Source organism: Wolbachia endosymbiont (group A) of Ischnus inquisitorius, from assembly GCF_964026985.1.
In the GTDB taxonomy this organism is placed as follows: domain Bacteria; phylum Pseudomonadota; class Alphaproteobacteria; order Rickettsiales; family Anaplasmataceae; genus Wolbachia; species Wolbachia pipientis.
The window spans coordinates 1,151,635-1,209,305 of sequence record NZ_OZ034715.1 but is presented as its reverse complement, the minus strand read 5'-3'; the positions used below and the strand labels follow the sequence as shown (position 1 = coordinate 1,209,305).

Sequence of the window (57,671 nt, the reverse complement as noted above, 5' to 3'; positions counted from 1 at the left end):
TAAGATAAATGATTGCAGAATTGATAAAAATAATATGGAAGATATCGAAATTGCTATAGACAGTACAGGAATTAGTATATACAACAACACTCCTGGTCACAGCAAGGAAAATAGCACTGACAGAAAATATCGTGGCTATGAGCAAACGAGAAAATTGCACGTAATGTTGAATATAAACAACAAAAAAGCCATAGCTGTAAAATACAGTAACGGTGTCTACTCTGATCACTATGGAGCTTGTGATTTGCTAAAAGAAGTTGATTTTCAGCATGCCATAAAAGCACTATATGCAGATAGAGCATGTGATAGGCACAAGTTTTATAAGTTGTGTAACGAATATGATATAAAGACAAAAATTCCACCAATAAACAATGCGGCAGAACATCCAGAAATAGATTATATGTCTGACAGGAATGCTGCTATTAGGTTAATAAAATTATACGGTGAAGATGGCATGAAAGAATGGAAAAAAGAAGTAAATTATGGGAAAAGATCTTATATTGAAGGGTTTTTCTCAAGATTAAAGCAAATATTCGGATTTAGTTTTAGGAATAAATCTGAGATAAATCGAGAAAAAGAACTATAGCCTTTCTTATAATAGTCCGAATGCGATAAGATATGTGTTTATGGCTATAGCAGGCCAGTAGCATATTACGGTCTGTTCGGATTATTGTAAAAAGAGCTATAAATGCTATTTGCTTAATAAATTCACTGATATTGGTATGGCTAAATTTGAGATAGTTACATGAATTTACCATAAATCACCATCTCATAAAGTGTGATGCAACAAAGCCATCCCAGTGTCAGCTACTTGGATGACAAGAAAGGGAGCACTGGAATGACAGGAGAAGGGGGGCTACTACCGTCATAAAGGAACCAGTGTCAGTTACTCGGATGATACCTTTTTCTACTTAATTTGGGTTATGCAAGAAGTCTATTCGCGGTATAGATTCCGCTAACACGTAGCGGGATGACGGTTGTCGGTAAATCTAAGTCAGTTTAGCTATATGCTTTTAATTCCCCCAAAAGGAGAATTAAATATGTGAAGTTCTAGTTGATATGACTTAATGAATGGTTAGTTTAAATTACTAATTTATTTAAGAGATTTTGATAATATTTAACCCACTCGCTTTTCTATTTTCCATATCACGATGTGCTTGAATTATTTCATCAAATTTATATTTTTTATTGATCCGTACAGTTAAAAGTTTTTTTCTTATCATCTCGAAGATTTCCATTGTGGTAAGCACTAATGTGAATCTATCATGCTTATAATGGTATATTGAGGTTCCAGTTGCAAATAACGAACGTGAACTAAGTAAAGAAAAACTAATAGGAGCGTTACCTGATATCTGCCCATAGGAAACGTATATGCCGAACCTGCCTAAAGATTCAAAAGAAAGCTTGCTTGTAGCGTAACCTATAGGGTCATACACTGCACCTACTCCTCTGTTTTGCGTAATCTCCATAACTTTAGAAACGAAGTCTTTATCATTGTAGTTTATTGCGTATGTGCAGCCACTTTGTAAAGCTATCTTCATTTTTTCATCAGAGCTTACAGAACCTATCACTACACCTTTTTTATCCTTTGCCCATTGGCATATTATTTGTCCTAAACCACCATTAGCCCCATGAACTAGCACGAAAGCACCAGGCCTAACTTTATAAGATTGATTAACTAAATAGTGAGCTGTCATACCTTTAAACAGCACTGCAGCAGCAACTTCATCAGATATGTCATCTGGAATTTTTATCAGATATTTCTGGTGTATAATGCGCTTTTCACAATATGCCCCTGGAGGAGCTGTGCAATATCCAACTCTGTCTCCAACCTTCAATCCATCACTGATTTTTTTACCAAGCTTTTCAATAACTCCCACTGCTTCTACCCCAAGCACTGATGGTAAATTTTTAATTTTGCGCGTACCTTTTCTGTGCTCTAAATCATAACGATTTAAGCCGATAGTTGTGTGACGTACTAAAACTTCCTCGCCTTTTGGCTCACCTATACTCTTATCTACAAATTCTAATACTTCTGGTCCCCCAGTTTTTTTAATTTGTATAGCTCTAACCATGATGAATATTAAGATAAAAACTTTGATTATGTTATCTAACAATTAATATTTTGCAAAGTTATTGTTTTCACAATCAATAGACTTCTTGCGTTACCTCCTGTCATTCCAGTGTCAGCTACTTGGATGACACCCTATTGATTACTGAAATGACACGGTTTGCAAACATTCTGTTACTTAAGCTTAAAGAACGTGTATGATAGTGTTATTTCGCCCAAATCTTTTGTATTACTATCAAGCATTATCTCAGGATCTATATAGAAAGATACAGGCATAGCTGCTTTTTGTTTTGGTAGCAACATTTGCTCTTCAAAACAAAAGCATGCAACTTTATTGAAATACTTACCTGCTTTGAAAGGCGTAACATTATACACCGCCATACCAAATGAAGGCTGATCAGATAGATTTTTTGCGTAATAAAACGCTAAACTTTGTTCTCCTATGTTTACGTCAACGTAGTTAGTTTCTGATTTAAACTCCCAAGGTAGATCGGAAATTATATCAGCATTGAAATGGACCCTGATCTTTTGGTTAGTTATATTTGTTGTTGTGTTAGTTACTTTTCTTATTGTGCCACCATACCCAGTAGCTTTACAGAAAATGCTATATAGAGGTACCGATGCATATGCAAGACATATCATCGACACAACTAAAGATACTAAAAAGAAAACTATAGAATTCTTACTGCCTTTCCTTAAAAAGGAAAACATCTAATCCCTATTGTTGAACAAGTTAAGTAACCTGAGTAGATTGAGAAATATATTAATAAAGTCAAAATAAAGATTAGTTGCACCGAGTATTGCCAATTTAGTAGTAGCAACTTCTGATCCGTCATTATGTTTATAATAAACGTCCTTGATTCTTTGAGCATCATACGCAGTCATTAAGGTAAAGACTATTACTGATATGAACGATATTGCAAAGTGGAGAGGACTACTTCCAAGAAATAAATTTACTATAGACGCAATGATTAACCCCCAAACTCCCATAATCAAGAAAGAGCCCATACTTGTAAGATCTCTTTTTGTAGTATTGCCATATAAAGCCATAGAGCCAAACATGATTGATGTAATGAAAAACGCCCTTGCTATATTTTCTGCAGTATAAACTATAAAAACATAAGATAAGGAAAGCCCCATTAACACTGAGAACGAGAAAAATATAGTAACGGCAGACTGAGCACTTAGGTGTTGAATTCTATAAGACATGTAGAACACCAATGCAACCGGAGATAACATTACCACAAGCGATAGAACGGGATTAGAATAAATTACTTGAAAAAGACCAGAAAATACTGTTAAAAATGCAACAAGCCCTGTGACGCCCAAAGCTAAAGCCATGTAATTATATACTTTAGTTAGGTAACTTCTAAGCCCAGCACTATAATAAACGCCTTGAGAGCGAATATCCTGTTCATTTCTCATATAAGACATAATATAACTCCTTTTATCCATTACTTAACACATTATAATATAAAACCATATTTTTATCAAGTGTTTTTATTATAAACAGCTATGCGCTGGCATTTGTTTTAATATAAATAGAATATAGGCCTATTGCTGCTGCGTTTGAAACATTTAAACTGTTAATTGCATTTGACATTGGGATTTTTAAAAGATAATCACAATTTTCTTTAACTAACCTCCGCATTCCTTTCTCTTCAGAACCAAAAATAATTACTCTTTTTTTCTCAAAACTCTTTATTTCATCTATATTTTCTTTAGCATTGCAATCAAACCCGTAACACCAGTAGCCGACCTTTTTTAAATACTGCATAGTTTTTACTATATTTGTAACGTATATTAGCGGAACAATATCTAAAGCCCCACTTGCTGCTTTTGCAATAGATGCATTTTCACTCGGTGAATGGTTATGTGGTAAAACCAATGCGTCGACATTAAAACAAGCTGAAGTTCTTAAAATTGATCCAATATTGTGCGTGTCAGTGACTTGATCTAAAATGACTATAGTAGAACTGTCGTTTGAGCTTTCAGCTACTTCTTCGATGCTTAAGTTATAAAGAATAGGGGCAACATTTAAAGCAATTCCTTGATGGTTAGCACCTTTGGGTAAAACGTCATTAAGTATTTTGTTTTCTACTAATCGAGCTTTAATGCCCTTACTATTTGCATATTGCTTAATTTCTTTTTCGTGTTCTCTATAGAAATTTTCTGTTACTAACAGTTCTATACACCGCCTATTTTTATTCTTCAGTGCTGACATGCAGGTGTGCTTTCCATACAGCCAAAAATTCTCATTAGTTTTTGACGATTTCATCGTATTATTGAAAATCGGGTTTTTATAGAATAAGCAACATTTTACTATGTTTAGATATTGTTGTAAAATTATACAATTCGATTAATGCGTTTATGTCGGACGATGAGTTGGATTGGCAAAAAAATGTTAAGCCAATAGAATGTAGAAAAGTTACTTTGAAAGTTGATCATAAAGTAAATATAAAGTCTATGGTTGATAAAGGTACCTCCGACTTACAAGGGAATTTTCTTAATACCAATAATGGTAACTCATCATTTTGTCTTGACTACAACACAAAATCAAAGATTGATAGGGGTAAATATTTTATAAGCGATAAGCTCGATTTGCATGGCTATAATATAGAGGATGCTTACTGTAAATTGATAGATTTTATTATCAAAAATTATCGAGCAGGAAATAGATGTTTATTGGTAATTACGGGATACGGCAGTGCAACAAATAAAGCAGACACTATAAAGAATAACTTAAATAAGTGGTTAAATGATACTAAAATCCAGTATATGGTTCTATACTACCAACAAGCTACGAAAAAACATGGTGGTAAAGGGGCTTTTTATGTTTTATTAAGAAGGAATAAAAACCTTGAGTCCTGATACTTAAAATTCCTTTTAAGCCTTAATTTTTCTTGTATAACCATACAGTGTTCGGCAGCGCGTGACGCACAACTGTGCGAACATTGTGATTTGGGTCTACCAGGAAGGATGTCTCCCAGTACCTCTTTTCCCGTCATCCCGCTACGTGTTAGCGGGATCTCATTTCACTTTATGAGGGTGTCATCCGAGTAGCCCCTTTCTCGTCATCCCGCTACGTGTTAGCGGGATCTCATTTCACTTTATGAGGGTGTCATCCGAATAGCTTGACTACTTGGATCCAGATTGGATACTGAGTTGGTGAGTATAAAAGTATAGCTTCTACGTCATACCGCCGCGGTATCTCAGCCGCTAACAAGTAGCGGGGTGACGAGTTACTATACCGCTGCGAACCGTTATACCGCGATTTATTCCATAGCTGTACGAACATTCATTTTTGAAGGTAAACTGCACAGCAAATGGTGTCATTCCAGTGCTTGACACTGGAATCCAGCCGGCTTTGTTGCATCGCTAGCTATGATGGATTAAAGATAAAAAAGGTGGAGAATATCAGTAGCTTATTATTCTGGTATTTATAACAAGAACGGTCAGTGAATACCTAAATTTGAGTAAAAGAAATTTCACTACCACTCACTAATCCGGCTAAAATTCAAGAATTTCAATGCTTTAGCTATTTTCAATAGAATTAAATTTATTAATATAAATAACAAGTTAGATGTATGGTCCCAGAGTGTGATGGTGTGGATTTAGTATAAATAATTCTGGAGACTGTGTCCACTGATAACATATAAATTCATAAGGAGTAAGACCCTTAAGAGTTTTGAGTCTCTTTGCATAATTATAAGCCATAACAAAGTTATAAAGGTGTTCTTTAAGTTGCTGGTGCGATTGATAGTAATACTTCTTAACTGTAGCATCCTTTAAAGTTTTATTCATACGCTCGACTTGCCCATTCGTCCAAGGATGGCTAACTTTTGTCAAACGATGTTCAATAACATTCTCTTCGCAAACTCTATCAAATATATGTTGGAAAGCATACTTATGACGCTTCTGGTTTGTAAATTGTATACCGTTATCTGTCAAAATAGTATGGATTTTATACGGTAAAATTCTAATCAAATTACGTAAGAACTCAGCAGCTATGGGTTTTGTAGCACTGTTACACAACTCAACATAGGTAAATTTGGATGTCCTATCAATAGCAACAAACAAATGTAATTTGCCCTCCTCAGTTCTAACTTCAGCAATATCAATATGAAAGTAACCGATAGGATATTGTTTGAATTTCTTTTTTGACTTAACTTCTCCATCAACAGTTGGTAATCTGCTAATGTTGTGTCTTTGTAAACAACGATGCAAGCTAGAGCGAGTCAAATGCGGAATTGTAGACTGCAGAGCGTAAAGGCAATCATCTAGTGGCAGTAGTGTATACTTGCGAAATGTAACTATTATAGCTTCCTCTTCTAGCGTTAAAACAGTTGATCTTGGATGCTTTGGACCCATATCAGCATCTTTCGTAAATGAACGTTTTCTCCACTTAATAATAGTTTTTGGATTAAGGTTATAATGCTTGGAGAGTTTTGCTATGCTCTCTTTTCTATTTTGTATTGCTCTACGAATCGTCTGTGTTGTTTTGGCGCACCCATGTAATATCTGTCCCATAATGACTCCTTAAATGATGATGATAGTATACCATCACTCTCTGGGACCATACATCTTATAGCCTTTCTTATAATAGTCCGAATGCGATAAGATATGTGTTTATGGCTATAGCAGGCCAGTAGCATATTACGGTCTGTTCGGATTATTGTAAAAAGAGCTATACTTGCCCTTTTGGACTTTCGGTTTGTTTCTCTTTTGTAAATATTCTCTGATAGTCCGTGTAGCCTCTATTAGTATCACCGATATCGCCACTGCCTTGATCAAAAGTTATTTTTTTACTTCCATTTCCCATATCTTCAATTTCAACTTGAGGAGAAACAGATGCTAGGAAATCGTTATAACTGTAGTTGTAGTCAGCAGAAAAGAATATTTTCCCTTTGAAATTGTGAAAGTTATTAGACAACATTCCAATTTCTTCATCACCATCAAACAATTTTACTTTAGTGAAATATGTTTGATCTTTTATTCTAACTATTTCACCGCTGGAGTTTCTTTGTATGTGATAATCATTTGGGTCGTACTTTATAGCAAAAAGTTTGCCAGAGCCATATTTCTCTAAGTTTATAAGGCCCACATTTACATGTTTATGGGAATAATCTCTCTTTTCATATTCATGTGCAAATATTGGATCTATGTATCTATATTCATCTGATATATTTGGCATACCTATTGGATGTTCATTTCCATCTTTCGTCACCGGAACAAGCTTATATGTTCCGTCTTTTTCCACTAATTTTAGATGAGTAATACTTTGTGGTAGTTGAAACCTTACATTTGCTCCATGGTCATGAATAAATAGATCACCTTTTTCGGTAATATAAAAGCCCATATTTTTGAATGTATGTAAATTTTCGCCTCCTTGTTTTACAACCGCTTCGTGTACATCGTCGTCTGTCCTATCTGTTCCCTTATTATCCAGTAGTTTTCCTTTTTCTACGATTACTCCATTTGCCTTTTGCTCATCAGAATATTGGGCATGCTCTGAATCCTGATGATTCAAAATTTTGGTACCTCTAAGGAGCAGAGAATCTAAATCTTTTTGGATGTGTCCAGTGCTAGGATGCAACAATTCATTTTCATGTAAATGCGCCTCATCAAAGTATTCATCACGTTCAACTGTTCTGCCATCTATTAGGGAAGCTTTATAATGACCGTTTTCTTTTGTATAGCTCTTTTTACAATAATCCGAACAGACCGTAATATGCTACTGGCCTGCTATAGCCATAAACACATATCTTATCGCATTCGGACTATTATAAGAAAGGCTATAACTGCCATGTAAGCACCACCTTCGTATGAAACATTTAAGTTGTGTAATATATCCTCAAAAACGAAAGTTTCTTTAGTTTGGCCTTCAACTTGCTTAAAAAATCCTGATTCGCTCAATAATTCTCCAAGCTTTGTATTTCCGTCATATATAGACAGTGCACCCATATCTCCTTGACCATGAGCTTGCATAGAAAAAATCTTACCTTCTTGTAGATCAATATGAGTACCTCTGATTAAGTTTGGATCGATATTGACCAGCCCATCTAATATTTTTGCTGCTTGGGAATTATTTTCAATCTTATCAACAGCTTTGTTTTTTAGTTGATCAAACTTTAAAAATGCTGGTCTGTATTTTGTATTTTCCTCATTACGTAACTCTTCAATAGTAATCTCTCCTTTATGATATTTTTGATACATTTCACCACGTTCTTTATTCAAATTATCAAATTCATCTACCTGATTCTTAATTTCTGTATCATATTTTGATAATATCCTTAAAGCCTGATTTTTATACTCTTGACTGTTTCGATATTCATTACCTTGTTGGTCAGAGTAAGTTAGTTTATCCTGTCCATCGGAAGTTTTTACTATAGCATTTCTCATAATAGTCCGAATAGGTCATAGGAAGGCAGAATCAACAGCACGACGAAAGGATTCGAATAGAGGAATGTTTTTCCTGGCTCTGTTTTTTATAGCAAACCAATGATGCTCAATTTTGTTAAAATCTGGAGAATAAGGCGGCAGATACAAAATTTCTGCACCGACTCCTTTAGCGAGCTTGATAAGCTTATCAGACTTATGAAAAGTAGCATTATCAAGAATGACAGTTTGTCCAGGTTCTAAGATCGGTGCCAAAAATTGCTCAAACCATCCATTAAAAATATCCATATTACAGTGGCCTTCAAATGTTAATGGAGCAACTATCTTTCTTCTACTTAAGGCTGCAACCATGCTGATTCGTTGAGTTTTTTTTCCAGATTTTAGGGCATAAAATCGCTGTCCTTTCTGGCAATACCCATATGGATAGTCCTCCGTGTTATCAATCCCAGACTCATCTATATACACTAAGTTTTCTGGTTCTTTTGTTGCTATAATTTTTAAGAATTCAGCACGTTTTTCTTCGTTCCTTTCCTTGTATCCATATGTCTTTTTTTGCGCGTAAATCCAATTTTTCTGAGAGCTCGGTGGATCGTTTGGATACTAACGTTGCCCCAAAGTTTAGCCATTTCCGACAGAGTTTTTCTACCGTGTTTTTTAGCAAATTCGATAAACTTATTCCAGTCGATAATTTTCTGATTGTAACCTCCATTACCGAGTTTTTTTGACTGAAAGTCGCCTGTTTCTTTTTTTCTTTGCTGCCACTCCCACAAAGTAGTTCGTCCAATTTTAAATCTTGCTGCCACTGCTTCTCTGCTTTCCCCTTCGTCTAGTGCTTCCATTGCTTTTTTTCTTAAATCATAACTATATGCTGCCGGCATCCAACCTCCTTATCGCCATCTATCCTTAATCTTATCATATCCGGACTTCTGTGGAAAGAGCTATACTACCTTATTAGCTGAAGAAGAATGGAAAGTTTTATACGTTAAAATACACAGAAAACCATGTCCAAGTGTAGTTCCCAACATAAAAGAAGCTGTTTCATGAACTTGGAGGCCATTTAGCAAGAAAAAATGACCCAAAACCAGGACCAATTACTCTTTGGAAAGGATATAAACGTCTCTTTGATTTAGCAGAAGGATGGCGACTTGCTCACGAACCTCATATTTGTGGGTAATAGTAAGATTTGATATGCTGCCAACACTTATGTTCAAATTAAAAATGTCATTTATGATACTAGCCACTTCACGCTTTGAGTTTTTGTAAAATCCGCTGAGTGCTGCAATTATAGACTTAACCCTTGGACCAAATGTATCTGGCGTAACACCTTCTGGTAACTTGCTACTTTTTCTTTTTCTGCATCTCCAACAACGACCATGTTCCAATTACTACATAAGGCCTAATTTCCGGAAGATCAACTTTTTGGTGAACATAAGGTTTTTCGCATATTACAAGCTCTCCTCCGCATTCGCAAATATTAGGCAACTCTATTTTTACTACTTTATCCGCTTCCATTGTGGCATGAAAATTTCCTTTATGCCCAACCTGATCGCCAACATTCCTTTCGCTTTTTGGCTTGTCCTTTTTTATTTTGTATAGCTCTTTTGAGCTGGGCAGGGATGAGTTTTTTGAATTTAAACCGAGCCTTTCCTTTAATTCAGCGTTCTCTATCTTTAAAGCTTTATTTTCTGCTTTTAAGTTTTCTATCTCTGCTTTCAGTTTTTCTATTTTTTGCTGTAAATTTTTGCAAAGTTCTCAAAGGTTTACCACATTACCTCACTTTTGCTCTATGATTATCTTTATTATCTTGCTTTGTCTACCTTATTCTACCACTCCGCTGAACGGATACAATTTACTAAACAGAAAAAAAGGCAAAAGAAACCCTAGGGTAGCTAGTTATTCACTATCCATTTTTTAAGTTGGCGTTTTTTAATGTTTTAAATAGCGCATTTCAGCTTATATTAGGTAAAAACCTAGAAATTTTATAAAGACATAAGGTGCACATAGTGCAAAAAATTAAGCATGATTTACGCCAAATACATTAAGTTTTTTGTCATTAATCCACTGCAGAGATTGCGAAGATAAATAAATAGCTTCAGTGTTATAATAAGGGGGCTGGCGAAGCTTGTCAAGGAAGTTTTTATGATTTATCTAACGAACTTTACACTTGCTAAAGTTGTACCATCTTGGTAACTTTAACTGAAAGAAGTTATTTTTTATCCAATATGAAAAAAGCCTTTATATTCACATCCTTAATAGCAATTATATTGATAGTTATTACTTATTTATACAGAAACGACGGAACTAATGACTCACAAGTGGTAAATGTTTATTCATCGCGCAAAGAAGAATTAGTACGTACTTTGTTTGATGAATTCACGAAAAATACAGGTATTAAAGTACGTTACATCATTGATGATTATTCTCAGCTACTTTCACGAATGGAAAACGGTGGTGAAGCTGACTTATTTTTGACTGCTGATGCAATCAACTTAATTCTAGCAAAAAAAAGAGGACTTTTATCTCAAGTAGATTCAGAGGTTTTAAAAAGTGTTATACCTGCAAGATTTAGAGACAGTGAAGATTATTGGTTTGGTCTTACAAAAAGAGCTAGGATATTGGTTTACAATAAAGAGTCAGTAGACCCTAAGGACTTAAGTACTTATGAAGATTTAGCAAATGAAAAATGGAAAGGAAAAATATTAGTGCGTTCTTCTACAAGTCCATATAACAGATCGTTAATTGCTTTTATGATTGCAAATAATGGTTTTGAAAAGACGAAAGAATGGGTAAGCGGAATTGTGAGCAATATGGCAAGAAAACCAAGTGGTGGTGATACTGATCAAATTTACGCCGTAGCAGCGGGTGAGGGAGATGTTGCAATAGTAAACAGCTACTACTTTGCGAGAATTCTTTCATCAGAAAATAAAAAGAATGTTGCAGACAAGCTAGGGGCTTTTTTTCCTAATCGCAACGATCACGGTGTAATGGTAAACATCAGTGGTGCAGCAGTAACAAAAAACGCAAAAAACAGGGAAAATGCTATAGTCTTATTGGAATTTTTAGTAAGCAAGCAGGCTCAAGAGTTATACGCTAAAAAAAACCAAGAATATCCTATTATTGAAGGCGTTGAAACTTCCGATATACTAAAATCTTGGGGAAATTATTCACAAAGTGATTTGCCTCTAAGTGAACTTGAGAAGCATCTTTTTGAGGCTGTTATGATAGCGGATGAGTGTAAGTGGAAGTAATCCCCAGCGCCACTAAACATTGGGATGAAAGATTTATGCTAATATACCTTACTCTTGACTCGCTGAACTTTTTCTTCCTTCTAACTTAATTTTGACTTTACTATCTTTTTCCGTTCTTTCACCAAAACAATTGCTGCACAAGAAGTCTATTGAAAAAAGGTAATAAGAAAGTAGAATAGGTTCAAGTAGTTGAAAAGGAAACTATGAACAAGAGAAGGAATTTGTTAAACATCTCAGACCTTACAGTCGATGATGTAGAAAATATAACTAAGTTGGCCAACCAGTACCTTAAAAAAGAAGTTGCAAATAGTCATATCTTGGAAAATAAGACAGTAATAAATTTATTCTTTGAAGATTCAACGCGTACACTTGCGTCTTTTGAAATAGCAGCAAAAAGCCTTGGAGCAAATGTTGTAACTTTGCCAATAAGATCTTCTTCTATTAACAAGGGAGAAGATCTAAAAGACATGATCAAAACATTAAATGCAATGAATCCTGATTACATAATAATCAGGCATAAAAGTAGTGGTATCATTAATACACTGGCAAAGTATGTTAACTGCTCGCTAATCAATGCAGGCGATGGAAGTAGTGAACATCCAACTCAAGCTCTTGCAGACTATCTTGTAATCAGCAATCACAAAAAGCAAATAAAGGACCTCAAAGTTGTGATATGTGGAGATATTCTGCACAGTAGAGTTGCAAGATCAAATATAAGATTGCTAAAAATGTTTGGAGCAGAGATAAACTTGGTCGCACCACCAACTTTGATTTGTAAGCATTTTCCTGAAGTAGATTCAGTCCATTATTCATTAATTGAAGGTATAAAGGATGCTGACGTAATTATGCTTTTGAGATTGCAGAAAGAGCGCATGAATAATAGTTCTTCAGAGAAAGAATATTTTTATTTGTATGGACTTGATTCACAAAAGCTATCATACGCAAAACCAGATGCGATTGTTATGCACCCAGGGCCAATAAACAGAGGGATTGAGATTAGCAGCGATGTAGCAGATTGTGTTATTTTACAGCAAGTAGAATTTGGATTGGCAATACGTAAGGCAGTGTTGCACTATTATAGGCCTTGCTAATATTAAAAGATGCTACACAACTAATGCAAAAAGGGGGGGCATGAAATGACAAGGCTTGTAAATGGTTTGAGAATGGCCATTAAGATGTTAAGGCCGAGGATATGGTGTGGAAGTTTTTACGAAAGCCTGAAGTCAATCAACAACCTTGCAGAACGGCAAATTAGACGGCTATCGTAAAAACAGCTTTTTCACCTGGTCGGAACATGGAGAAAGATTTGTGGAAAGAATGTTGTCGATATTTTTGACATCACGTCTCAATGGCCAAAATCCCTTCCAAAAGTTACGACTGCTTAGTTCTTTATTCATTCTCACAATCCGTGAACGGTTACAACCTAGATTCCAGTGGGCTTTGTTGCATCGCTAGCTATGATGGATTAAAGATAAAAAAGATAGTGAATATCAGTAGCTTATTATTCTGGTATTTATAACAAGAACGGTCAATGAATACCTAAATTTGAGTAAAAGAAATTTCACTACCATTTACCAATCCGGCTAAAATTCAAGAATTTCAATGCTTTAGCTATTTTCAATAGAATTAAATTTATTAATATAAATAACAAATTACTATTCTTAAATTTGATCAGATTGATTGCAAAAAAACAAGATTTTCAATAGGTTGCTTATAATCCTAACTATAGTTAGCCTTTCATAAGTAGCGATGCAACAAAGCCATTCCAGTGTCAGCTACTTTCATAACACCATATTACCTTAACAAAAGCAAATGTTCGTACAGATGTGCATCAGCTACTTTCATCTGCCACCTGCAAATTGCAATGTTCGTACAGTTATGTGTCACGCTACTTGGATGACACCGTTGAAAGAAATGAACCGCCTTTTCAAAATTGTTTTGAATAGAGGAATAACATTCACAAGTAAAATTTCATATTACCATTTTTTAATTTATGTATTATAATAAGCTTAATCTATAAGAAAAACAAAGTTGGAAAAGTTGGAAGAACTAAGCAAAAACTGGGTGATAAGAACGGGAAGATTTTTATCTTCATTGTTTTTTTTACTGTTGATTGCGCTATCAATACGTAGTTTTTTATTCGAGCCATTTCATATACCTTCTGGTTCAATGAAAAGCACCCTACTTGAAGGGGATTACATTTTTACTAGTAAATATTCATACGGTTACAGTAAACACTCCTTTCCATTTTCTCCAAACATTTTTAGCGGCAGGATTTTTTATACCCCTCCAAAGCGTGGCGACATAGTAGTTTTCAAACCCACAAGAAATGACAGCATCAGGTTTGTTAAGCGAGTAATAGGAACACCAGGTGACAAAGTGCAAATGATAGAGGGAGAATTATACCTAAATGATCAGAAAGTAGAGCGAAGGCAAATTGAAAGTTTTTTTGATTATGAGTCAAATCGTAACATACCAAGATATATAGAAACGCTTTTAAGTGGCAAGGAACATGAGATTTTGGTAGATGACATTTCTAATAAGCTATCATATAACACTCCGGTTTATTATGTACCTAACGATCAATTTTTCGTTATGGGAGACAATAGAAATAATTCTTTAGATAGTAGGTTTCCTGAAGTTGGTTTTGTACCAATGGAAAATATCATTGGGCGTGTAAGCATAGTTGGTTTATCATTTAAATTAGGAAAGGTCGATTGGTTACCATTTAATTTCAGGTTACCTGTTGCTTTGAGATTAAATAGGGTATTGCACAAGGTTGTGTAAGCTTTTTCTACCTATTTGTTAATTCACACAACTCTAAAGAAGAATTTTCTAACTCGGCGATAGTGTTGTTAATTTCATTCAAGTCATTGCCTTGTAAAGCGTTTTTTGCATTTTGTAATAGGTTTTTCAACTTTTGATCAGTGGAAAGGTTATTATTGTTTTCAACCAAGTGTATGAGTTTATTTCCATTAATTTTAGCACCTGCAAGGGAACGAGCCTTCATATCTTCGTCAAAACTGTTTATTGACTGGTTAACCATATTTTGAACATCAGCTTCACTCAAGCCAAAACTTGAATTTACTTTAACTGTCTGCTCAATTCCAGTAGTTTTTTCTCTTGCAGTAACAGTCAAGATTCCGTCAACGTTAACTGTAAATTCTATTTCAACTCTTGCAGAACCTGCAGGCAGTGGCGGTATACCTTTTAGTTCAAACTGCGCTAGAGATTTGTTATCCTCTATCATTTCACGTTCTCCCTGACAAACGTGAATTTTCATTGCTGGTTGCCCATCAACATCAGTTGTAAACTCTTTTATCTCTGAAACTGGTAGTGGTGTATTTCTTGGTATGATTTTTTCAACTATGCCTCCCATAGTTTCTATGCCAAGTGATAAAGGTAGAACATCCAGGAGAATATTCCTATCTTTTGAGCTCGAAGTTAAATCATGAGCCTGCAGAGCTGCCCCAATGGCAACTGCTTTATCTGGATCCACGTCATTTAGTACTTTATTTCCAAAGAGTTTGACTAGTGAATTTTGAACCAATGGTGTTCTAGTTGCACCACCAACTAAAATTACTCCTTTTATATCATCAATTTTAAGATCTATATCACTTATAGTACGAGTGACTATATTGATAGTCTTATTGACCAAAGAACTGATTGCCTGCTCGAATTCTTCTCTGGTAATTTCGCACTCAAATGGCTTGCCGTTAACATTAAATTCGAAGATACCTATAGTGTGATTGCTTAGGTACTCTTTCACAGAGCGTGATTCGATAAATAAGGAATTTAGTTGCTTAGCCGTCTTTTCTCTATACTTATCAATCACAATTGAACTCAGCAAATGATCAAAATCATCACCGCCGAGTTTGGTGTCACCACCAACCGCAAGGACTTGAAACACTCCTTGGTGCAATTTCAATATCGAAATATCGAACGTTCCGCCACCAAGGTCATAAACTGCATATATTCCACTGCTATTGTTCTTTTCAATGGAGTAAGAAAGCGCTGCAGCGGTTGGCTCGTTAACGAGGCGAAGAACTTCTATTCCAGCTAATTTTGCCGCATATTTGATTGCGTTACGTGCTGAATCGTCAAAGTAAGCTGGCACAGTAATCACTGCTTTTTTTACTTCCAGCCCCTTAGACTTTTTTACCCTCTCACATAAAGCTTTTAATATCTCAGCAGAAATCTCAATAGGAGTAAGATACTTTTCCTCTGCGCATTTTATTCTAATAACTTTTTCGCTTTCATGATCTATTTCAAAATTGACGCCTTCTTTATTTAATTCTTCAACACTTTTACCCATTAAACGCTTTATTGAGTAGATTGCATTTTGACCGACATCGTAGCCAGTTTTCAATGTATTATTTTCATATGAAAGAGCAGAAGGCAGCAGTTCTCTTCCTTGTTCATCTTTAAATATCTCCACGTTGCCAGCTTTATTTACCATAGCAATCAAAGAATTGGTGGTGCCAAGGTCTATACCAAAAACTACTTCACTTGAATTTGGTTCAGAAATTTGAATTGGTTGCATTCTTTTTCACCTCCTCAAATGACTTATATAAATATTTCAATCTTAAGACTTGTGTAGCAGCTCCATCAAAATTCTTTACAGCAAAAGTGTTAATTAGGTTTTTAACGCAATCTTTTATTTTTTCATCAATCATCCTGCTTGCAAATTGTAGATCGTCGCAGTCCAGCAAATACTCTCTTATTTCCATTGATTCATTTAATATTTCAGAATTCGGATGATCCTTTGCCACACCAAAAAGATTCAACAAATGCTCAGCACGTTCTAGTGGTGACTTTAGCACTTGATAAGCTCTGTTAATATTTTCCATGTTTTGGGACTGTCTTTCATTTATATCAGTCCTGCTTAGCTCAATATATTTTTTCTCTAACTCATCAAAACTGATATTGAAAGCTGGTTCAATTTCAAACAATGCAAAATAGTTGCTAGACATGAAAACTCTCTCCACAACCACATTTTCCTTTCTCATTAGGATTTTTGAAAACAAAACCCGATGAAAATTTTTCTTCTACATAATCCATTTCAGAGCCAAGAATAAACATGACGGATTTTGGGTCGATCAACACTTTAACTTTTTGGCCATCACTACAGTTTTCCTCAATTATCGACTCTAAAGGACGAGTATCATATGCATATTCAATATCATATTTTAAACCAGAACATCCTTTTTGCTTAATTAGCACTCTTATTCCTATTGCTTCTTCCGGTTTCTCAAGGTTAGTATGCTTCTTTTGGTCCAATAAATACCTTATCCTTTCTACTGCTTCCGCAGTTATAGTGATAAGTTTTCTATTCTTTTTTACAGTTTTACCTCCGCCTACTTCTTGATATTCACCCATGCTTCTTAATTCTTTTGTTTACTTTGATAGTCATGAATAGCAGCCTTTATAGCATCTTCAGCAAGTACCGAACAGTGTATCTTCACTGGAGGTAAAGACAACTCTTCCACTATTTGAGTATTCTTTATCTGTGTAACGTCACTGATGGTTCTTCCCTTTATCATCTCTGTTAACAAGGAACTTGAAGCAATGGCAGAACCACAACCAAAAGTTTTAAATTTTGCATCTTCAATAACACCTTTGTCATTGACCTTTATCTGCAATTTCATTACATCACCGCACGATGGTGCACCAACTAAACCAGTACCAACATTTGGATCATTTTTATCCAGAGAGCCAACATTCCTTGGATTTTCGTAATGATCTAAAATTTTCTCATTATAACTCATAAAATTACCTGTAAACCGCTATTCTACATTATAACATATTTAGGTTAAAAACTAAAGAAAAATGCACTAGCAAACAGTATATTTTACTCACAAAATATATGGGTTACGAGTGTATTTACTTTACAAATACATGTAGTGCATGTCATTCTCTATATTGTAATTAAAAAGGAGTATTCTCTTGAGTTTATTTGGTAACCTTTATAAAGGCTTGTTAAAAACTTCTTCTCGCTTTAGCAACGGAGTAAAAAGTATTTTCTCTGACAAAAAAAAATTAGATCAGTCGCTTTTAGATGAGCTAGAAGAATTGCTAATTAGCATGGACATTGGTCATAAAACTTCCAAGTTGATTATCGATAGGCTCACAAACATCAAGTTTGACAAGGAAGTTGAACATAACATTATCACACAGCAGTTAATGAACGAAATAGAAGCTATATTGAGCCCAGTTGTACAGCCGTTAATTTTAAATAAAAAACCACATATAATAATGGTATGCGGAGTAAACGGTAATGGTAAAACCACGACTATAGGTAAGCTTGCATATAAATATAAGGAGATGGGAAAATCCGTTATGCTTGTTGCGTGTGACACATTTAGAGCTGCTGCTAGTGAGCAGTTAAACATTTGGGCAGAACGTTCTGATTGCTTGATTGTTACTGGAGAGTACGGTAGCGATTCTGCGAGTGTGGCATATAGAGCTGTAAGTCAAGCTATGAAAGATAGCGTTGATGTTGTTCTAATTGACACAGCAGGAAGGCTGCAAAATAATGTGAACCTTATGGAGGAATTATCAAAAATATATAGAACGATAAAGAAATTGGATGACACTGCCCCTCATGACGTTATTTTAGTTCTTGATGCAACTACCGGCCAAAATGCTTATAGCCAATTAGAAGCATTTAGCAAAATGGTTAATGTTACCGGGCTAATCGTAACAAAGTTAGATGGCACTGCTAAGGGCGGAGTGGTAATTGGACTTGCAGAAGCTTATAAGATAAAGTTACATGCTATAGGAATTGGCGAAAATATAGAGGACTTAAGGGAGTTTACTAGCAAAGAATTTGCTGAAGCGTTATTTAATTGTAATTAAAAATTTCTCTTAATTCCCTTACGTGACCAAGCTTAATTATCTCAATATCGTGAGAAGAGTAATTACCATTTTTAGGCATAATTGCTTTTTTGAATCCTAACTTTTGTGCTTCTTTTAGTCTGAGATCAGCATGCGAGACATTCCTAATTTCTCCTGAAAGTGCAACTTCACCGCAGATTATTGAAGAAGTTGGCAGCGGTAAATTTACTACACTTGAAATAAGGGAAGCAGCAACAGCAAGATCAGCCGATGGTTCCTGTATTTTGAGTCCCCCTGCAATGTTTAGGTATACCTCTTTATCATGCAAAAACATTTTGCAACGAGCATTTAGCACCGCAATGATCATAGCCAATCGATTAATATCCCACCCAACTACTGCCCTTCTTGGGGTTGCCATATTAGTCCCTGCTATTAATGCTTGCACTTCCATTAAAATTGGTCTTGAACCTTCAATTCCTGCAAATACGGCGCTGCCAACTACTTCTCTGTCATGGGCCATCAGAAACAATGATGATGGGTTATCAACAGGCACAAGTCCTGCTTCAGACATCTCAAAAACACCAATTTCATTTGCAGGGCCAAATCTATTTTTAATAGTGCGTAAAATGCGATATTGATTACTATTTTCACCTTCAAAATATAATACCGTATCTACCATATGCTCCAAAGTTTTAGGTCCAGCTATTTGTCCATCCTTAGTTATATGGCCAACTATTAAGAGGGAAATACCATATTGTTTCGCAAGAATGGTTAATTCATGTGCGCAAGTGCGGACCTGAGTTACAGTTCCTGGTGCTGATGTAATTCTGCTATCATACATTGTTTGTATAGAGTCAATTACTAAGAATTTAATACTTTTGTTTTCCTTTATTGTTGCTACTACATCAGTTAAAGACACTGTAGACAAAAGCTTAATTTTAGGTTCATTTATCTTAAGACGCTTTGCTCTGAGGCTCACTTGCTCTAAAGATTCCTCGCCGGATACATAAAGACATTCAAAAGAGGAAAGTTGCACAACATTAGCTGCAATTCTAAGCAAAAGGGTAGATTTCCCAATTCCAGGTTCGCCACCAATTAAAATGCTAGCACCTTGAACGATACCCCCACCAAAAACTCTATCTAATTCTTCTATTCCTGTTAAAAAACGACTTGGAGTGACAATTTCGCTACCCGATAACGTCTTTATTAAAATTGGCGCAGATATACTTCTTTTGCCCGTTTTTACTGCTATTTCCTCAACAATTGTATCCCAATTGTCACATGCAATACACTTCCCTACCCACCTACCAGTGCTGTGACCACAGGATTGACATACATATATAGTTTTCATCAAAGCCAAAATTATTTTGTTGTAATTGTAATAAAAATTAGCTGAATATGCGAAGTAAATCTATAGCTAACCCAAGAAAGGGTTCCCTATGTCATACCGCGATTCATTCGCGGTATCTCTAGATCCCGCTAACAAGTAGCGGGATGACGAGCTTATCGTCACGCCGCCGCGAACCGTCATACCGCGATTCATTCGCGGTATCTCAAAGCATAGATCCCGCTAACACGTAGCGGGATGACGAGGTCATGCCACCGCGCGAACCGTCATACCGTCACGGTATCTCTAGATCCCGCTAACACGTAGGGGAATGACGAGGTCATGCCGCCGCAAACCGTCATACCGCCGCGGTATCTCTTAGCCGCTAACACGTAGCGGGATGACGTTTGTCGTTTAGCTACAAACGTTAAGAAATTTACCAAATGAAAAAAAAGGCAAAAGAAGCCCTGGGGTTATTATCCGCTTTAAAATATTGGCGTTTTTTATGTTTTAAACGCTTGACAAGCAAGATTAAGCTGCTTTTAATTGCAACTAACTTACGCTGCAAATGTTTAAGAAGTTTACTAAGCAGAAAAAAAGACAAAGAATCCCCGAGTTAGCTAGTCTTTTACTATCTCTGTCGAGTATTGGCATTTTTTGATGTCTTGTAACGCTTTGTAAGCGCGTTCAGCTTATTTAGATAAAAATCTAGATGTAGATGAAGTTTTGTAAAGACATACAGTATCTATATACTGCAAAAAATTGAACATAAGACGCCGATACATTAAGTAATCCTTACCTTTTAATCTGCAGATTGGCGAAAGCAAATACAATAGCTTCACTATCATGATAAGAGGGCTGGCGGAGTTTGTCAAGTAAGTTTTTTGTTTCTATTCCCAATAAAAGTTTGTTATATGGTTATGCAAGAAGTCTAATAGCAAATTTTTAAGTTTCTCTTTAACTCTTTAACCAACGGGCTCCCATGAGGAGAGGAGAGTAAAGGTCTTTTTCCATAGATATTTTCACACTTTTTTCTTCTTCTGTAGTTGGCGGATGAGTAAGAAAGTGAACCTTTGGTGCACCACTAATTATTGCCATCGGTGTTTGCTCTGCCCCTTCTCCCATAACTAAAACAGCAGATGTTGCCAGTGCATCAAGAAGATTGACTTGTGTTACTTGCAGTGGTTGATTATAAAGATCTGGCTTGCCTATATAGGAATAAAGTGGTTCAAATCCACACCAACCAAGAGCAACGCCCGTAACCCCAAGGCGCATAGGTGTTATGTTACTATCTGTAATCAAAATACCAAGATGTTTTATGCAGTGTTTTGTCTTGAGATAGTTCCATATTGATAGAGCTGTTTTCTGAACATCCTTTGGGTATAAAATATACATTTCATTACCATTTGATTCATCAATACCAGCAGATGGAATTAAGATATTGTCTTTGATTGTTAAATAGATGCCGTAAGAATTATGGTCTACATCAACAATTGCATCAGCTTCTCTTTTGATTAGCTCTTCTTTAGAACAAGCAGTTTTGCAAACCACTTGTTTTTGACAAATAGAAATGATTTTTGATGTGATAGCAAGAACAACTTCCTCTCCTAGCAACTCTGAAACATAGCGATCAAGAACCTGCTCTAATACTTCCCCACATTCAATGCGGTGGGTATAAATTGCTTTAACATGCATATTAACGTATTAGCCTACATATAGTATAATCTTTCGTTTTGGTGAGAATAGTTTTATGCCATCCATCAAGAAGTGTTAAGTTGAAATATACATCACCTTTATAGGGTTTGTGAATTTCTGTTATGATAAATTCTGAGATTAGATCATACTCCAAAAAAAGATGCGCTATTTGTGCTCCACCAATCATGAAGACTTTAGAATTACTTTGGATTGACAAAAACTCTTGCATAGAAGAAATAATAGTGCATTTTACTCCTCTGTTAAAACAAGAATTTAATTTGTTACGAGAAAAAACAACAGGGATACGATCCTTCAATATGTTTTGAGGCATAGTTTCAAATGTTTTTCTTCCCATAACAATAACTTGTTTGTCAGTCACCTGACGAAAATGATCTAACTCACTTGGATAATGCCAGGGCAATCCATTATTTATTCCAATTACCCCCTTGGGATCAACAGCCATAATTCCGATAACTAGCATCCCTGTAAAGCAGCTTGAGCTACAAAGAATCGCATGTGATCACGCACATTATGCACTCGAAGGAAATCAACCTTGTTGTGCAATGCAGATGATAAAGCAATTGTTTCTAAATCTCGGTTAAAGACAGGTTCTGTAGAAAAAGAAGAAATAAATGACTTTCTAGAATGACCAACCAGAACTTTGCAGCCAAAATTTTGTAACGTTTCTATACTGCGTAAAATCTGGATATTCTGGTACATAGATTTGCCAAAACCAATACCAGGATCAATAATGATCGAGCTTTGATCAAAACCTAGAGCTAGTAATCTATTAATGTTCCTTTCTGCCCAATTACTTATGGTATCAATTGGATCAATGTCACTTGGGATAATGTTGTCACTATGTGGTGGTATGGAGAGTGAATGCATAATAACGATACTACATCCACTGCTAGCAATCGCTTTTAAGGTATTATCATCTAGATCTCCCTTCTGATCATTTACCCAGGCAATGTTGTAGTGCTCCAAAACATTCAAAATAACATCTGGCCAGAAACTATCAATGCTGACTTTAATGTCACCAACTTTCATATATTGATTAAGGTCATCAAGCACTGGTTTTAAGCGTGCATATTCTGCTTTTGGAGTTTGTATTGAGGAGCCAGGTCTTGTTGATTGAGCACCAAGTTCAACTATGCTTGCACCATCTGATAACAGCCGCAGTGCCTGCTTGGTTGCTTGATCTGCATCATAATAAAGACCACCATCTGAAAATGAATCAGGAGTAATATTGACAATACCCACAAGCTCTGGCGAAAGCGTAAAACTCTTTAAAAAACAATCTTGAATATTAGGGATATCATAAGCAACAGTACCGAACGTTTTGTTGATTATTGGAGTATTATCCATAGGGCTCAGCATTGCCATCAAGTGAAGCAAAAATGGTCTGTTTATCAATTCTGGGTGAGGAATCTTAAGGTAGGATGTATCAAGTGTCAGGTCATCCCATAACAAAATATCCAAATCAATAACGCGAGGTGCCCATTTTTCATAGACCTGCAGACGGCCAATGTCACATTCAATTTGTTTAAGGCCCTTTAACAGCTCTTCAGGAGAAGAAGAACAACTTCCATACACAACCATATTTAGAAATGGCCTGTCCCACCCAGGTGGAGCATCATTTGGTAAAATAGCCTTAGTTTCCAGAATAATTGAAGATTTTAAATTTTTAAAATAGCGCTCCTGCAGTAACTGAGCAGCCTTTTGTAAATGGGAAAAGCGATTCCCCATATTTGAGCCAATAGAAATGTAAATCATTCTTGCAACGCATTACGATAAGTAAAGAAAACACCTCCATGCACACTGGGGACAGGTGGTGCAACTTTGTGAATAGTTACGCCTATAGAAGAAATAATAAGCTTTTTTTGCATCACAAGGTTATTAATGGTCCTGTATATATCATGAGTTAAATGCTCGATTAAGTTGAATTGCTTGCTTTGAACGAGAGATTGAATACTCTGAACTACCTCCAAGTAGCATATAGTATCCTCAAGCCGGTCAGTTGTAAGTCCTAAAGGGGGGGATTTAAAGGTAAAATCAATATTAACACTAACTAATTGAGAATGATACTTCTCTTCTGCACTATGGCCTAAATGAACCCAAAGCCGTAAGTCAGATATAAGAAGATTACATGCAGACATTGCATTCCAACATCACTGAGTTTAAGCTACTTACAACTACTAACACACGCTAGCATTCATCATTCCATCAAGAAAACCCCACAAGAGCTTTGCTCCCTTTTGAGCACCCTTCATAACTTTATCTTGCTCTTTTTCATCTAGGTCTTCAATAAGATTTGCACACTCCTCAGAATGCCATTCATCAGCATGCATATGGACCGTAAAAAATTGAAGAGAACGCTCATCACTTATTGAATAGTGTTTTTTTAAACCTTCAATTTTAGACTTGGAAACCTCTGGAGTTTGACGTTCGTAAGCGTACAAGGCTCCAAGACCTGCTGCAAAACCTGATCTTACAATGTCAAAGTAACCATCAATTAATTCTTGTGTCTCCTTAATCTGTGCACTTTCACGAAGATCAGATCGCGCAACGCCAAGCCCTTCAGCAAAACGTTTCCATAACTCTGGATGATTTTCATCACCTTGTTCCTCTTCTATTAAATTACCAAGTAAAACCTGTCGCATTTTTAGATCTGGGCACAGAAAATGTATACCACTGATGTAACGAGGAAACGCAGCAACGTGGTGATAATATTCTTTAGCATAGGTTTGTAAAGCTTGCAAGCTTAAGCTTCCTGTATTCCATGACTGGTAAAATGGATGATTTAGTAAGTGCAATTCATCTAACTTGTTATTTAGAGACTTAGTAAATTCCATCATTTCCCCCATTACATTAATATATAGTTCATATACTATAGTTTTCTCATTGTTACGATCATGCTAAGATCAATACAATGGTGGGATTGGTAGGACTCGAACCTACGGCCAATTCGTTATGAGCGAACTGCTCTAACCGACTGAGCTACAATCCCTTTTATCAATATTTATAATACACACAAAAGCAAATTTGTCTATTAGCTTATTTCACTATCAACCCAACTTAGCAGATCATTTGTTGCACCAATTTTGCGTGCAATTTCCTTACCATCTTGAAATATAATCAAAGTAGGTATAGATTGAACCCCATACTTACTTGGCACTTCAGTCCCTTCATCTATGTCGAATTTGCAGATCTTAATCTTGCCTTTTCTGTCTTTAGCCAATTGTTCGATACGTGGCATTAGACTTTTACATGGCCCACACCATTCTGCCCAAAAGTCTATCAGAACAAACCCTTTATAGTCAGTGACTTCAGATTTGAAATTTTGATCATTTACCGATGTAATATCATCACTCATAAAATACCTAAATTTTTGTAAAATATAGCGTATCTATTAGCAGTTAATCAACTAAATTCTTACCGCAGAGCTTGAAAAATTGCCCTAAAGTGTTTTGCACAAACAAAAAACTTCTATTACATCTGGTGGTTAAAGATATCCACGTTTTCCCAACCCATTAAGTCTAACTCAATACGAGTAGGAAGAAATTCAAAGCACTTTTGGGCCAATTCTTTTCTATTTTCACGTTCCAGCATTAAGTCTAGCTTTTCCTTTATCCTGTGGAGATACAAAACATCAGATGCAGCATAACTTTTTTGTTTGTCTGTTAAATTTTCATTTCCCCAATCAGAAGATTGCTGCTGCTTATTTAGTTTGGTATCAAGCAGCTCTAAGCACAACTCTTTTAAGCTATGATTATCTGTGTAAGTGCGAACTAAACGTGAAGCTATCTTTGTGCAATAGCACGGAAGTGCCCAAGTTTCCAAGTAATAACGTATTATGCTCACATCAAATCGCGCGAAGTGAAATATTTTAGTTATATTTTTATCCTCTAATATTTTTCTTAAATTTGGCGCTGTATAATCGTTCTTGAGTTGAACTAAGTGAGCGTTGCCATCATTAAAAGAGAGCTGCACAAGGCATAATCTATCTCTGCTATGAAGTAGCCCCATTGCCTCGGTATCAACAGCTATAGACCTTATATCATCTGGTATTGAACTAGCTGGCAAGTCGTCTTTATATAAAAATATTCCCATAAAATTAATACATTTTTTGGCACAATTGAAAACCTATGATAATCAAAAATGAGTCTTAAGTATACGAAAAGATCATAGAAGGAACCACGCAAATTTATGGGCTCTCACATTTTTCGTGTACACGGGGTTTACAAATCGCTGTATATGCTTATAATTAAGTAAATTTAGGTTAATTTAATTGCGGGAGTAGCTCAGTTGGTAGAGCGCAACCTTGCCAAGGTTGAGGTCGAGGGTTCGAACCCCTTCTCCCGCTCTTTGCTTTCAAAATCATTTCGTCAAAAATCCCTTGACAAACTCCGCCAGCCCCCTTATCATGAAACTGAAGCTATTTATTTATCTTCTCTGTACAGATTAAATGACAAAAAAACTCACGTATCTGGCGTCCCATGTTTAATTTTTTGCACTATGTGCACCTTATGTCTTTATAAAATTTCTAGGTTTTTACCTAATATAAGCAGAAATGCGCTTATAAAGCATTTAAAACATCAAAAAACGCCGATTTAAAAAATGGATAGTGAATAACTAGCTACCCTAGGGTTTCTTTTGCCTTTTTTTCTGTTTAGTAAATTTCTTAATGTTTATAATTTAGATTAGTTGCGGCTTAAAAGCAACTAAATCGCGGTTATTAAGCGTTTAGAATAAAAAAACGCCATACTTGAAAGTATAATGTAAGTAATTAGCCAACCACGGGGCTTCTTTTGCCTTTTTTTTCGTTTGGTAAATTCCTTAATATTTATAGCTAAGAGAGCCCAAGAGAGGTGTCATTCCAGCGCGTGACGCTGGAATCCCAAAAAAAGGATGATGTCATCCCAGTGCTTGACACTGGGATGGCTTTGTTGCATCGCTCAAGTGAAAAGAACTGGCAGTTACTGACAAAATTCATTATAAATAGCCATTTAACTGTTGAAGAAAAAATATGCCACAAAAAATGAGAGTCAGTAACTGCCATGAATATAACAAATTTCTCCAAGAAAGAGGAAGCATTTTTTGTTATATCAATGACGCCATAGAAAATTGGTACGAGAATTGTCCAAAAATGCAGGGCGGCAACTATATTTATAGTGATAAAGTTGTGATTTTGGTGCATATAATCGTCAGTTTCTTTAGAATTGGTTTAAGACAAACAGTCGGGTTTATAAAAGGGTATTTGCAACAAATAGGAAGAGATTTGGCAGTTATCAGCTATTCACAAGCATCAAGAAGGTTTAAGAAACTTAATATTAAGATAAATGATTGCAGAATTGATAAAAATATAGCTCTTTCCATAAAAGTCCGGATGTGATAGGATAAGGATAGATGATGATAAGGAGGTTGAATGCCAGCAGCATATAGTTATGATTTAAGAAAAAAAGCAATGGAAGCGCTAGACGAAGGAGAAAGCAGAGAAACAGTGGCAGCAAGATTTAAGATTGGACGAACTACTTTATGGGAGTGGCAGCAAAGAAGAAAAGAAACAGGAGACTTTCAATCAAAAAAACTTGGAAATGGGGGTTACAATCACAAAATTACCGACTGGGATACCTTTGCCAAATTTGCCAGAGAACACGGAGGAAAGACTCTATCGGAAATGGCTAAACTTTGGAACAACGTTAGTATCCAAACGATCTATCGAGCCCTTAAAAAAATTGGATTTACGCGCAAAAAAAGACATATGGATACAAGGAAAGAAACGAAGAAAAACGTGCTGAATTTTTGAAAATTATAGCGACAAAAGAACCTAAAAACTTAGTGTATATAGATGAGTCTGGCATTGATAACACCGAAGACTACCCCTACGGATATTGCCAGAAAGGACAGCGGTTTTATGCCTTAAAATCTGGAAAGAAAACTCAACGAATCAGTATGGTTGCAGCCTTAAGTGGAAGAAAGATAGTTGTTCCGTTAACCTTTGAAGGCCACTGTAATATGGATGTTTTTAATGGATGGTTTGAGCAATTTTTGACACCGATCTTGGAACCTGGACAGACTGACCTTACCCAGAAAAAGTGGAGAGAAAGAAAAGAGTTTTTTTGGGTAAAATAAAATTTTGGAGGATTAGAAATGGTAAGAGAATATACAGCAGAATTCAAATTGGAAGCTGTTAAGCTGGCAAATGAACAAAGAAAGGTAGGTCAACCAGTTGCAAAAGTAGCAAGAGATCTAGGGATAAGGGATAGTGTATTAGGAAAATGGATGAAGAAATATAACGAAAAAAAGTCAGCGGCAAATGCATTTCCAGGTAGAGGTAACATGGCTCCTTACGACAAAGAGAGGTTTGATTTACAAAGAGAGTTAGCAAGAGTAACAAGGGAAAGAGACATTTTAAAAAAAGCCCTGGCCAGTCAAAAAGAGTAAAATATTTTTTTATAAAAGAGCATAGTATAGCTCTTTTTACAATAATCCGAACAGACCGTAATATGCTACTGGCCTGCTATAGCCATAAACACATATCTTATCGCATTCGGACTATTATAAGAAAGGCTATAACTGCTATAAAGTACAGGAATTATGTAGGATTTTCTGCTAGTGGCTACTATAAGTGGACTACAAGGAAAATAAGCAGTAGAGAATCAGCAAATAAAGAGTTATTAGCAGATATTCAAAAAATATATCAAGCTTCTAAATGTAGATATGGAGCTCCTAAAATTCATGCTGAATTAAAGGCTTTGGGTAAAAGTTGCAACTTAAAAACAGTGCAAAGTATTATGCAGAAAAATGGTATTCAGGCTATATTGAGAAGAAAATTTAAAATTAAGAAACAACAAACGGACAGTAGCTCCCAATATATTAGACCAAAACTTTATTGTCGATCAACCAAATAAAGTATGGGATTACTTATATAAAAACCAAAGAAGGATTGTAAGTTAAAAATGTGATATAAAAGAGATAAGAGGGAAGATAACCCTACTCACTATAGGAATAGGGCTATCACGGGCGTGTGCGACCGAATGAAAGTTGGTATTACAACCGTAGCCATCAAGGTAAACTAGCCCCATCTCTCGATACGTTTGAATAGTTGCATGGGACATATGTATGCACCCGTTTACAATCTTAAATTAATTAAACTATCGAGGTTATTTATTATGATTACATCTTATCAAAATTTCATTGGCATTGATATCGGAAAATTTAAAAATGTTGCTGCAGCTTATAACCAAAGGAGCGCTATCAAGTTTGACAATGATGCTACTGGTTGGCAACAGTTGTTTCAAAAATTTTCAGATATCCTACCTAATTCTCTAGTAACTTTAGAAAACACTGGAAAATATGAGCTTGGCTTAGCACATTTTCTTGTTGATAAGAATGTTGCTGTACATCGAGCTAATACTCGTAAAGTAAAAAGTTTTATCATATCACATGGAACTTTAGCAAAGACAGATCAATCAGATGCAAGAGCCCTTGCTCAATATGGTTTTGAACGCTATAGTGCTCTATCTCTATTTGTGCCTATGTCAAAAGAACAAACCGCCTTAGTTGCACTCTGTCAACGTCGTGATGACATTACGCAAATGAGAACTCAAGAGAAATGTAGGCTTGCAGCACCTGAAAACGACTATATAAAGGAAAGTTGCCAAAAAACAATAGACTTTTTTACCAGTCAGATAAATGAGTTCAACGATGCCATACAAAGAATTATTGATAAAAATCCAGAGTTACAAAAGCGTCAAAAAATCTTGAGAACAGTGCCAGGAATAGGTCTCAAGTTATCACAAGTTTTTGTGTGTCTAATGCCAGAACTTGGCCACCTAAACAAAAAAGAAGTTGCAAGTCTTGCTGGAGTTGCTCCACATCCAAAAGAAAGCGGTAAAACTATTGGTTACCGAAGGATAACAGGTGGTAGAAGCAATGTTCGTGCAAAGCTTTTCACAGCTGCTATGGCTGCTGCAAGATCTAAATCTGCACTTGGTGCTTTTTATTCTGATCTTATTGGTAGAGGTAAAAAGAAGATGGTAGCTATAACAGCTCTAATGCGAAAAATCATAGTAATTGCCAATGCAAGACTTAAAGAAGCAATTAATATGAAATAAAAAAAAATCTGCATAGAAAATAGGTTAACGGATATGTGCGTCTACACACATTTAAAGCACATATTCGTTAACCATAAAATCTAAGCAGTGGTTGCTGTTTGATATAAATTTCTTTCTGTATAAACTAGGATCTTTGTTACCAAAATACATTTTTCAATTGAATAAAAATACAAAATTATCAACAAATGAGACTAAATTCAAAAAATTTTAAAAAACATAGTTGATGGCTATATTTGGCAACAATAATCGATCTATATTCACGCATGGTAGTTAATGAGCAGTTCAATAAATAAACAATTGGTTATGGACTCTTTATTAATGGCCGTTAACAAGCGTAAACCTGCCAAAAATCTACTATTATAGCTCTTTTTACAATAATCCGAACAGACCGTAATATGCTACTGGCCTGCTATAGCCATAAACACATATCTTATCGCATTCGGACTATTATAAGAAAGGCTATACATAGTGATCAAGGTTCACAATATACTTCGCAAGGTTATCAATATCTCTTATCCATAAAAAACATAGATGAGTCATAAAGGTTGTTGTTACGACAATTCTGTTGTGGAAAGCTTCTTCAGTTCTCTAAAAAGGGAGTTACCAATAGACACCTCTCGGCACTCTAAACAGCATATCAAAACTGCTATATTTGAATATATAGAAATTTTTTATAACAAACAACGTCACTATTAACTATTGCATTCCTGAGCATTTTGATTCATCATTCTCTTTATGAAAAACATTCCAAACTTTCTCTCCACTTTTTCTGGGTAAGGTCAGTCAGCTACTTGGATGACAGGGGAGGGAGGTGCTACCCTGACAATCGTCATCCCGCTACGTGTTAGCGGGATCTAGAGATACCGCGAATGAATCGCGGTATGACGGTCTGCGGCGGTATGACGTAGGGCTGCACTAGCTATATCATGCATTTTATTAACCGACACTATAAACAACATCCTTACAATTATGAGATTGAACCACAACTTGCTCAAGCGTTAAGCTGCTGCGTTTAGCGTCTTTACCGTGGTTTTCCCCAAGAACATTTGTTCTTTCGTGTTTTATTTCTTCAATGAATTTCTTGTTAACGCTTTCAGGGTCAATCTTTTCCTGCGAATATATAAGATTAGTGCAATTTGTTTTTCTATAATAATGTATGCCAAAACCCACAATGAGTAATGCAAGTATACCAGAACCTATAAGTAATGATAATCCTATGTTATTAGTCAAAGGGTTTTGGTAAAATTTTTGTACACCATTAACACCATGTGTTGCAAGTAGCCCTAGAGGAAACGCTATATTTGCAGCAACTACACCAGTAAATAATGCAGTAAATATTGGTCTGTCGTTAATTACTGATTTTATTTTATTAGTTCTAGTAATTACTTTTTCGTCAATGTTAGTGAAGCCTTGTTTAGCTTCCCAAGCATTAAGTACAAAATTTGAATGAGTGCCATTGCTATATTCCAGTCTTACAGATTTTATAGCTTTATCTTTTGGCTGGTGCTCCAACACCTCAGCTAAAATTTTATCCGCATCTTTTTTTTGAATGGAATGTTCTTCAGTATCTATAAATTGCCTTGTTGCAAAAAATATTGGACCAATTGTAAGCAATGCAGCAAGTGCGATAACTGGTATAGTGATATATTTTGGGCTGTTTGTAAAAAATGCAATAAATTTTGCTTTATCTTGTAAATATAATAAAGCTGCAGATATACTGAGTATAATAGCACTTGCACCAAAAATTATAAAACCCTTCTGCTGCATGGCATACTTTGCTCTTGGCAAGAATCTGTTTGTTTTTTTATTTTTTAAAATTGCATCGTCATTTATGTTAAATTTACTATTTGTAAGCAAAGACTTTTTAGAGCCATCTGCTGCGCTTGTGTATGATGGTAGTGAGCCAGTTGGAGGTATACTTGAGCTGTTAGTTCTTTGTAAATCTTCTAATATTTCACTATTCCAAGGTGGACTAAATACTGTCTCTTGAGAAGGTGATCTGCTTAGAGTTGAATTTTGTGGCACGTCAACATGAGTTTCTTCACCTTTTGTTTCTTCTAGGGAAGGAGGTGATACTTGAGTCTCAAGAGTTAACGGATCTCTTGAATTAGCATTGCTGTTTTTTTTCTCTTTAAATTCTTCCTCTAACAAAGCTTCTAAAGCTGTATTTTCATCATTTTTTTTCGGAGTACTTGTCCTAAGTGCTGGTATTGGTAAAATTCCTGGTGTTATCTCGCCATCTTCACTTATTGATGTGGAAGAAATTAATGTTACTGTTTGTTCTTCATTTACTGGTCCAGGCATATTCACTCCAAAATTAATTACTATGCTGCATTGATTACGCTATAGTTATTAAGATATAGTAAATACCAATTTACGGATAATTATTAGTATAGAAATTGTCTATCAAAGATTCTTTCATTCAGAGGGTAATCTTTGTCAAAAAGCAAAGTGATTGTGTTCTCATGGTCTTTTTGTATTTTTATCTGTGATATATCATGAAATTCTTTGTAATCTGATACTACAAGTGCTGGACGGTTTTTTGTGTCGTTAATGTCAATTTGTACGATTGTATCGTTTGATATTAACGCTCCATTCCAATGCCTTGGGTAATAGCTATTGATAGAAGTGAGTGCAAGTAAATTTGAATTTAGCGGCAAGATTGGGCCACCGGCAGAGAAGTTGTATGCAGTGCTGCCTGTGGGGGTAGATAATATTACTCCGTCCCCTCTAAATTTTTCTACTTTTAGCTTATCATTAATAGTAATATTCATCTCTACTATTTGGTTCGCTTTTCTAAAAACGTATACTTCGTTTACTGCTATGTAATGATATCTCTTGCCACTTGTGTCTGTTGCTTCCATTTTTAGCAAAGTTAACTGAGTTGAAGTTGCATGCTCTATATGATCAATTAAATCTTCACTGCAGCTAAAGCATTTATTCATCAAAAACCCAACATTGCCAGTGTTTATCCCATACACATGCATGTTTTTATTTTCTATGACGTAATTGTGCAAAGTGCGTAGCATAAAGCCATCACCGCCAACAACTATCAATAGATCGATTTCGGACTTATTTTCTTCTGTTATATTGATAAAATTAAGTTTCTTTAATAGTTTAGATACTTCCTGCGATTTTGGTGATGGAGAAGCAACATAGCCTATATTTTTGTATTTATGCATGCTTCAGTAAACTCTCTAAAACTTAAAGAGGAGGAGAATTAGAAAATGCTTCCATATTTATCGTTAAACTTAGCTAATTTGCTAGTTTTACTTGCTAACCCGCTTGTCAAACTTCCAGTCCATGCAGGGTGAGTAAGAGGATCTCTATCAAGTTTTACCCTATCTCCCTCCTTTCCATAAGTGGAACGAGTTTCAAACTCTTGACCGTCTGTCATAACTATAATAATTTTATGATAATTCATTGTTGTTTATAAACTTTTAGTCAGCTAATATTCTAGTGAACTTAATTCACTAAGTCAATCATTATTCTAAAATATTGACAAAAAATAAATAAAGTAGTATATTTAATAAGGAATAAATAATAACTATCATGATTTTTGCTTTCCCCGGTCAGGGCTCTCAGTTTGTAGGAATGGGAAAGAGCTTATATAGTGAGTTTTCTGTTGCAAGACAAGTATTTAATGAAGTAGATAGCATATTGGATGGAAAGCTGTCTCATTTAATCTTCAACGGTCCTATTGAAGAATTAACCATTACAGAAAACGCTCAGCCAGCTATAATGGCAGTATCAATTGCAATGCTACGTGTTATGGAGCATGTGTTTGGCAAATCTCTTTTCACTGATCACAATGTTAAATATGTTTGTGGGCATTCAGTTGGCGAATATACAGCGCTGTGTGCTGCAGGAGCGTTAACGCTTGAGTCTGCAATCGAGCTGCTGAAAGTTCGCAGCGAAGCAATGCATGAAGCTTCACTGAAATGTAAAGGCGGAATGGTTGCGTTGCTTGGAGCAGAGATAAATGAAGTGGAAGATATATTGAAATCAGTTCAAATTGACGGAATTTGTGAAATTGCAAACGATAACGGTGGCGGACAAGTGGTTATAAGTGGCACTAGAGAAGCTCTTGAAATGTTACCCGATTTATTCAAAAACTCGAGTGTGAGGAAACTAATTAAATTACAGGTTAGTGGGCCTTTTCATTCATCTCTTATGAAACCTGCTGATGAAAAAGTTTTGGAGTTTTTGAAGGGTATTAAAATAACCCGTCCTATAGTTCCTTTGATATCAAATGTTACAGCTAAAGAGGAGAGTGATCCCAAAGTTATAAAAACTTTACTCGCCAAGCAAGTTGTAAGCAGAGTGAAATGGAGAGAAATGGTTTTGTATATGTCAAGCCGTGGCATTAACAAATTTGTTGAAATTGGCCCTAATAAAGTTTTATCTAATTTGGTCAAAAGAATTGACCAATCTATCAGTACAAAAAATATAGATAGTATTGGTGATATTGACAGCTTCTTTAATGAATCATTAGTACTAACAGCGAAAAATTTAAAAGTTGGATTAAGTTAAAACACATCTATTTGATGTCATTCCGGTGCATAACGCTGCCTAGCTGGAATGACAGAGGGTAATGCAAGAAATCAACGAACTGCCTGTCATTTCGTTTGGTTTTTTAATTCCAAGTAGCTGTAAAATAGTAGGGGCAATGTCAGATAACCTTCCGTCTCTTAGTTTTAGATTATCGCAAGACACAATAAATGGCACTTTATTTAGAGTGTGTGCTGTATGAGGTGTATTATTTTCTTCATCGAACATACATTCCACATTACCATGGTCTGCAGTGACAATTAACGCGGTGTTGCTTGACTTCTTAACAGCACTCAGCACTTTTGCAAGACAATCATCTACAGCTAGCACAGCTTTCTCGGCTGCTTTTATATTACCTGTATGCCCTACCATATCAGGATTAGCGTAATTTACAACTATCAGTGCGAATTCTTGGGAGTGAATTTTTTCTACAAGCTTTTCTGTGAGCTCGAATGCTGACATTTCGGGCTGCAAATCGTAAGTTTGAACTTTTGGTGAGGGAATGAGTATTCTTTCTTCACCAGAGAAAGGTTCTTCTTTTCCACAATTGAAAAAGAAAGTCACATGAGCGTATTTCTCGGTTTCGGCGATACGTAATTGTCGTAATTTATTGTCTTCTATTGTTTGTCCTAGAGTATCAGCGAAAGAAGTAGGAGGAAAAATATAAGAAATTTTGAGATCTTCTTTGTACTTCATCATACTTAAAATTGAAGAGAATTTTGCTACCTTAGCGTAATCTGTTTTGCCAAGCAAAATACTTGCTAATTGTATCATTCGATCAGCACGAAAGTTAGCCAACAGCACTCCATCTTCTGGTTTTATACCTTGATAGTCACCTATTACTGCGGGCCTAATAAACTCATCAGTTATGTTATTTTGATAATTTTCATCAATCAACGATACTGCATTATCATGACAAGGTGCCTTTGCAAATGCGATAGCCTCATAAGCTTCGATTGTTCTCTTCCACCTGTTGTCACGGTCCATAGCATAGTAACGCCCAGAAACAGTAGCAATTCTTGTGTCATTTCCCTTTATACTCTTTGTAAATTCTTGAATGCATTTTTTTCCTGAATTTGGCAATGTGTCTCTGCCATCTAAAAATGCATGTATCACCACTTTTATTCCATGCTGTGATATTTTATTTGCTAAAGTTGAAATATGCTTTTGATGCGAATGAACACCACCATCGGACACCAATCCCATTATATGGCATACTCCGTTCTTACTTTTTAGATCATTAATAAAACTTTGTAGATTTACATTGTTTTCTATTGTTCCAATCTCTTGATTAATGCGCTGAAGGCTTTGCATTACTACTCTACCACTGCCAATATTCATATGGCCAACTTCTGAATTACCTATTTGACCACCAGGTAACCCCACATCAGCTCCACAGGCGGATAAACTGCATTTTGGATAATTAGAGCTAATATATTGCCAACAGGGTGGATTTGCGTTGCTGATAGCGTTGTATTTATTATTCTCTATTCCATTTCCCCAGCCATCTAGTATACATAAAACCACTGATTTAATGTTCATATAAAATCAACACTAGAATTTCACAGAGAAACGCTCCCCGGGCCGGATTCGAACCAGCGACCAATTGGTTAACAGCCAACTGCTCTACCACTGAGCTACCGAGGAATAAACCGTTTTTAATTTACCATGTTGAACGTTGGTTGTAAACGTTTTTTGTGTAGACTTTAAGTCCAACTGGTCACAGAAACGAAAAAACTTACTTGACAAACTCCGCCAACCCCCTTATCATGAAACTGAAGCTATTTATTTATCTTCGCAATATGTGCAGGTTAATGACAAAAAACTTAGGGTATTTGGCGTCTCATGTTTAATTTTTCGCACTACGTGCATCGCATGTCTTTAAAAATTTCTGGGTTTTTACCTATATAAGCCGAGACGCGCTTACAAAGCGTTTAAGACAGCAAAAAACGTCAAATTGACAAGGGAGAATTTGAATGCTAGCTACTACGGGGTTTCTTTGCCTTTTTTCCTGCTTAGTAAATTTCTTAAACACTTGCGGTGTAGGTTAGTTGCAAGTTAAAAGCAGCTAAATCGCTCTTAATCAAGCGTTTTAGAATAAAAAAACGCCGATATTTTAGTACATAGTATAGCATTTCTCATAATAGTCCGAATAGGTCATAGGAAGGCAGAATCAACAGCACGACGAAAGGATTCGAATAGAGGAATGTTTTTCCTGGCTCTGTTTTTTATAGCAAACCAATGATGCTCAATTTTGTTAAAATCTGGAGAATAAGGCGGCAGATACAAAATTTCTGCACCGACTCCTTTAGCGAGCTTGATAAGCTTATCAGACTTATGAAAAGTAGCATTATCAAGAATGACAGTTTGTCCAGGTTCTAAGATCGGTGCCAAAAATTGCTCAAACCATCCATTAAAAATATCCATATTACAGTGGCCTTCAAATGTTAATGGAGCAACTATCTTTCTTCTACTTAAGGCTGCAACCATGCTGATTCGTTGAGTTTTTTTTCCAGATTTTAGGGCATAAAATCGCTGTCCTTTCTGGCAATACCCATATGGATAGTCCTCCGTGTTATCAATCCCAGACTCATCTATATACACTAAGTTTTCTGGTTCTTTTGTTGCTATAATTTTTAAGAATTCAGCACGTTTTTCTTCGTTCCTTTCCTTGTATCCATATGTCTTTTTTTGCGCGTAAATCCAATTTTTCTGAGAGCTCGGTGGATCGTTTGGATACTAACGTTGCCCCAAAGTTTAGCCATTTCCGACAGAGTTTTTCTACCGTGTTTTTTAGCAAATTCGATAAACTTATTCCAGTCGATAATTTTCTGATTGTAACCTCCATTACCGAGTTTTTTTGACTGAAAGTCGCCTGTTTCTTTTTTTCTTTGCTGCCACTCCCACAAAGTAGTTCGTCCAATTTTAAATCTTGCTGCCACTGCTTCTCTGCTTTCCCCTTCGTCTAGTGCTTCCATTGCTTTTTTTCTTAAATCATAACTATATGCTGCCGGCATCCAACCTCCTTATCGCCATCTATCCTTAATCTTATCATATCCGGACTTCTGTGGAAAGAGCTATACTATTCCAATTGATCAGAGCTATCCATTTCCTTAATTTTTGTAACGTTGTCATAGGAGTACTATAACTTTAGTATCAACTATGTTTTATTGTTTTTGCATCTAAAAAAATTTAGCTTATTCAAGCAGCATTTTGCCTTTTTTTGGATGTAGGGATTTTTTAGGAATTGTCTTCTTGAATTCTATGGTATTTTGTTTAACATTGAAACAAGATTCCAGTGTCAGCTACTTGCATGACATTGTTGGTTAATGTTTTATGGCTTTACGATAGCTATACAACTTATCTTAAAAGCAATATAGTGTTTACTATACAATGAATCAAAGATAGTAAGTAAAGTCTATGGAATTTCAAATCGCTACACATTTTCAGCCGGCTGGGGATCAACCACAGGCAATCGATAGCTTAATTGCAGGGCTAAATAGCAATAAAAGAGATCAGGTTTTGCTTGGAGTTACTGGTTCTGGGAAAACTTTTACTATGGCAAATGTTATTGCAAGGACAAACAGGCCTGCATTAATTATGGCACACAATAAAACTTTAGCAGCACAGCTTTATGAGGAAATGAAAGGATTGTTTCCCCATAATGCTGTTGAATACTTCATTTCTTATTATGATTATTATCAACCTGAAGCCTATTTACCACAAACTGATACTTATATCGAAAAAGATTCTGCAATTAACGAAAGAATTGAGATGCTGCGTTATTCCACCGTCTGCTCCCTTTTGGAGCGCAGGGATACGATCGTAGTTGCCAGTGTTTCCTGCATATACGGTCTTGGTTCGCCTGAGAGCTACCGCAGCATGATCATACCGCTTAGTGTTGGAAATAAAATTCGTATTAATGATTTCCTGAGCAACTTAACTGATCTTCAATACAAGCGCTCTGATGCCAGGTTTGAGAGAGGATATTTCAGAGTGCGCGGCGATATTGTTGATATATTTCCTTCCCATTATGAAAATAAAGCTTGGCGTTTATCGTTATTTGGCGATGAAATAGAAGAAATTTCTGAAGTTGATGCTATAACGGGCAATGTTACCAAAGGCGTAAATAAAATCACCATTTTTCCAAATAGCTATTACATAACCCCACGTGAGGCTTTGTTGCAGGCAATTGAACTAGTCAAAAAAGAGCTGCATGAACGCTTGGATTATTACTACTCGCAAAACAAGATTGTTGAAGCAAAGCGCCTCGAGCAACGCACTAATTTTGATATCGAAATGATGAGAACAACAGGAATATGTAAAGGTATTGAAAATTATTCGCGTTATCTCTATGGAATGGAAGCTGGGGATCCACCGCCTACTTTGTTTGAATATTTACCCAAAGACGTAATTTTATTTGTTGATGAGAGTCATGTCACCGTTCCTCAGGTTGGTGCGATGTACAGTGGTAATGAGGCGCGTAAAAAGAAATTGATCGACTATGGCTTCAGGCTCCCTTCCGCTTTTGATAATCGTCCATTAAAATTTGAAGAGTGGGAGGGAGTTAGGCCGCAGACTATTTACATTTCAGCTACTCCCGGAAAGTATGAGTTAGCACAAACCAATAACGTATTTATAGAGCAAGTTATTCGTCCAACAGGGCTTACAGACCCAATCTGCATTGTAAAACCAATAGAGAGTCAAATTGATGATGTAATTCATGAGGCACAAGTGACAATAGGGAAGGGATTTTGTGTTTTAATCACTACATTGACGAAAAAAATGGCTGAAAATTTAGCTGAATATATGAGTGAATTGAATATGAGAGTGAGTTATTTGCATTCTGATATTGCTGCGCTGGAGAGAATAGAAATTATATACAAATTGAGATCTAAAGAAATCGATGTTTTAGTAGGTGTTAACTTGCTGAGGGAAGGTCTTGATATTCCAGAGTGTGGGTTGGTTGCAATTTTGGATGCTGATAAAGAAGGATTTTTGCGATCGGAAACTTCATTAATTCAAACGATTGGTCGTGCTGCGCGTAATGCTGAAGGTAGAGTAATTTTGTATGCAGATAAAATCACTGGTTCTCTGGATCGTGCGTTAAAAGAGACCGAAAGAAGAAGAAAAAAACAAGAAGAACATAATATATTGCACAATATTATCCCGAAGACTATAATAAAACCTATATCAAACACCTTACAGGAGAGGGCAATAGCAGAACCGAAAGTAAATACTAATAAGGATGATTTGAGAAAGCAAATGATAGAGCATGCTGAAAATTTAGAGTTCGAAGAAGCAGCAAGAATAAAAAAATTATTGCAAGGTTAAGTAATATATGATGCTATGGGCATAGTATAAAAATGTAAATAATTTTATTGATATCTTTATATTAATACTTTTTAAATATTTAGTACCGCGCAATATCTGCAATGGACAAGAAAAACTAACACCAGTGCTTTCAGGGTCAGGGATTTTGGCTCCAACCCTAATAAAACACTTGGGTGGATATCTAAAAACCTAAATTTCTTTCCCCAAAGCTTCTGACGTATGCTTTACCTGTTGCGGATGTTTAAGCTCTGAAGAGACACTTCCCTTATGTTGCGCAGCAGGAGAACCCGTAGAACAAAAAGCACTATCTCTATCAACTGCTGTTTTAGAACTAGAGTTATCAGATCTATACTCTACAGGTAGTACCTCCCCTTTCCCCGAAATAGTACCTTGTGACGGGCCTGGATCACCATCTAGAGAACTTACAGGAGAAATCACTTTTGAGGATGGATTACTTTTTGCTTTTATTCTAGTTGGGAATGAAAAAAATGGCTTAGACACAGATGATTTTTCAGTTACATGATACACAAGATCACTTTTACTTGAACACATCGTATCACGCTCTACGCTACGTCGCTTAAGAGGTGAGGACTTTGCTAGCGGCCCTTCTTTACAGAACAAACCACCCCCATGTTTCTTCGGAGATTTACTATCTTGTGACTTTGCTTCAGAATACTCATCACTACTTTTTCGATCACTTTTATCAGTAACTTGCTGTTTTTCAGGTTCCTCATTACAAATGTTCTCCGTATCTTTTAGAGAATCTTCAGAAACCCCAAGATTTATTGAATCATTCCATGCTGTAGGATAACTCATCTGCGTCGATGCTTTACTCGTTCCAGCTAAATTTACTGGATTATACAGCAGCTCTTCTTTTTCTGTTTCCGTTCCTGACCATTGCCTAGGAGAATCCTTTAATGCTCCATCGGGACTCCGCGTGGGAGACTCCAATTTCATATCTAACAGTTCAGTCGATGGTGATCGCGACAATGCTCGAAAACGAAGCTCAGGGTCAATGGACAATTCATGGTCTTTGTTGATTACAGAGTTTTTTATTATTTTGGTTATCACACAGTGAGAAATGTATGGATTGGAAAAGTCTATGCCATATACCTCACTGCTTCCATTCGTTGATAATTTTGCTTGAGTTCTACCACTAATATCATCAAGTACAGCATTATTAAATGCACGATTTATAGCACGTACCTCTTCTTTTGTTAACAATTTAATCCCCTTACCATTTTGTGTAATAGGTGTAAGAATTGAAACTACTCTCTCATTTAAAGGAGGAGCAAGTATAAAACCATCTATCATCACTTTTGTCACCGAATAAGTAGATCTTATTATCATATTTTTAAATGACTTCACACTATGATCAACATCATTGCCAACTCCAAGGTCCATACCTGTAAGCCATGCCTTATACCGTGTTACACTATCAATAAAACGAGCGTCATCAAAAACATCTTTGATATATACACTATTGTCTTTAACCTTAACCTCTAAAGGCTTCTTAGGAACATTTTCATATCTTTCTCTCATCCTTGATAAAAACTTACTCTTAAATTGCTGACTTAATTCTTCATTATCAAATTTAGAACAACACAAATATTTTCCCTTATTAAATGGTACAGTTGTGCTGCTAATTTGCATATCTTCTAGAACATCCTTTTTAAGTGAAGAAGCCAAATGAGACTTTAGATTGAAAATTACGCCATCATCTACAGGTGTTACAAACTTAATACTACCTTGTTTATCTACGAACCAATCTCCTTTATAGTTCTTAAGTGGAAAAGATTCAACATCTTTATAGTTTTCAAACGGAAAAGAATTAACATCAAAAATTAGCTTAGCTGTATCCAATATTTCTGCTTTATTACCTTTTTCAATGCCGTAGAATTCACGTATTATCTTCCCTTTTATACTGTCCAGATATCTTCTACACTGATACGTACCCATACTCTTATCAAATGAGACTACAATATAGTCCTTCTTGCCCCTGCTTTGCAGCGTAAAATTAGTTTCAACTGTATTACGAGCATAATTATGTACATTAAAAGCACTAACCAATGCGCTTACTGTTTCTCTTGTATTAGGCATAACACCCTCCCTATTTTTTTATTACGACAACTATCTTTTATTACTGCTACCAACCCCACTAGAGCTTGATCCACTAATAGAACTGCTAGGCTGATTAGACTGACGTAGCTTCTCTCGCACGTCCTTAAGTGCATCACGATGATCATCAATCCTTGCTCCTTTAACATGCGTCACTATTCCACCACCTGGCCCCTTGTTCCGGAGATCCCACTCTTTTTCTCCCTTAAAACTTTCCTTACCATTATCATTTGGCATATTGCCCTCCAGTAAAAATATTATGTAACTAATATACTAAAAATAAAATTAAATGCAAGCACTTTTTTATATTTTTTTTCAAAAAAATTTATTCACTCTTTTTCATAAAACACAAATTTCAAGATTCCAGCGTCACGCGCTGGAATGACAAGTCATTGGCAACCCTAAGTTCCCTACGTCATACCGCGATTCATTCGCGGTATCTCAAGCATAGATTCCGCTAACACGTAGCGGAATGACGAACTGTCGACATCTATCTATATGCCCCTGGATTCCAGTACTGGAATGACACCCTTTTTTGTCATCTAAGTATTAGCTATCCCCACTATGGTGTCTTTCCTACTGACTGACCTTCTGCACATTTCTCAACTTTTACATCATTATTCAATTCTTTTGGTGGTTGAGCATTACTCACAGAACCTTTATTCTCAGGACCATTCCAAAAACCAACTGTAAGATGATATTCACAATCAGCAACAGGATTTTTAACAAATTGCTCTGAAGCCTTTCTGTCAGACATAGATTTTGGGATAGGTTGGTTCGAAGCTTTTTCGTTAGGAACAGAGCCTTGAGTAGGTTGGTTTGGAGCTTGCTTATTATTATTTTCATCGTGGTTTTTCCTTCTGTCCCACCTACTATCGCATCCATAAACCTCTTTTCTCCCCTGCTCCGTCGTACCCATTGCACCTTGAGCAGTTGTACGTCTATCTTTCTCCGGCTTCGCTTTTTTCTCTTCATTCACTTTTTCTGGTTTTTGTGAATTTTCATGAGATTTTCTTTCAAGCTCAGTAAGACGCAATAGATGTTTCAAAGGATCTGACGCAATTTCAAGTTCTGGTTTGCTCAGAACAACCGGTCTTACAAATCCTGGTGAAACTTCAAAAAGGAAAACTGGCACTTTAGGTTTTTCTCTTTCGTCTACCTTGATTTCTACGTCTTTACGAACTTCTTTAGTTGCTTCTAATGATGTTTTTTCTGCTTTTTTATCTTCTTTTTCTGTAGATGCCTCTACCGCAGCCGCCAACTCAACTCCAAACATCTCTGCGAACATTGTAACAATCCATCCGACAACGGCCATTTGTAACCTGAGTTTCAGATCTTGCAATGCAGTTAATCTTTCTAACGCCCTTGCAAACTCTTCTTCTGATAACTCACCACTGCCTAATTTCTCCTGCAATTCTTTTATCTCTTTGTCCAACCTCTGATTGAAACTTAAATCGCGTGCAAAAATCTTCTTGATTAACTCCTTAAGCTTATCACGCAAAAACTTAATTATCGAAAGAAGCCAATTTTTTTCTTTCTTCTCCTTGAGCATTTGGTAGATTTTCGGATCATCTACATCTACTTCAAAAAGGTTGAAGAGAGATTCAAAGAAATTCCAGAAATCTCCGAGTACTCTTCCTTTTTCACCAGCGAAGTAATCCTCATCACCTCCTTCGGTATGTAGTTCTGCTTGAGATGATATTTCATCGATACAACTAGAAGCCTGACGCTCACACTCGAGCCTCCTGAGCAAATCTTGTCTGGTGAGCTCCTCTATGGCTGCTTTTAGTTCATTTAACTTCTGCTCTGCAGAGAAATCTTGCTCCCTGATTTTTCCTTGGAAGATTGAGCTACCGTTTCCGTTATTATCTGAAAAATTTTCCATTATTTTTGCCTCCTCAATAAAATTACTGCCTTTGTTGTTACCTGAAAAGCTTTCCACCATTTTTACTTCCTTCATAAAACTTAATAATTTAATTCTACGGTACTAAATATTTAAGAACTATTAATGTAAAGATGTCAATAAAATTATTTACATTTTTACACTATATATATATTATATTATGTGCTATTTAACCTTTCAATAATATTTTTTATTTTTACTGCTTCTTCAAACTCTAGCATGCGCTTTTCTTAAATTATCCTTATTAATATTTGCTTTTGCCTCTATCACCACTTTTTCTTGTAAAGTATTTGATATAGATTTTATTATACTCTTTGGCATAACATTTGCAACATACTTTATCTATAAATGGAAATTATTATACTTGCAGCTAGACACAATTTGAAATAATTTACACTATAAAGTTAAGGAATGAGATCCCAGATACAAGTGTCTGGGCACTGGGATAACAGGAGGGGGGGTTGGAATGACACCAGTATGGTTATTAATTGAATAAATAACCTCCTTATTTTCAGAAATCATTGGCAAACAAATGTGATGCCATATGTTTTTTGGCTTAGATAAGAGGTGCCCAGTTAAGTCTTCCAGGTGGAGCCTATGCATCACAAGCACAATTACTCCTTTTTTTCTATCGTTGAGTCTCGTTACTAAAGTCTGATCGAACCAGTTTGTGGCACGTTTTCTAAATGTTTCACTCAAAGCTTGAGCAGGGTTAAGCGGATCATCCACAATAATAAAGTCACCACCTTCACCGGTTAATGTTCCTCCAACTGATGTTGCGATTCTAAATCCTCTCTGCACTGTTTGGAATTTATATTTAGTGTTCTGGTCTTTGGATAGTTCTACCTCTGGAAATAGTTCTTTATACCAATCAGATTGCATTATGCACCTGGTATCGAGCGAATGTTTTTCACTAAGCAACTTAGAATAACTTGCAACTATTATTCTTGCAGTTGGCTGATTTCCCAGTATCCATGCGGGCCACGCAACACTCATACATATGGACTTCATTGAACGCGGAGGCATATTGAATATTATGCGCCTTACTTCGCCAGCATTCGCTGCTTCCAGCCTGTCTGCTATGACTTTTATGTACTGATAATCATTATACTCACATCCCGGCACCACTGTTTGAAAGCACAGTTCAATGAATTTTAGAAAGTTCATGTTAGACCTCCTATAGTATAGCCTTTCTTATAATAGTCCGAATGCGATAAGATATGTGTTTATGGCTATAGCAGGCCAGTAGCATATTACGGTCTGTTCGGATTATTGTAAAAAGAGCTATATCACCCAAGTAACCCCTATGGTGTTATCCAAGTGGCCGACACTGGTTCCTTTATGACGGCGTCATGCAAGTAGCTGACACTGGAATGACATCCTTTGATTTTTTATATGGTTATGCAAGAAATCTAGTGTAGATTTTTATTTATTTTATAAGATTGAAGTGTTACAGTAGCGAGCTTACAACACTACTGTTTTGTAAATTTAGTGAATAAAATTACTTCTTTAATTTTATTGAAGCGAAAAATTGATTTCCATTGCGGTAAATGAGCAACATTATTGAATCTTTACCGTTTTTCTTTACTGCTAAATCAACTTGTTTTTGAAAATCGTTAGTATTTTCTATATCAGTTCCATCCAATTGGATAATGATGTCCCCTTTTTTAATACCACGCAGCGTGGCATTACTGTTACTATCTACATTGGTAACTATCACACCTTTTGTAGGTACATTATTTTTACTTTCTTTTGATTCTTTTGGCAGATTTGAAACAGTTAAACCGGTTACATAATCAGATGTTGATTTATTTTCTTCTTGATTGTTATCTTGGCCATCATTTGTAGATTCTCCGATCACAACTTTAATATTAACCTCTTTGCTCTTTCTAAGTAACTTAACTTGCACTTTTTTCTCAGGTCCAGCTCTTGAAACCATTTGAGGTAATTGTGTCATTCTATCGATTTTTTTACCGTCAAATTCTAATAATATATCACCTACTTTAATCCCACCTTTTTCTGCAGGACTATCCTTTACTATACTTGCAACCAATGCGCCTTTTATATCTTTTAAACCCAAGGACTCAGCAAATTCTTTCGTTATAGGCTGAACTTGCACACCAAGCCAACCATGTTTTATTTTTTTGCCACTTTTTAATGTGTCAATAATTGACATAGCTAAATTAGATGGTATGGCAAAACCTATACCCACGTTGCCGCCAGACTCAGATGGAGAATAGATAGCAGTATTAATACCTATAACTTTTCCATTTAAATCAAATAACGGTCCTCCAGAGTTACCCCTATTAATTGCAGCATCAGTTTGAATAAATTCATTCATAGTGCCAATACTAATGTCCCTGGACCTTGCAGATATAATTCCTGTGCTTACAGAGCCACCCAAACCAAATGGGTTACCTATTGCCATAACCGTATCACCAACCCTTGCTTTATCAGAATCACCAAATGCAACAGAAGAAAGATCTTTATCAGAATTAATCTTAAGCACAGCAAGATCAGTTCTTGCATCATAGCCTAAAACTTCTGCTTTGAAATAAGTATTATCGTTCATAGTAACTGTGATATCTTGGGCGTTTTTAATAACGTGATAATTTGTTACTATGATTCCACCTTTATCTATAATAAACCCAGAGCCAAGCAACACCACCTCTTTGTTAACACTAGGGCCCCTATCCATAAAAAACTGATCAAAATGCTCAAAAAACTCTCTAAAATCATCAAAAAAATTATTTCCTGGCATAGATGGAACTCTAGTTCTGCTGTTATTTTCTTGTTTGATGATTTGTTCGCTTGAAATATTTACAACCGCAGGAATGAGTTCTTCCACTAAATCGGCAAGTCCTTGATTACAGTTGCATGCAGTAGTGCTAGCATCAACGACCTTTTTTGCATTCCAATCAAACATATTAGCATACGAAGAAAACGCAATTAGAAAATATGCAAATATAGATAAAATAAATGCCTTACTTTTCATAAATTATTTCCATCCTTTATTTAAAATATCTAAAAAGTTATTGTTTGGTGAAAGTACAAATTTAGTATTATTTTCGGCAAATGATTTACTGTAAGCGCTCATAGAGCGATAAAAGTTAAAGAACTCTTCATCAACCTTAAATGCCTCATTATAAATTCTAGTTGCTTCAGCATAACCACGGCCCCTTATTTCGTACGATTCTTTTACTGCACTGGAGATAATTTCCCTTTTTAATTTATCAGCTTTTGATCTAACTTCCTGCCCCGCTTGCTCTCCTTCTGCTCTAATTTCTTTTGCTTCTTTTTCCCTTTCAGTTTGCATACGGCGAAATATTGCAGAACTATTTTCTTCTGGTAAATCTGCTCTCTTAATTCTTACATCTATTATTTCTATGCCAAATTTTTCAGCTTCAGAATAAACTCCACGCTGAATCAATTGCATAACCTCTGATCTTTTTTCATTCAACAAACTAATCAACGAGAATCTGCCTATATTTTCTCTTATGTGTGCTTCTATAACTGGATACAATCTTCTAACCAGCCCTGATTCATTCCTCACAGCCTGGTAAAAAGTAACAGGATTTGTTATTTTATATTTTGCATACGCATCTACTATAATACGTTTTTGATCCGCTGTTATCACTTCCCTTGGGATCTTATCAGGACTTAAATCTAAAACTCTTTTATCAAGAAACTCTACACTATTTATGAATGGCAACTTAAAATATAAGCCACTTTCCCTAACATCCCTTACAACTTTACCGAGTTGTATAACTATCGCTTGCTTTGTTTCTTGCACAACAAATATTGAATTAGATAAAGCAATCAATAAAACAACAAATACAGAAACAAAAACAATTTTAATATTACTACTCATGGTTATTTTCCTAAATTTGTAAGAGGTAAATAAGAAAACATACCTTTCAGATCATCAGTTACAACAACTTTGTCTACCTTACTGAAAATATTTTCCATAGTTTCAAGATAAATACGATTCTTAACGAGAGAAGGATTCTGTCTATATTCCTCATAAAGAGATAAAAAGCGATTTGCATTACCTTTTGCTTCATTTATTATTTCATTTTCATATGCTTGTGCATCTAATTTTATCTTTATCGCTTCACCCTTTGCTCGAGGTATAATATCATTATTATAAGCATATGCTTCGTTTATAGTACGCTCTTTGTCTGCACGAGCACTTTGTACATCTCTAAACGAACTGATTACTTTTTCTGGTGGATCAATTTTTTTCATTTGAACAGATAAAATCTCTATACCCATTTGGTATCCATCAAGAATCTGCTGCAATAGAATTCTAGTATCTCTAGAAATTTCTGGTCTGCCTTGACCAAGTGCAAAAGAGATCGTATTTTTACCTATTATTTCTCTCATGGCACTTTCAGCAGCATTTTTAACACTGAAACCGGGTTTGTAATCCCGCACTTTGAATAAATAGTCCTTAGCATCTCTAACGCGCCATTGAACCTCGAAGTTAACGTTGACTATATTTTCATCTCCAGTTAGCATCACGCCTTCACCGCGATCTGTATCTCGCCCATAAGAACTACTTACCCCAATTTCTTCACGATTTACTTCCTTAACGTTCACTTTAAAAACCTTGCCAATAGGGTAGGGGAAGTGATAACGCAAACCAGGTGTTTCTGTATTAGAATATTTACCAAAGGTAAGTTCTATACTTTCTTCACTAGGATGGACAATATAAAAGCCAGTGCAAGCATAGAACAGCAAAATAATGAAAATGATGAAATAAGGTTTTTTGCCCCTGTTTCTGGTTAATCCATTAAGAAAGAACCTTATATCAGATACAGCTTTACTTAAAATATCTTCATTATTAGGAGTTTTATTCCCTACCGGTTTCTTTCCCAGATTCCAAGGATTATTATCATCAAACATAATGATTGATTCTATAATTAATACGCTAATATTACTTCTTTAATAAGAAAATGCAAACATAAATTGCTATTTTATTTACAAATTAATCATCAGGATGGAAAACATGATCGTACACTTCCTTTTCTCTATGTAATATGGTCGACTCTATGGAATTTTCTGGCTTTTTTTTGAATTCTTTGTTGTCACTCTTTAAGTGCACTACGTCTTTGTGAAAATGGGAATTATACCTAAATAGTAAAGCTATTATTATTAAAGTTATAACAGCCAAAAAGATGAGTATTCTTTTTCTATACTTCATAAATGCTGCAGCTTCTTGACCTAATTTTCTATGTTACCACAAAACACGTCAAGCGAAATTATTTGAAGACAAATAAATACTGGCAATCAATTTAACACTAACTTAAGAATCAAGGAATACAATTATAATATATTTAATTAATAGTGAGGTTTAAAATGTTACATAATGAAAAAAATTCAAATTCTGTTGGAACTCAACAAAACCAACCAGAAGATAGTTTTGATTTGAATAAAACGATGCAAAATCTACCAAATTCAGATATTGCTAATGATCCCAAGAAGCTAAAAGAAAGAATTACTGACCTGTTAAAAGGGGATACAAAATTCTCTAAGATGAAACAAGGAGATAAGATTCTTGTAGTAAGTGCAGCAAGTGGATTATTTACGGCAGTACTACCACTTTTGGCAGTTGGTGCAACACTTTCTATACCAGGTGCTATAGTTGGTCTTGCTTTATATTTCGCTGTAAAAGTCGCTGTAAAAACAGTTCAATCTGGATATAAAGGGCTCAAGTGGTCAGCAGAAAAAACAGTTGATGGGGCGAAATATACTGCTGGGAAAGTTAAGGACGCATCAACATACGCTGCCGGAAAAGTTAGAGATGGTGCTGTGCATGTTAAAGATAAGGTGAAAGAAGGTTATGAACATTCAGTAGATTCACTGAAAAAAGGCGCTAGTTTTGTAGGCGAAGGAGTGGCAAATAAGTTCCATAAGGCATCTGGTGAGACGGACTATTTAGATAAGGTAAAAAGGTTTACTCCAGATGCAATTAAGAAATCTGACGAAATAAGAAATGATATGAAAGCAATTTTTGCTGATAAAGGAAATAATTCTGGGTTAGTGAAAAATGTACTTTCTGGAATATCGTCAGAAATTGATTTAAAAATGGCAGAGAAGGCAAAATCAGGGGAGATTGAACATACTTCTGGATGGCAAGTACAGAAAGAATTCATTAATAATTTAAATGAAAAAAGCTTGCATAACTTTTTAACACAAAGGTCATTACCTAAAGGTAGTTATTTCATCGACAGTGTTTTCTCTGAACATTACGATGAAATTAAGAAGGTTATTAAAGAATGTAGAGAAAATCATTTGTACTCAAGCGTAAGCAATATGTTTGACAGAGCAGAGAAAAAAGCTAACAGGCCTTCTGTCAAAAGTTTAACTAGGTCTGTGTCATCATCATTCTCTTCACTGGGAAGAAAAGGCTCTGAACAATCTAACAGCTTGTCAAAAAGCAATTCACTAAATTCTATAGGAACTGAAAGTACTGCTACTGTCTCTGATTCAGATTCTCAGAACTTTGCAACAGTCCGTAGAAGCAATTCATCTAGTAGCTTAACTCCTAAGCTTACTCCAGTTGCTCCACCAGAACTACCTAGAAGCGCCTCATTGACTAACTTAAATGGACAAAGTTCTTTCAGTGAAGATGTTCTCAGTGATCCTATTGTGGAGCAAAACCTGGATAGTTTGAGTAACAGAACTCTCACTCACAGTAATTCTACTGATAGTGGAATGGGTTCTGGTTCTTCTACGCTAACAAGAAAACAAGTTCTTCCTTTAAAAGAAGAATTTGACAGAGAACTCGAAGAAAAGTTGGCAAAACGACGCGCATCTCTAGATCAACCTAGTGCAGAACCTGTCAACTCAAGAGCTACAGCAACTCCAGGAACAGTGTAATAAGTAAAACTTCTACCTTCTCCAAAAGGATGTTACTCAATGAGTAACGTCCTTTTTTTGTTTTTAAACTATAGAAAAATCCTAGATCCCAGCGGTATGCGTACAACCGTATGAACATTGTGATTTCTCTGCTAGGAAAGGTGTCATCCGAGTAGCTGACACTGGGATCCAGGAAAGTTTGCTTGTTTACAAGCAAACTAGCATAGGAAGTGGTTACAACGTTTTCGATGAGATTATATGGAAAACTGGATTCCAGTGTCAAGCACTGGAATGACATCACAGGGGCACTGGGATGACACCTTTACGTTTGAGGCAAACTAGCTATAACACTTAACATACTACCTTTGCAAACAAATGTTTATACAGTACGCGCTGGCGTTATTTTCTCTTGATGAATAAATCTCGGTAGAGTATAGTAGCAATGCATTTATGTAGCTACTAATGAATAATTTATAGCCTTTCTTATAATAGTCCGAATGCGATAAGATATGTGTTTATGGCTATAGCAGGCCAGTAGCATATTACGGTCTGTTCGGATTATTGTAAAAAGAGCTATAGTTTTGGTTTATACAACTTTTTCAAATTTTGAGGAGGCTAAAACTGTTTCTGAAGAATTGTTAAACGAGAAATTAATTGTATGTGTAAATATATTTCCCGAAGTGAATTCTCTGTATTTATGGGAAGGTAAAATTAGTAATAGTTGTGAAGTAGTGGCAATTATGAAGAGCAGGAATGATCAAGTTGATAAAATTGTAGAAAAAATCGAAGCAATGCATTCTTATGATCAGCCAGCTATTGCTGTGATGCCCATAGAAAAAGCAAATAAATCTTTTACTAATTGGGCTAATAGTGTTATTGATGTAAGTAGTATTGGGGTGTAGCCAAGTGGTAAGGCAGCGGTTTTTGATACCGCCACGCGAAGGTTCGAATCCTTCCACCCCAGCCATATTGAAGTGGGTGTGAAATGATATCACTTTTCTATAAATTAAGATTATTGAATTATATATTAGGTAGTCTAAAAGATATAATTGTGAAACTGTTTCTCTTCACAATGTATCTTTACACATTCAGCATTGTGCTCATGTTTCTCAGCAATGGTTTTTGGTATGCTGTAGAATTTTGCTCTTTCAAAAATGCGTTTTACCGTTTGTTTCAATATTGCAAGTGGTATTATGAAAATAGGGAAGATCTCGGTTACGGAATTTCTATTCGAATATTAGTGGCGTTTCTTACTCCGCATTTTCTCTATAAATTATTACTTGGCACAGGCTGGAAGTCCTTTTTAAAGGAAAAGATAATACAGATACTCAACACAAGAAGAAAAAAGGGTAGTGAGTTCAGTAACAGTAGCAAACCAAGTGGCAGTAGTTATAGTGATAAGAATAATTACAGCAATAACAGTGGTAACAATGAGCGTCAAGCTCAAGATGCAAAGCGAAAAGTAAACATGATAAAGCAGTTATTAATCAAAGATATAGAGGCAACTATAGATAGGAGATTGAATTATATTTTTTTCGGTAAAAGGAGTAAACCTCATTAAGAGGTTGTCGGGAAACTAGTAAATTCAAGCATATTCCCTCTTTAACATAACCCTACTCATAGCTAGGTATATGAAATTCTCAGTGGATGTTGTGAGTAAATCATACTCCTTCGATAGCCTTCTATTCCTATTAACCCAAGCAAAAGTCCTTTCTACAACCCATCTTCTTGGCTGTACTTTAAACCCTTGTTCTCTTGTTGGTAGTAGCTCAGGTGGCGTATCTTTGTGCACCCAAAATCTACATGGAGGCCTTTTAACAATTTCAATATCTATGTCATATTCTTCCTTTATGTGATTCTTTAAATTTCTTCCTTGGTATCCCATGTCAGCCCACATTTTTTTAACTTTAGTATATTTTGTTCTCATATTGTTTAATGCTATTTTAATACCATCTCTATCATTTTCGTTAGCAGCGCCTACGTAACAACCTAGTATAAAACCCTGAGTGTCTGTAATTATATGCCTTTTTCTACCCTTTACTTTTTTACTTCCATCATAGCCTTTGATCCCCCCTTTTCTGTAGTCTTTACAGATTGACTATCTACTATACAGGCACTCGGCTGCTCATTCCTTCCTATTTTTCTTCTACTATATTTTGTAATTTCATAATTCATTTTCTCAAAAATTCCCTGCTTCTTCCATTGCCTGAACTGCTCATACACAGTCTTCCATAGCGGAAAATCATTTGGTAAATACCGCCATTGACACCCTGTACGCAATTGTATGGTCCCAGAGTGTGATGGTGTGGATTTAGTATAAATAATTCTGGAGACTGTGTCCACTGATAACATATAAATTCATAAGGAGTAAGACCCTTAAGAGTTTTGAGTCTCTTTGCATAATTATAAGCCATAACAAAGTTATAAAGGTGTTCTTTAAGTTGCTGGTGCGATTGATAGTAATACTTCTTAACTGTAGCATCCTTTAAAGTTTTATTCATACGCTCGACTTGCCCATTCGTCCAAGGATGGCTAACTTTTGTCAAACGATGTTCAATAACATTCTCTTCGCAAACTCTATCAAATATATGTTGGAAAGCATACTTATGACGCTTCTGGTTTGTAAATTGTATACCGTTATCTGTCAAAATAGTATGGATTTTATACGGTAAAATTCTAATCAAATTACGTAAGAACTCAGCAGCTATGGGTTTTGTAGCACTGTTACACAACTCAACATAGGTAAATTTGGATGTCCTATCAATAGCAACAAACAAATGTAATTTGCCCTCCTCAGTTCTAACTTCAGCAATATCAATATGAAAGTAACCGATAGGATATTGTTTGAATTTCTTTTTTGACTTAACTTCTCCATCAACAGTTGGTAATCTGCTAATGTTGTGTCTTTGTAAACAACGATGCAAGCTAGAGCGAGTCAAATGCGGAATTGTAGACTGCAGAGCGTAAAGGCAATCATCTAGTGGCAGTAGTGTATACTTGCGAAATGTAACTATTATAGCTTCCTCTTCTAGCGTTAAAACAGTTGATCTTGGATGCTTTGGACCCATATCAGCATCTTTCGTAAATGAACGTTTTCTCCACTTAATAATAGTTTTTGGATTAAGGTTATAATGCTTGGAGAGTTTTGCTATGCTCTCTTTTCTATTTTGTATTGCTCTACGAATCGTCTGTGTTGTTTTGGCGCACCCATGTAATATCTGTCCCATAATGACTCCTTAAATGATGATGATAGTATACCATCACTCTCTGGGACCATACATAGCTTCAGTTTCATGATAAGGGGGCTGGCGGAGTTTGTCAAGGAAGTTTTTTCGTTTCTGTGGGCTACCTGGTTTTCCTACTGAAATTTTGAAAAATGTAATCTACTCCTATATTCAAATATATCAAGCAGTAATTCAAAATCAGCCATTGCGCCTTTTGCGTTATTATACGCGAGATTGAGCAGCTCTTTGTCCTGATATAAATCAGCAAATTTAAATTCCATACATCCTGATTGTTTTGTGCCTAAAATATCTCCACTGCCTCTTAGCATCATATCCCTTTCAGCAATGTAAAATCCATCTTGTGACTCACACATGATCTTTAACTTTGAAGATGAGCTTTTACTTAAATTATCGTATAATAATACACAAAAAGATGGCTTGTTTCCTCGCCCTACTCTGCCTCTTAACTGATGCAATTGTGATAACCCAAATTGCTCTGCATTTTCTATAATCATGATGGTTGCATCTGGCACATCTATACCAACTTCTATCACAGTGGTTGCAACAAGCAGAGAAAATTCATTCCTTTTGAAGGAAAACATAACTTGATCTTTCTGCTCCTGAGTCAATTTTCCGTGTATTATCCCGACTTTATCAAGAAATGTTTTTTGTAATTCCTGAAAACGCATCTCTGCTGCAGCAATATTGGTCTCTTCGTTTTCTTCTATATATGGACAAATCCAATATGCTTTTTCGCCCCTGTTTATAGCACCTTTTAGCTTTTCAATAACATCTGGCACCCTACTAATGTTCATAGTTACAGTTTTTATTGGCAATCTGGATTTTGGTTTTTCTTTCAAAATTGAACATTCAACATCACCATACATAGCTTGCTGCAAGGTTCTTGGGATTGGGGTTGCAGTAACAAAAAGTATATCGGCATTTTCTCCTTTTCCTACCAAGCGATTTCTCTGCATCACTCCAAATCGCTGTTGTTCGTCTATGACTGCAAGCCCTAAATTTTTAAATGTAACGTTAGCTTGAAATAGTGCATGAGTGCCAATCACTATATTTAAAACACCACTTGCAAGTTCGTTCATGATAATCTTTCTTTCCTTGCGCGAAGTTTTACCAGTAAGCAGCGCAACTTTTATATCGGTACAGGATAAAACTTCCTCAATCCAATTATAATGTTGCTCCGCCAAGATAGTAGTCGGTGCCATTAGAGCTGCCTGCATGTTGTTTTCTACCACATTTATCATCGCAAAAAGTGCAACTACGGTTTTGCCACTACCAACATCACCTTGCAGCAAGCTTATCATGCGATACTTGGATTTTTGTCTCTCTGAGATCTCATCTATTGCACGAGTTTGATCATTTGTTAATTGAAACGACAATTCATTTAAAACTTGCTCTTTGTATTTACTCAATATTATAAATTCTCTTCCCCTTTCTTTCACATGATTTTTTCTTGCAAGTTTCAGCGCTAGCTGATACGCAAACAATTCATCATAAGCAAGCCTTTTTCTACAAACCTCAGCTTCCACCAATGAGCTTGGTCTGTGCAACTTTATGATGCTTTCCCTCCAACTTAACCATTTTTTTTGCTTGATTAATGTATCATCTATCCACTCTGGTAAATCAGGCAATTCCTTTAGATTAGAGCTTATTATGTTCCCAATGCGCTTATTGGTAATGCCACGGCATAATTGGTAAACTGGCTCTATGCAAGCTATTTCTTTAAATTGGTTGATGTCAAGCGACACGTAATCTGGATGAGTAATTTGCCAATGTTCAGCAAACTTTTCGAGCTTGCCACTGATGATTACAGAAGCTCCAGTTGGAAATAGTTTATATAAATACTTAACTGAGTAATTAAAAAAGACTATGAACATATACTGACTCTCACTTTCAACGACTATTTTATATGGTCTACCTCTAAAAGTAGGCGGCTGATGTTCATAAACTTTTGCCATGAAAGTTGTAAGTTCTCCAACTCGAGCATCAGATAGTAACTTGCTTCTATCCACATAACTAAGTGGCTTATAAAACAGCAGATCCACCACCTTGTCCCCACCACAAAGTTTAGGTAATATTGCGGAATGAAATTTAGGTATATTCTCCAGCCTGCTATTTAGAAAAATCTGATTGCTCATTGAGATTCATACATGTGTAAAACTGTTATAGAGCCTTTTTAAAATCTTGTCACCTTATGGTCAGGTATGCACTATAGCTAGCACAGCTCTCTAACGTTATACCGCGATTCATTCGCGGTATCTCAGCCGCTAACACGTAACGGAATGACGAATTTGTTGTTTTTAAAATCGTCGGTAAGCCTAAGTTACCCCTAACTATATTTGCTATCATAGGGCTTATAGTAGGTATTTTATTAACTTATTAATCATTTTTATGTATTATTATACCATTAGCAGTCTATATCAAGGTATTAATGATGAACGGCTCTACACCAAAAGAAAAGGAAAATCCAATAGTTACACTAAGAGCTCAAGCAGAAAAGTTTGGTTTTAGCAGGTTGAGGGCTGGTAAAGATAATGCTGAAGCGAATTCTGGTGCAACTATGTACGTAGATCTTCCAAGAATGAAACTTGTTATTCAGAACAAAGTTATAACAAAAGAGCTTGTTGATGAATTATATAATAAACATACCAACCTCATTTCAAATGACAAAAATAAGTACCGCCAATTTGTAAAACAAGTTTTTACAGAGCTATTTGAATATGCTGAAGCAGAAGTTCCAAATGATTCTATTCTAGAAGAACTAATCACTAATTGTAACCAGGCTGCTTATGTGGGTGCATTGTATGGTAAAGGAGGACCTATCCTTCATTTAGCTGAAACATATGGGTTATTGTTTCAGTCTAATCATGTAACACATATTAATTGTAGTGATCCAAGTCATGCGGCAATCAGAATTGAAGAAAAAATTGCAGTTCGCACTTTTGCAGAACTGGAAGAAGAATTATGTAAATTGGATAGCTCGCTAGAATTCACACTTAAGTCTCAAGGTGATAAAAATGTAACATATGAAGATGGTAAATTGTCGCTCACTGTTCCTCGAAAATTGAGAGATTACAAAATTGATGGCAGAAATTTATTTGATGTCATTAAGGAGTATTTTTACGAATTCTGCGAGAAGCTAGGATTTAAGTTGAAAATAGAGCATGACTTGGATAAGCAACTGAAAGTGAACAGTGTAGAGTCACTTACCCACGATAAGGGTAGGACTTAGCCTTGATAATGATTAAGATATCTCAATCTCTGTAAGCTTATTTGCACAATCAATTACTTTAGAACTCGGAAATTGATTTTTAAACCAAGTATACTGACGTTTCGCGTAGTGTCTTGTATTGGTTTGAGCAATCTGTATCGCTTCGTCTAAAGTAATCTCACCTTTCAAGTACTTTATAATTTCTGGCACTCCGTGTGCTTTCATAGCTGGCAAATGTGGGGCTAGGTTCATGTTAAGTAGCTTTTTTACTTCATCAATTGCTCCATTTTCAATCATTTTGATAAAACGAGAATTTATTTTTTGGTATACATCCTCACGTTTAGGCAAAATTGTATATATCTTAAAATTATTGAATAAAGGAGGCTGTCGATTTTTCTGCCATACGAAAATCGACTTGCCAGTTTCAGTGATAACTTCAAGTGCCCTTGAAAGGCGGTGCGAGTCATTCATGAATACTTTACCTTGAATCCTTGGATCTTTGCTTAGCACTAATTTGTAAAACTCCTCTTTACTTAAATTTTTCCTTAATTCGCTTACATTTTTCCTTACTTTCTGACTTATTTGTGGCATTGATGATAAGCCTTTGATTAAACTGCTGATGTAAAGCCCGCTTCCTCCAGTGATGATAGGTATTTGAGCATTTTCTAATGCGTGATTAACTTCTTTTTCTAAATCCTCTAACCATAGACCCACGGAATAATTTTCTTTTGCTGAAACATAACCATATAAT

The 57,671-nt window shown here is 35.8% G+C and carries 55 protein-coding genes, 4 tRNA genes and 6 pseudogenes (2 of these 65 only partly in view); 25 read left to right on the top strand and 40 right to left on the bottom strand.

Features of this window, described 5'->3' with window-relative positions; translation table 11 throughout:
• Positions 1 to 586, top strand: the 3' portion of a protein-coding gene (locus AAGD90_RS06335) for an IS5 family transposase (protein WP_341821856.1). 305 nt of this gene lie to the left of the window's left edge; the window shows 586 of its 891 coding nt (coding positions 306–891); its start codon lies beyond the left edge, outside the window; it ends in the stop codon at positions 584 to 586.
• A 511-nt stretch (positions 587 to 1,097) separates the two neighbouring features.
• Here the strand turns inward: AAGD90_RS06335 and AAGD90_RS06330 are convergent.
• From AAGD90_RS06330 to rlmB, 4 genes are all read right to left on the bottom strand, one after another.
• A complete protein-coding gene (locus AAGD90_RS06330; protein ID WP_038199239.1) occupies positions 1,098 to 2,075 on the bottom strand; it encodes a quinone oxidoreductase family protein in 978 nt (325 codons plus the stop codon).
• Positions 2,076 to 2,245: 170 nt separating this feature from the next.
• Positions 2,246 to 2,782 carry a cytochrome c oxidase assembly protein gene (locus AAGD90_RS06325; RefSeq protein WP_341821855.1) on the bottom strand — a complete coding sequence of 179 codons (537 nt, stop codon included), beginning with the start codon at positions 2,780 to 2,782 and terminating at the stop codon, positions 2,246 to 2,248.
• Positions 2,783 to 3,505: a Bax inhibitor-1/YccA family protein gene (locus AAGD90_RS06320; RefSeq protein ID WP_010962942.1), complete on the bottom strand. Its 723-nt coding sequence runs from the start codon at positions 3,503 to 3,505 to the stop codon at positions 2,783 to 2,785.
• Positions 3,506 to 3,584: 79 nt separating this feature from the next.
• Positions 3,585 to 4,349: a 23S rRNA (guanosine(2251)-2'-O)-methyltransferase RlmB gene (rlmB, locus tag AAGD90_RS06315; RefSeq protein WP_341821853.1), complete on the bottom strand. Its 765-nt coding sequence runs from the start codon at positions 4,347 to 4,349 to the stop codon at positions 3,585 to 3,587.
• Between the two features lie 92 nt (positions 4,350 to 4,441).
• Here rlmB and AAGD90_RS06310 point away from each other — a divergent pair, with 92 nt between their 5' ends.
• Positions 4,442 to 4,942 carry a Smr/MutS family protein gene (locus AAGD90_RS06310; RefSeq protein WP_341821851.1) on the top strand — a complete coding sequence of 167 codons (501 nt, stop codon included), beginning with the start codon at positions 4,442 to 4,444 and terminating at the stop codon, positions 4,940 to 4,942.
• Positions 4,943 to 5,650: 708 nt separating this feature from the next.
• Here the strand turns inward: AAGD90_RS06310 and AAGD90_RS06305 are convergent.
• The 3 genes from AAGD90_RS06305 to AAGD90_RS06295 are packed head-to-tail and all read right to left on the bottom strand — an operon-like array spanning position 5,651 to position 7,601.
• A complete protein-coding gene (locus AAGD90_RS06305) occupies positions 5,651 to 6,601 on the bottom strand; it encodes an IS481 family transposase (RefSeq protein WP_338482200.1) in 951 nt (316 codons plus the stop codon).
• On the bottom strand, positions 6,523 to 6,726 hold the full coding sequence (locus tag AAGD90_RS06300; RefSeq protein ID WP_341821850.1) for a hypothetical protein: 204 nt from the start codon (positions 6,724 to 6,726) through the stop codon (positions 6,523 to 6,525). Before AAGD90_RS06300 ends, AAGD90_RS06305 begins: the two co-directional genes overlap by 79 nt.
• 32 nt (positions 6,727 to 6,758) lie before the next feature.
• Positions 6,759 to 7,601, bottom strand: a complete 843-nt coding sequence (locus AAGD90_RS06295; protein WP_341821848.1) for a hypothetical protein — start codon at positions 7,599 to 7,601, stop codon at positions 6,759 to 6,761.
• A 147-nt stretch (positions 7,602 to 7,748) separates the two neighbouring features.
• Here AAGD90_RS06295 and AAGD90_RS06290 point away from each other — a divergent pair, with 147 nt between their 5' ends.
• Complete coding sequence (locus AAGD90_RS06290; protein ID WP_341821847.1) at positions 7,749 to 7,883, top strand: hypothetical protein; 135 nt, start codon at positions 7,749 to 7,751, stop codon at positions 7,881 to 7,883.
• Here AAGD90_RS06290 and AAGD90_RS06285 read toward each other — a convergent pair.
• Positions 7,838 to 8,473: a hypothetical protein gene (locus AAGD90_RS06285; protein ID WP_341821846.1), complete on the bottom strand. Its 636-nt coding sequence runs from the start codon at positions 8,471 to 8,473 to the stop codon at positions 7,838 to 7,840. The two genes, AAGD90_RS06290 and AAGD90_RS06285, sit on opposite strands and share 46 nt — an antisense overlap.
• A 15-nt stretch (positions 8,474 to 8,488) precedes the next feature.
• A protein-coding gene (locus AAGD90_RS06280) for an IS630 family transposase (protein WP_156518142.1) occupies positions 8,489 to 9,348 on the bottom strand; the annotation gives its coding sequence in 2 pieces (ribosomal slippage) (positions 8,489 to 9,024 and positions 9,024 to 9,348; 861 coding nt in all).
• A 64-nt stretch (positions 9,349 to 9,412) separates the two neighbouring features.
• Here AAGD90_RS06280 and AAGD90_RS06275 point away from each other — a divergent pair.
• Positions 9,413 to 9,644: pseudogene (locus AAGD90_RS06275) on the top strand (IS4 family transposase); the annotation flags it as partial.
• Between the two features lie 7 nt (positions 9,645 to 9,651).
• Here AAGD90_RS06275 and AAGD90_RS06270 read toward each other — a convergent pair.
• Positions 9,652 to 10,195: pseudogene (locus AAGD90_RS06270) on the bottom strand (DUF6444 domain-containing protein); the annotation flags it as partial.
• Between the two features lie 497 nt (positions 10,196 to 10,692).
• On the opposite strand from AAGD90_RS06270, the gene AAGD90_RS06265 reads away from it, so the two are divergent.
• From AAGD90_RS06265 to lepB, 3 genes are all read left to right on the top strand, one after another.
• Positions 10,693 to 11,718 carry a Fe(3+) ABC transporter substrate-binding protein gene (locus AAGD90_RS06265; protein WP_010082338.1) on the top strand — a complete coding sequence of 342 codons (1,026 nt, stop codon included), beginning with the start codon at positions 10,693 to 10,695 and terminating at the stop codon, positions 11,716 to 11,718.
• 203 nt (positions 11,719 to 11,921) lie between these two features.
• The gene (locus tag AAGD90_RS06260) at positions 11,922 to 12,809 is read left to right on the top strand and encodes an aspartate carbamoyltransferase catalytic subunit (protein ID WP_006280416.1); all 888 of its coding nucleotides are present in this window, start codon (positions 11,922 to 11,924) and stop codon (positions 12,807 to 12,809) included.
• A 949-nt stretch (positions 12,810 to 13,758) separates the two neighbouring features.
• Complete coding sequence (gene lepB / locus AAGD90_RS06255) at positions 13,759 to 14,505, top strand: signal peptidase I (protein WP_010962911.1); 747 nt, start codon at positions 13,759 to 13,761, stop codon at positions 14,503 to 14,505.
• 7 nt (positions 14,506 to 14,512) lie between these two features.
• Here the strand turns inward: lepB and hscA are convergent, their stop codons facing one another.
• Genes hscA through iscU form a run of 4 tightly spaced genes read right to left on the bottom strand, consistent with a single transcriptional unit; the run spans position 14,513 to position 17,486 of the window.
• Positions 14,513 to 16,261, bottom strand: coding sequence for a Fe-S protein assembly chaperone HscA (hscA, locus tag AAGD90_RS06250; RefSeq protein ID WP_341821845.1), 1,749 nt, complete (start codon positions 16,259 to 16,261; stop codon positions 14,513 to 14,515).
• Complete coding sequence (locus AAGD90_RS06245; RefSeq protein ID WP_341822196.1) at positions 16,239 to 16,691, bottom strand: iron-sulfur cluster co-chaperone HscB C-terminal domain-containing protein; 453 nt, start codon at positions 16,689 to 16,691, stop codon at positions 16,239 to 16,241. Before AAGD90_RS06245 ends, hscA begins: the two co-directional genes overlap by 23 nt.
• Positions 16,684 to 17,097: an iron-sulfur cluster assembly accessory protein gene (locus AAGD90_RS06240; RefSeq protein ID WP_341821844.1), complete on the bottom strand. Its 414-nt coding sequence runs from the start codon at positions 17,095 to 17,097 to the stop codon at positions 16,684 to 16,686. Before AAGD90_RS06240 ends, AAGD90_RS06245 begins: the two co-directional genes overlap by 8 nt.
• 5 nt (positions 17,098 to 17,102) lie before the next feature.
• Positions 17,103 to 17,486, bottom strand: a complete 384-nt coding sequence (gene iscU / locus AAGD90_RS06235) for a Fe-S cluster assembly scaffold IscU (RefSeq protein ID WP_007548853.1) — start codon at positions 17,484 to 17,486, stop codon at positions 17,103 to 17,105.
• 178 nt (positions 17,487 to 17,664) lie between these two features.
• On the opposite strand from iscU, the gene ftsY reads away from it, so the two are divergent.
• Positions 17,665 to 18,576 (top strand): signal recognition particle-docking protein FtsY, encoded by a 912-nt coding sequence (ftsY, locus tag AAGD90_RS06230; protein WP_341821843.1) that lies wholly within the window; start codon positions 17,665 to 17,667, stop codon positions 18,574 to 18,576.
• On the opposite strand, the gene radA is transcribed toward ftsY, so the two are convergent.
• Positions 18,563 to 19,906 (bottom strand): DNA repair protein RadA, encoded by a 1,344-nt coding sequence (radA, locus tag AAGD90_RS06225; RefSeq protein ID WP_341821842.1) that lies wholly within the window; start codon positions 19,904 to 19,906, stop codon positions 18,563 to 18,565. The genes ftsY and radA overlap by 14 nt on opposite strands.
• A gap of 419 nt (positions 19,907 to 20,325) precedes the next feature.
• Here radA and AAGD90_RS06220 point away from each other — a divergent pair, with 419 nt between their 5' ends.
• The gene (locus tag AAGD90_RS06220) at positions 20,326 to 20,502 is read left to right on the top strand and encodes a hypothetical protein (protein WP_155968924.1); all 177 of its coding nucleotides are present in this window, start codon (positions 20,326 to 20,328) and stop codon (positions 20,500 to 20,502) included.
• Between the two features lie 337 nt (positions 20,503 to 20,839).
• Here the strand turns inward: AAGD90_RS06220 and AAGD90_RS06215 are convergent, their stop codons facing one another.
• The 8 genes from AAGD90_RS06215 to AAGD90_RS06180 all read right to left on the bottom strand — a co-directional run bounded on the left by AAGD90_RS06215 (position 20,840) and on the right by AAGD90_RS06180 (position 25,690).
• Positions 20,840 to 21,577 carry a putative folate metabolism gamma-glutamate ligase gene (locus AAGD90_RS06215; RefSeq protein WP_341821840.1) on the bottom strand — a complete coding sequence of 246 codons (738 nt, stop codon included), beginning with the start codon at positions 21,575 to 21,577 and terminating at the stop codon, positions 20,840 to 20,842.
• Between the two features lies 1 nt (position 21,578).
• Positions 21,579 to 22,058, bottom strand: a complete 480-nt coding sequence (locus AAGD90_RS06210; RefSeq protein ID WP_341821839.1) for a dihydrofolate reductase — start codon at positions 22,056 to 22,058, stop codon at positions 21,579 to 21,581.
• On the bottom strand, positions 22,052 to 23,353 hold the full coding sequence (folP, locus tag AAGD90_RS06205) for a dihydropteroate synthase (RefSeq protein ID WP_341821837.1): 1,302 nt from the start codon (positions 23,351 to 23,353) through the stop codon (positions 22,052 to 22,054). Before folP ends, AAGD90_RS06210 begins: the two co-directional genes overlap by 7 nt.
• On the bottom strand, positions 23,350 to 23,736 hold the full coding sequence (locus AAGD90_RS06200; protein ID WP_341821836.1) for a dihydroneopterin aldolase: 387 nt from the start codon (positions 23,734 to 23,736) through the stop codon (positions 23,350 to 23,352). The genes folP and AAGD90_RS06200 overlap by 4 nt, the downstream gene beginning before the upstream one ends.
• Positions 23,737 to 23,775: 39 nt before the next feature.
• Positions 23,776 to 24,432, bottom strand: a complete 657-nt coding sequence (locus tag AAGD90_RS06195) for a CADD family putative folate metabolism protein (protein WP_341821835.1) — start codon at positions 24,430 to 24,432, stop codon at positions 23,776 to 23,778.
• Between the two features lie 78 nt (positions 24,433 to 24,510).
• Positions 24,511 to 24,587: transfer RNA gene (locus tag AAGD90_RS06190), tRNA-Ile, on the bottom strand.
• A gap of 42 nt (positions 24,588 to 24,629) precedes the next feature.
• Complete coding sequence (gene trxA, locus AAGD90_RS06185) at positions 24,630 to 24,953, bottom strand: thioredoxin (protein WP_209472576.1); 324 nt, start codon at positions 24,951 to 24,953, stop codon at positions 24,630 to 24,632.
• 116 nt (positions 24,954 to 25,069) lie between these two features.
• Complete coding sequence (locus AAGD90_RS06180) at positions 25,070 to 25,690, bottom strand: ribonuclease D (protein WP_010962900.1); 621 nt, start codon at positions 25,688 to 25,690, stop codon at positions 25,070 to 25,072.
• Positions 25,691 to 25,870: 180 nt separating this feature from the next.
• Here AAGD90_RS06180 and AAGD90_RS06175 point away from each other — a divergent pair.
• The 9 genes and pseudogenes from AAGD90_RS06175 (at position 25,871) to AAGD90_RS07260 (ending at position 30,393) form a co-directional block, all read left to right on the top strand.
• Positions 25,871 to 25,943 (top strand) — tRNA-Gly (locus tag AAGD90_RS06175).
• 520 nt (positions 25,944 to 26,463) lie between these two features.
• Entirely contained in the window at positions 26,464 to 26,622 is a 159-nt protein-coding gene (locus AAGD90_RS06170) for a hypothetical protein (RefSeq protein WP_265017762.1), read from the top strand.
• Positions 26,607 to 26,972, top strand: coding sequence for a transposase (locus tag AAGD90_RS06165; RefSeq protein ID WP_155969141.1), 366 nt, complete (start codon positions 26,607 to 26,609; stop codon positions 26,970 to 26,972). The genes AAGD90_RS06170 and AAGD90_RS06165 overlap by 16 nt, the downstream gene beginning before the upstream one ends.
• Before the next feature lie 33 nt (positions 26,973 to 27,005).
• A pseudogene (locus AAGD90_RS06160) lies at positions 27,006 to 27,658 on the top strand (IS630 family transposase); the annotation flags it as partial.
• Positions 27,659 to 27,730: 72 nt separating this feature from the next.
• A complete protein-coding gene (locus AAGD90_RS06155) occupies positions 27,731 to 28,024 on the top strand; it encodes a transposase (protein ID WP_264373844.1) in 294 nt (97 codons plus the stop codon).
• Positions 28,025 to 28,086: 62 nt separating this feature from the next.
• Complete coding sequence (locus AAGD90_RS06150) at positions 28,087 to 28,491, top strand: IS3 family transposase (RefSeq protein WP_264374046.1); 405 nt, start codon at positions 28,087 to 28,089, stop codon at positions 28,489 to 28,491.
• 261 nt (positions 28,492 to 28,752) lie between these two features.
• Positions 28,753 to 29,697 (top strand): IS110 family transposase, encoded by a 945-nt coding sequence (locus AAGD90_RS06145; RefSeq protein ID WP_265022222.1) that lies wholly within the window; start codon positions 28,753 to 28,755, stop codon positions 29,695 to 29,697.
• A gap of 395 nt (positions 29,698 to 30,092) precedes the next feature.
• The gene (locus tag AAGD90_RS06140; protein ID WP_341821834.1) at positions 30,093 to 30,239 is read left to right on the top strand and encodes a hypothetical protein; all 147 of its coding nucleotides are present in this window, start codon (positions 30,093 to 30,095) and stop codon (positions 30,237 to 30,239) included.
• The gene (locus AAGD90_RS07260) at positions 30,229 to 30,393 is read left to right on the top strand and encodes an IS3 family transposase (RefSeq protein ID WP_081600772.1); all 165 of its coding nucleotides are present in this window, start codon (positions 30,229 to 30,231) and stop codon (positions 30,391 to 30,393) included. Before AAGD90_RS06140 ends, AAGD90_RS07260 begins: the two co-directional genes overlap by 11 nt.
• A 240-nt stretch (positions 30,394 to 30,633) precedes the next feature.
• Here the strand turns inward: AAGD90_RS07260 and AAGD90_RS06135 are convergent, their stop codons facing one another.
• The 3 genes from AAGD90_RS06135 to rpmE all read right to left on the bottom strand — a co-directional run bounded on the left by AAGD90_RS06135 (position 30,634) and on the right by rpmE (position 33,121).
• Positions 30,634 to 32,001, bottom strand: a complete 1,368-nt coding sequence (locus tag AAGD90_RS06135) for a hypothetical protein (RefSeq protein ID WP_341821833.1) — start codon at positions 31,999 to 32,001, stop codon at positions 30,634 to 30,636.
• Positions 32,002 to 32,084: 83 nt separating this feature from the next.
• The gene (locus tag AAGD90_RS06130; protein WP_006280584.1) at positions 32,085 to 32,879 is read right to left on the bottom strand and encodes an NAD kinase; all 795 of its coding nucleotides are present in this window, start codon (positions 32,877 to 32,879) and stop codon (positions 32,085 to 32,087) included.
• Between the two features lie 38 nt (positions 32,880 to 32,917).
• Positions 32,918 to 33,121: a 50S ribosomal protein L31 gene (gene rpmE / locus AAGD90_RS06125; protein ID WP_007548602.1), complete on the bottom strand. Its 204-nt coding sequence runs from the start codon at positions 33,119 to 33,121 to the stop codon at positions 32,918 to 32,920.
• Positions 33,122 to 33,249: 128 nt separating this feature from the next.
• On the opposite strand from rpmE, the gene fabD reads away from it, so the two are divergent.
• Entirely contained in the window at positions 33,250 to 34,230 is a 981-nt protein-coding gene (fabD, locus tag AAGD90_RS06120) for an ACP S-malonyltransferase (RefSeq protein WP_264373760.1), read from the top strand.
• Positions 34,231 to 34,269: 39 nt separating this feature from the next.
• On the opposite strand, the gene gpmI is transcribed toward fabD, so the two are convergent.
• The 3 genes from gpmI to AAGD90_RS06105 all read right to left on the bottom strand — a co-directional run bounded on the left by gpmI (position 34,270) and on the right by AAGD90_RS06105 (position 37,265).
• Positions 34,270 to 35,790, bottom strand: a complete 1,521-nt coding sequence (gpmI, locus tag AAGD90_RS06115; protein ID WP_341821831.1) for a 2,3-bisphosphoglycerate-independent phosphoglycerate mutase — start codon at positions 35,788 to 35,790, stop codon at positions 34,270 to 34,272.
• Positions 35,791 to 35,823: 33 nt separating this feature from the next.
• Positions 35,824 to 35,895, bottom strand: a tRNA-Asn gene (locus AAGD90_RS06110).
• 510 nt (positions 35,896 to 36,405) lie between these two features.
• Positions 36,406 to 37,265 (bottom strand): IS630 family transposase gene (locus tag AAGD90_RS06105; protein ID WP_156518142.1). Its coding sequence is split into 2 segments (ribosomal slippage): positions 36,406 to 36,941 and positions 36,941 to 37,265, totalling 861 coding nucleotides; the frame shifts between segments, so codons are not numbered across the junction.
• A 403-nt stretch (positions 37,266 to 37,668) separates the two neighbouring features.
• On the opposite strand from AAGD90_RS06105, the gene uvrB reads away from it, so the two are divergent.
• Positions 37,669 to 39,582: an excinuclease ABC subunit UvrB gene (gene uvrB / locus AAGD90_RS06100; protein ID WP_341821830.1), complete on the top strand. Its 1,914-nt coding sequence runs from the start codon at positions 37,669 to 37,671 to the stop codon at positions 39,580 to 39,582.
• A gap of 189 nt (positions 39,583 to 39,771) precedes the next feature.
• Here uvrB and AAGD90_RS06095 read toward each other — a convergent pair whose 3' ends face one another.
• The 7 genes and pseudogenes from AAGD90_RS06095 to hflK all read right to left on the bottom strand — a co-directional run bounded on the left by AAGD90_RS06095 (position 39,772) and on the right by hflK (position 48,511).
• Entirely contained in the window at positions 39,772 to 41,682 is a 1,911-nt protein-coding gene (locus AAGD90_RS06095; RefSeq protein WP_341821829.1) for a hypothetical protein, read from the bottom strand.
• A 30-nt stretch (positions 41,683 to 41,712) separates the two neighbouring features.
• Positions 41,713 to 41,937 (bottom strand): hypothetical protein, encoded by a 225-nt coding sequence (locus AAGD90_RS06090; protein WP_341821827.1) that lies wholly within the window; start codon positions 41,935 to 41,937, stop codon positions 41,713 to 41,715.
• A 325-nt stretch (positions 41,938 to 42,262) separates the two neighbouring features.
• A complete protein-coding gene (locus tag AAGD90_RS06085) occupies positions 42,263 to 43,645 on the bottom strand; it encodes a hypothetical protein (RefSeq protein ID WP_341822195.1) in 1,383 nt (460 codons plus the stop codon).
• Between the two features lie 396 nt (positions 43,646 to 44,041).
• Positions 44,042 to 44,770: pseudogene (locus tag AAGD90_RS06080) on the bottom strand (hypothetical protein); the annotation flags it as partial.
• Positions 44,771 to 45,104: 334 nt separating this feature from the next.
• Positions 45,105 to 46,598 carry a DegQ family serine endoprotease gene (locus tag AAGD90_RS06075; RefSeq protein ID WP_341821826.1) on the bottom strand — a complete coding sequence of 498 codons (1,494 nt, stop codon included), beginning with the start codon at positions 46,596 to 46,598 and terminating at the stop codon, positions 45,105 to 45,107.
• Between the two features lie 3 nt (positions 46,599 to 46,601).
• The gene (gene hflC / locus AAGD90_RS06070) at positions 46,602 to 47,474 is read right to left on the bottom strand and encodes a protease modulator HflC (protein WP_155969359.1); all 873 of its coding nucleotides are present in this window, start codon (positions 47,472 to 47,474) and stop codon (positions 46,602 to 46,604) included.
• A 2-nt stretch (positions 47,475 to 47,476) separates the two neighbouring features.
• Positions 47,477 to 48,511: an FtsH protease activity modulator HflK gene (hflK, locus tag AAGD90_RS06065; RefSeq protein WP_010962866.1), complete on the bottom strand. Its 1,035-nt coding sequence runs from the start codon at positions 48,509 to 48,511 to the stop codon at positions 47,477 to 47,479.
• 453 nt (positions 48,512 to 48,964) lie between these two features.
• On the opposite strand from hflK, the gene walE1 reads away from it, so the two are divergent.
• From walE1 to AAGD90_RS06045, 4 genes are all read left to right on the top strand, one after another.
• Positions 48,965 to 50,488 carry an actin bundler gene (walE1, locus tag AAGD90_RS06060; protein ID WP_341821825.1) on the top strand — a complete coding sequence of 508 codons (1,524 nt, stop codon included), beginning with the start codon at positions 48,965 to 48,967 and terminating at the stop codon, positions 50,486 to 50,488.
• A gap of 554 nt (positions 50,489 to 51,042) precedes the next feature.
• Complete coding sequence (gene cutA, locus AAGD90_RS06055; RefSeq protein WP_341822194.1) at positions 51,043 to 51,369, top strand: divalent-cation tolerance protein CutA; 327 nt, start codon at positions 51,043 to 51,045, stop codon at positions 51,367 to 51,369.
• Positions 51,360 to 51,434: transfer RNA gene (locus tag AAGD90_RS06050), tRNA-Gln, on the top strand. Before cutA ends, AAGD90_RS06050 begins: the two co-directional genes overlap by 10 nt.
• 135 nt (positions 51,435 to 51,569) lie before the next feature.
• Positions 51,570 to 52,028, top strand: a complete 459-nt coding sequence (locus AAGD90_RS06045; protein WP_022626355.1) for a hypothetical protein — start codon at positions 51,570 to 51,572, stop codon at positions 52,026 to 52,028.
• A gap of 24 nt (positions 52,029 to 52,052) precedes the next feature.
• On the opposite strand, the pseudogene AAGD90_RS06040 reads toward AAGD90_RS06045, so the two are convergent.
• From AAGD90_RS06040 to recG, 3 genes and pseudogenes are all read right to left on the bottom strand, one after another.
• Positions 52,053 to 52,747 (bottom strand): annotated as a pseudogene (locus AAGD90_RS06040) (IS5-like element ISWpi1 family transposase); the annotation flags it as partial.
• A gap of 2 nt (positions 52,748 to 52,749) precedes the next feature.
• Positions 52,750 to 53,694, bottom strand: a pseudogene (locus AAGD90_RS06035) (IS481 family transposase); the annotation flags it as partial.
• A 131-nt stretch (positions 53,695 to 53,825) separates the two neighbouring features.
• Positions 53,826 to 55,847 carry an ATP-dependent DNA helicase RecG gene (recG, locus tag AAGD90_RS06030; RefSeq protein ID WP_341821823.1) on the bottom strand — a complete coding sequence of 674 codons (2,022 nt, stop codon included), beginning with the start codon at positions 55,845 to 55,847 and terminating at the stop codon, positions 53,826 to 53,828.
• Between the two features lie 296 nt (positions 55,848 to 56,143).
• Between recG and AAGD90_RS06025 the strand changes: the two genes are divergently transcribed.
• Positions 56,144 to 56,941 carry a hypothetical protein gene (locus tag AAGD90_RS06025; protein ID WP_341822193.1) on the top strand — a complete coding sequence of 266 codons (798 nt, stop codon included), beginning with the start codon at positions 56,144 to 56,146 and terminating at the stop codon, positions 56,939 to 56,941.
• Between the two features lie 12 nt (positions 56,942 to 56,953).
• Here AAGD90_RS06025 and miaA read toward each other — a convergent pair whose 3' ends face one another.
• Positions 56,954 to 57,671, bottom strand: partial view of a tRNA (adenosine(37)-N6)-dimethylallyltransferase MiaA gene (gene miaA / locus AAGD90_RS06020; RefSeq protein ID WP_264329657.1) — the 3' portion only. Its footprint extends 176 nt past the window's final position; the window shows 718 of its 894 coding nt (coding positions 177–894); the start codon falls outside the window, past its right edge; it ends in the stop codon at positions 56,954 to 56,956.

Bases quoted from the DNA above. Each gene is read 5' to 3' on its own strand.
- AAGD90_RS06210 (WP_341821839.1), bottom strand. From the start codon at position 22,058: ATGCTAGTTATCGGAATTATGGCTGTTGATCCCAAGGGGGTAATTGGA.
- hflK (WP_010962866.1), bottom strand. From the start codon at position 48,511: ATGTTTGATGATAATAATCCTTGGAATCTGGGAAAGAAACCGGTAGGG.
- AAGD90_RS06135 (WP_341821833.1), bottom strand. From the start codon at position 32,001: ATGCCTGGACCAGTAAATGAAGAACAAACAGTAACATTAATTTCTTCC.
- hscA (WP_341821845.1), bottom strand. From the start codon at position 16,261: ATGCAACCAATTCAAATTTCTGAACCAAATTCAAGTGAAGTAGTTTTT.
- AAGD90_RS06300 (WP_341821850.1), bottom strand. From the start codon at position 6,726: ATGCTACTGGCCTGCTATAGCCATAAACACATATCTTATCGCATTCGG.
- AAGD90_RS06200 (WP_341821836.1), bottom strand. From the start codon at position 23,736: ATGTCTGCATGTAATCTTCTTATATCTGACTTACGGCTTTGGGTTCAT.
- gpmI (WP_341821831.1), bottom strand. From the start codon at position 35,790: ATGAACATTAAATCAGTGGTTTTATGTATACTAGATGGCTGGGGAAAT.
- AAGD90_RS06245 (WP_341822196.1), bottom strand. From the start codon at position 16,691: ATGTCTAGCAACTATTTTGCATTGTTTGAAATTGAACCAGCTTTCAAT.
- walE1 (WP_341821825.1), top strand. From the start codon at position 48,965: ATGTTACATAATGAAAAAAATTCAAATTCTGTTGGAACTCAACAAAAC.
- AAGD90_RS06290 (WP_341821847.1), top strand. From the start codon at position 7,749: ATGACCGTTTTCTTTTGTATAGCTCTTTTTACAATAATCCGAACAGAC.
- AAGD90_RS06220 (WP_155968924.1), top strand. From the start codon at position 20,326: ATGAAAAAAAAGGCAAAAGAAGCCCTGGGGTTATTATCCGCTTTAAAA.
- rlmB (WP_341821853.1), bottom strand. From the start codon at position 4,349: ATGAAATCGTCAAAAACTAATGAGAATTTTTGGCTGTATGGAAAGCAC.
- AAGD90_RS06140 (WP_341821834.1), top strand. From the start codon at position 30,093: ATGCTACTGGCCTGCTATAGCCATAAACACATATCTTATCGCATTCGG.
- AAGD90_RS07260 (WP_081600772.1), top strand. From the start codon at position 30,229: ATGAGTCATAAAGGTTGTTGTTACGACAATTCTGTTGTGGAAAGCTTC.
- AAGD90_RS06165 (WP_155969141.1), top strand. From the start codon at position 26,607: ATGCCACAAAAAATGAGAGTCAGTAACTGCCATGAATATAACAAATTT.
- AAGD90_RS06085 (WP_341822195.1), bottom strand. From the start codon at position 43,645: ATGGTGGAAAGCTTTTCAGGTAACAACAAAGGCAGTAATTTTATTGAG.
- AAGD90_RS06265 (WP_010082338.1), top strand. From the start codon at position 10,693: ATGAAAAAAGCCTTTATATTCACATCCTTAATAGCAATTATATTGATA.
- AAGD90_RS06330 (WP_038199239.1), bottom strand. From the start codon at position 2,075: ATGGTTAGAGCTATACAAATTAAAAAAACTGGGGGACCAGAAGTATTA.
- radA (WP_341821842.1), bottom strand. From the start codon at position 19,906: ATGAAAACTATATATGTATGTCAATCCTGTGGTCACAGCACTGGTAGG.
- AAGD90_RS06305 (WP_338482200.1), bottom strand. From the start codon at position 6,601: ATGGGACAGATATTACATGGGTGCGCCAAAACAACACAGACGATTCGT.
- AAGD90_RS06325 (WP_341821855.1), bottom strand. From the start codon at position 2,782: ATGTTTTCCTTTTTAAGGAAAGGCAGTAAGAATTCTATAGTTTTCTTT.
- AAGD90_RS06150 (WP_264374046.1), top strand. From the start codon at position 28,087: ATGCTACTGGCCTGCTATAGCCATAAACACATATCTTATCGCATTCGG.
- AAGD90_RS06095 (WP_341821829.1), bottom strand. From the start codon at position 41,682: ATGCCTAATACAAGAGAAACAGTAAGCGCATTGGTTAGTGCTTTTAAT.
- AAGD90_RS06045 (WP_022626355.1), top strand. From the start codon at position 51,570: ATGTTTCTCAGCAATGGTTTTTGGTATGCTGTAGAATTTTGCTCTTTC.
- AAGD90_RS06180 (WP_010962900.1), bottom strand. From the start codon at position 25,690: ATGGGAATATTTTTATATAAAGACGACTTGCCAGCTAGTTCAATACCA.
- trxA (WP_209472576.1), bottom strand. From the start codon at position 24,953: ATGAGTGATGATATTACATCGGTAAATGATCAAAATTTCAAATCTGAA.
- AAGD90_RS06215 (WP_341821840.1), bottom strand. From the start codon at position 21,577: ATGCATGTTAAAGCAATTTATACCCACCGCATTGAATGTGGGGAAGTA.
- AAGD90_RS06285 (WP_341821846.1), bottom strand. From the start codon at position 8,473: ATGAGAAATGCTATAGTAAAAACTTCCGATGGACAGGATAAACTAACT.
- hflC (WP_155969359.1), bottom strand. From the start codon at position 47,474: ATGAGTAGTAATATTAAAATTGTTTTTGTTTCTGTATTTGTTGTTTTA.
- AAGD90_RS06090 (WP_341821827.1), bottom strand. From the start codon at position 41,937: ATGCCAAATGATAATGGTAAGGAAAGTTTTAAGGGAGAAAAAGAGTGG.
- recG (WP_341821823.1), bottom strand. From the start codon at position 55,847: ATGAGCAATCAGATTTTTCTAAATAGCAGGCTGGAGAATATACCTAAA.
- fabD (WP_264373760.1), top strand. From the start codon at position 33,250: ATGATTTTTGCTTTCCCCGGTCAGGGCTCTCAGTTTGTAGGAATGGGA.
- folP (WP_341821837.1), bottom strand. From the start codon at position 23,353: ATGATTTACATTTCTATTGGCTCAAATATGGGGAATCGCTTTTCCCAT.
- AAGD90_RS06130 (WP_006280584.1), bottom strand. From the start codon at position 32,879: ATGCATAAATACAAAAATATAGGCTATGTTGCTTCTCCATCACCAAAA.
- AAGD90_RS06195 (WP_341821835.1), bottom strand. From the start codon at position 24,432: ATGGAATTTACTAAGTCTCTAAATAACAAGTTAGATGAATTGCACTTA.
- AAGD90_RS06240 (WP_341821844.1), bottom strand. From the start codon at position 17,097: ATGGGTGAATATCAAGAAGTAGGCGGAGGTAAAACTGTAAAAAAGAAT.
- rpmE (WP_007548602.1), bottom strand. From the start codon at position 33,121: ATGAATTATCATAAAATTATTATAGTTATGACAGACGGTCAAGAGTTT.
- AAGD90_RS06145 (WP_265022222.1), top strand. From the start codon at position 28,753: ATGATTACATCTTATCAAAATTTCATTGGCATTGATATCGGAAAATTT.
- AAGD90_RS06310 (WP_341821851.1), top strand. From the start codon at position 4,442: ATGTCGGACGATGAGTTGGATTGGCAAAAAAATGTTAAGCCAATAGAA.
- AAGD90_RS06260 (WP_006280416.1), top strand. From the start codon at position 11,922: ATGAACAAGAGAAGGAATTTGTTAAACATCTCAGACCTTACAGTCGAT.
- AAGD90_RS06075 (WP_341821826.1), bottom strand. From the start codon at position 46,598: ATGAAAAGTAAGGCATTTATTTTATCTATATTTGCATATTTTCTAATT.
- uvrB (WP_341821830.1), top strand. From the start codon at position 37,669: ATGGAATTTCAAATCGCTACACATTTTCAGCCGGCTGGGGATCAACCA.
- AAGD90_RS06155 (WP_264373844.1), top strand. From the start codon at position 27,731: ATGGTAAGAGAATATACAGCAGAATTCAAATTGGAAGCTGTTAAGCTG.
- AAGD90_RS06320 (WP_010962942.1), bottom strand. From the start codon at position 3,505: ATGTCTTATATGAGAAATGAACAGGATATTCGCTCTCAAGGCGTTTAT.
- iscU (WP_007548853.1), bottom strand. From the start codon at position 17,486: ATGAGTTATAATGAGAAAATTTTAGATCATTACGAAAATCCAAGGAAT.
- AAGD90_RS06025 (WP_341822193.1), top strand. From the start codon at position 56,144: ATGAACGGCTCTACACCAAAAGAAAAGGAAAATCCAATAGTTACACTA.